Origin of the sequence: Pseudoalteromonas sp. P1-11 (genome assembly GCF_001399995.1) — a bacterium.
GTDB lineage: Bacteria > Pseudomonadota > Gammaproteobacteria > Enterobacterales > Alteromonadaceae > Pseudoalteromonas > Pseudoalteromonas atlantica.
The window spans coordinates 57672-114667 of the sequence record NZ_LJSP01000001.1 but is presented as its reverse complement, the minus strand read 5'-3'; the positions used below and the strand labels follow the sequence as shown (position 1 = coordinate 114667).

At 41.1% G+C, this 56996-nt stretch carries 50 protein-coding genes, 1 tRNA gene and 1 pseudogene (1 of these 52 only partly in view); 23 read left to right on the top strand and 29 right to left on the bottom strand.

Annotated elements, in window-relative coordinates:
- Positions 1-634, bottom strand: a pseudogene (locus tag AN390_RS19820) (signal recognition particle-docking protein FtsY); the annotation flags it as partial.
- Between the two features lie 207 nt (positions 635-841).
- Between AN390_RS19820 and rsmD the strand changes: the two are divergent.
- From rsmD to AN390_RS00450, 14 genes are all read left to right on the top strand, one after another.
- A complete protein-coding gene (rsmD, locus tag AN390_RS00515) occupies positions 842-1447 on the top strand; it encodes a 16S rRNA (guanine(966)-N(2))-methyltransferase RsmD (protein WP_055252647.1) in 606 nt (201 codons plus the stop codon).
- A 145-nt stretch (positions 1448-1592) separates the two neighbouring features.
- Positions 1593-1808 carry a 30S ribosomal protein S21 gene (rpsU, locus tag AN390_RS00510; RefSeq protein ID WP_002957797.1) on the top strand — a complete coding sequence of 72 codons (216 nt, stop codon included), beginning with the start codon at positions 1593-1595 and terminating at the stop codon, positions 1806-1808.
- Between the two features lie 20 nt (positions 1809-1828).
- Complete coding sequence (locus tag AN390_RS00505) at positions 1829-2275, top strand: GatB/YqeY domain-containing protein (RefSeq protein ID WP_004588626.1); 447 nt, start codon at positions 1829-1831, stop codon at positions 2273-2275.
- A gap of 372 nt (positions 2276-2647) precedes the next feature.
- Positions 2648-4399 carry a DNA primase gene (gene dnaG / locus AN390_RS00500; protein WP_024031414.1) on the top strand — a complete coding sequence of 584 codons (1752 nt, stop codon included), beginning with the start codon at positions 2648-2650 and terminating at the stop codon, positions 4397-4399.
- 124 nt (positions 4400-4523) lie between these two features.
- Positions 4524-6371 carry an RNA polymerase sigma factor RpoD gene (rpoD, locus tag AN390_RS00495; RefSeq protein ID WP_054983281.1) on the top strand — a complete coding sequence of 616 codons (1848 nt, stop codon included), beginning with the start codon at positions 4524-4526 and terminating at the stop codon, positions 6369-6371.
- 66 nt (positions 6372-6437) lie between these two features.
- Positions 6438-7319 carry a 50S ribosomal protein L11 methyltransferase gene (gene prmA, locus AN390_RS00490; protein ID WP_004588629.1) on the top strand — a complete coding sequence of 294 codons (882 nt, stop codon included), beginning with the start codon at positions 6438-6440 and terminating at the stop codon, positions 7317-7319.
- Positions 7320-7601: 282 nt separating this feature from the next.
- Positions 7602-8573, top strand: coding sequence for a tRNA dihydrouridine synthase DusB (gene dusB, locus AN390_RS00485; RefSeq protein ID WP_004588630.1), 972 nt, complete (start codon positions 7602-7604; stop codon positions 8571-8573).
- A 19-nt stretch (positions 8574-8592) separates the two neighbouring features.
- Positions 8593-8883, top strand: a complete 291-nt coding sequence (gene fis / locus AN390_RS00480; protein WP_002957804.1) for a DNA-binding transcriptional regulator Fis — start codon at positions 8593-8595, stop codon at positions 8881-8883.
- Between the two features lie 325 nt (positions 8884-9208).
- The gene (purH, locus tag AN390_RS00475) at positions 9209-10795 is read left to right on the top strand and encodes a bifunctional phosphoribosylaminoimidazolecarboxamide formyltransferase/IMP cyclohydrolase (RefSeq protein ID WP_055252645.1); all 1587 of its coding nucleotides are present in this window, start codon (positions 9209-9211) and stop codon (positions 10793-10795) included.
- A gap of 97 nt (positions 10796-10892) precedes the next feature.
- Positions 10893-11714: a class I SAM-dependent methyltransferase gene (locus AN390_RS00470; RefSeq protein ID WP_024031417.1), complete on the top strand. Its 822-nt coding sequence runs from the start codon at positions 10893-10895 to the stop codon at positions 11712-11714.
- Positions 11715-11730: 16 nt separating this feature from the next.
- Entirely contained in the window at positions 11731-13014 is a 1284-nt protein-coding gene (purD, locus tag AN390_RS00465; RefSeq protein ID WP_055252643.1) for a phosphoribosylamine--glycine ligase, read from the top strand.
- 317 nt (positions 13015-13331) lie between these two features.
- On the top strand, positions 13332-15872 hold the full coding sequence (locus AN390_RS00460; RefSeq protein ID WP_055252640.1) for an EAL domain-containing protein: 2541 nt from the start codon (positions 13332-13334) through the stop codon (positions 15870-15872).
- Positions 15873-15900: 28 nt separating this feature from the next.
- A complete protein-coding gene (locus AN390_RS00455; protein ID WP_055252638.1) occupies positions 15901-16710 on the top strand; it encodes a DUF2797 domain-containing protein in 810 nt (269 codons plus the stop codon).
- A 2-nt stretch (positions 16711-16712) separates the two neighbouring features.
- On the top strand, positions 16713-17006 hold the full coding sequence (locus AN390_RS00450; protein WP_004588636.1) for a hypothetical protein: 294 nt from the start codon (positions 16713-16715) through the stop codon (positions 17004-17006).
- Between the two features lie 49 nt (positions 17007-17055).
- Here the strand turns inward: AN390_RS00450 and AN390_RS00445 are convergent, their stop codons facing one another.
- The 6 genes from AN390_RS00445 to AN390_RS00420 all read right to left on the bottom strand — a co-directional run bounded on the left by AN390_RS00445 (position 17056) and on the right by AN390_RS00420 (position 22017).
- Positions 17056-17973 (bottom strand): histone deacetylase family protein, encoded by a 918-nt coding sequence (locus AN390_RS00445; RefSeq protein WP_055252636.1) that lies wholly within the window; start codon positions 17971-17973, stop codon positions 17056-17058.
- 77 nt (positions 17974-18050) lie between these two features.
- The gene (locus tag AN390_RS00440) at positions 18051-19592 is read right to left on the bottom strand and encodes a serine hydrolase (RefSeq protein WP_055252634.1); all 1542 of its coding nucleotides are present in this window, start codon (positions 19590-19592) and stop codon (positions 18051-18053) included.
- An 11-nt stretch (positions 19593-19603) separates the two neighbouring features.
- Complete coding sequence (locus AN390_RS00435) at positions 19604-20098, bottom strand: gamma-glutamylcyclotransferase family protein (protein WP_029772759.1); 495 nt, start codon at positions 20096-20098, stop codon at positions 19604-19606.
- Between the two features lie 15 nt (positions 20099-20113).
- Positions 20114-20740 carry a LysE family translocator gene (locus AN390_RS00430; RefSeq protein WP_024031424.1) on the bottom strand — a complete coding sequence of 209 codons (627 nt, stop codon included), beginning with the start codon at positions 20738-20740 and terminating at the stop codon, positions 20114-20116.
- Positions 20741-20751: 11 nt separating this feature from the next.
- Positions 20752-21525 (bottom strand): hypothetical protein, encoded by a 774-nt coding sequence (locus AN390_RS00425; protein WP_055252632.1) that lies wholly within the window; start codon positions 21523-21525, stop codon positions 20752-20754.
- A 9-nt stretch (positions 21526-21534) separates the two neighbouring features.
- Positions 21535-22017, bottom strand: coding sequence for a CreA family protein (locus AN390_RS00420; protein ID WP_004588642.1), 483 nt, complete (start codon positions 22015-22017; stop codon positions 21535-21537).
- A 168-nt stretch (positions 22018-22185) separates the two neighbouring features.
- Here AN390_RS00420 and AN390_RS00415 point away from each other — a divergent pair, with 168 nt between their 5' ends.
- A complete protein-coding gene (locus tag AN390_RS00415; RefSeq protein WP_004588643.1) occupies positions 22186-22515 on the top strand; it encodes a 5-carboxymethyl-2-hydroxymuconate Delta-isomerase in 330 nt (109 codons plus the stop codon).
- A gap of 112 nt (positions 22516-22627) precedes the next feature.
- Here the strand turns inward: AN390_RS00415 and AN390_RS00410 are convergent, their stop codons facing one another.
- Entirely contained in the window at positions 22628-24508 is a 1881-nt protein-coding gene (locus AN390_RS00410; protein WP_055252630.1) for a methyl-accepting chemotaxis protein, read from the bottom strand.
- 197 nt (positions 24509-24705) lie between these two features.
- Positions 24706-25659 carry a LysR family transcriptional regulator gene (locus tag AN390_RS00405; RefSeq protein WP_055252628.1) on the bottom strand — a complete coding sequence of 318 codons (954 nt, stop codon included), beginning with the start codon at positions 25657-25659 and terminating at the stop codon, positions 24706-24708.
- 144 nt (positions 25660-25803) lie between these two features.
- Between AN390_RS00405 and AN390_RS00400 the strand changes: the two genes are divergently transcribed.
- Positions 25804-26625, top strand: coding sequence for a DUF4437 domain-containing protein (locus tag AN390_RS00400; RefSeq protein ID WP_024031430.1), 822 nt, complete (start codon positions 25804-25806; stop codon positions 26623-26625).
- Between the two features lie 73 nt (positions 26626-26698).
- On the opposite strand, the gene AN390_RS00395 is transcribed toward AN390_RS00400, so the two are convergent.
- The 4 genes from AN390_RS00395 to AN390_RS00385 all read right to left on the bottom strand — a co-directional run bounded on the left by AN390_RS00395 (position 26699) and on the right by AN390_RS00385 (position 28682).
- Entirely contained in the window at positions 26699-27280 is a 582-nt protein-coding gene (locus AN390_RS00395) for an outer membrane beta-barrel protein (protein WP_029772764.1), read from the bottom strand.
- A gap of 265 nt (positions 27281-27545) precedes the next feature.
- Positions 27546-27622, bottom strand: a tRNA-Ile gene (locus AN390_RS00390).
- A 269-nt stretch (positions 27623-27891) separates the two neighbouring features.
- The gene (locus tag AN390_RS19540; protein WP_004587604.1) at positions 27892-28050 is read right to left on the bottom strand and encodes a YqaE/Pmp3 family membrane protein; all 159 of its coding nucleotides are present in this window, start codon (positions 28048-28050) and stop codon (positions 27892-27894) included.
- Between the two features lie 65 nt (positions 28051-28115).
- Positions 28116-28682 carry a BON domain-containing protein gene (locus tag AN390_RS00385; protein WP_004587605.1) on the bottom strand — a complete coding sequence of 189 codons (567 nt, stop codon included), beginning with the start codon at positions 28680-28682 and terminating at the stop codon, positions 28116-28118.
- Positions 28683-28999: 317 nt separating this feature from the next.
- Between AN390_RS00385 and AN390_RS00380 the strand changes: the two genes are divergently transcribed.
- Positions 29000-29656: a LiaF domain-containing protein gene (locus AN390_RS00380; protein WP_004587606.1), complete on the top strand. Its 657-nt coding sequence runs from the start codon at positions 29000-29002 to the stop codon at positions 29654-29656.
- A gap of 70 nt (positions 29657-29726) precedes the next feature.
- Here the strand turns inward: AN390_RS00380 and AN390_RS00375 are convergent, their stop codons facing one another.
- Positions 29727-30143, bottom strand: coding sequence for a VOC family protein (locus AN390_RS00375; RefSeq protein ID WP_055252626.1), 417 nt, complete (start codon positions 30141-30143; stop codon positions 29727-29729).
- Positions 30144-30547: 404 nt separating this feature from the next.
- On the opposite strand from AN390_RS00375, the gene suhB reads away from it, so the two are divergent.
- Positions 30548-31351, top strand: a complete 804-nt coding sequence (gene suhB / locus AN390_RS00370) for an inositol-1-monophosphatase (protein WP_055252891.1) — start codon at positions 30548-30550, stop codon at positions 31349-31351.
- A gap of 53 nt (positions 31352-31404) precedes the next feature.
- Here suhB and AN390_RS00365 read toward each other — a convergent pair whose 3' ends face one another.
- From AN390_RS00365 to queA, 7 genes are all read right to left on the bottom strand, one after another.
- Positions 31405-32214: an ABC transporter substrate-binding protein gene (locus AN390_RS00365; RefSeq protein ID WP_055252624.1), complete on the bottom strand. Its 810-nt coding sequence runs from the start codon at positions 32212-32214 to the stop codon at positions 31405-31407.
- Positions 32215-32230: 16 nt separating this feature from the next.
- Positions 32231-34021 (bottom strand): bifunctional diguanylate cyclase/phosphodiesterase, encoded by a 1791-nt coding sequence (locus AN390_RS00360; RefSeq protein ID WP_055252622.1) that lies wholly within the window; start codon positions 34019-34021, stop codon positions 32231-32233.
- A 318-nt stretch (positions 34022-34339) separates the two neighbouring features.
- On the bottom strand, positions 34340-35287 hold the full coding sequence (gene secF / locus AN390_RS00355) for a protein translocase subunit SecF (RefSeq protein WP_004587611.1): 948 nt from the start codon (positions 35285-35287) through the stop codon (positions 34340-34342).
- 9 nt (positions 35288-35296) lie between these two features.
- The gene (gene secD / locus AN390_RS00350) at positions 35297-37156 is read right to left on the bottom strand and encodes a protein translocase subunit SecD (RefSeq protein ID WP_055252890.1); all 1860 of its coding nucleotides are present in this window, start codon (positions 37154-37156) and stop codon (positions 35297-35299) included.
- Between the two features lie 19 nt (positions 37157-37175).
- On the bottom strand, positions 37176-37511 hold the full coding sequence (gene yajC, locus AN390_RS00345; RefSeq protein WP_004587613.1) for a preprotein translocase subunit YajC: 336 nt from the start codon (positions 37509-37511) through the stop codon (positions 37176-37178).
- Between the two features lie 25 nt (positions 37512-37536).
- On the bottom strand, positions 37537-38661 hold the full coding sequence (tgt, locus tag AN390_RS00340; RefSeq protein WP_004587614.1) for a tRNA guanosine(34) transglycosylase Tgt: 1125 nt from the start codon (positions 38659-38661) through the stop codon (positions 37537-37539).
- Between the two features lie 175 nt (positions 38662-38836).
- Positions 38837-39868, bottom strand: coding sequence for a tRNA preQ1(34) S-adenosylmethionine ribosyltransferase-isomerase QueA (gene queA / locus AN390_RS00335; protein ID WP_004587615.1), 1032 nt, complete (start codon positions 39866-39868; stop codon positions 38837-38839).
- Positions 39869-40069: 201 nt separating this feature from the next.
- Between queA and AN390_RS00330 the strand changes: the two genes are divergently transcribed.
- Both AN390_RS00330 and AN390_RS19815 read left to right on the top strand, forming a co-directional pair.
- Positions 40070-42622 (top strand): EAL domain-containing protein, encoded by a 2553-nt coding sequence (locus tag AN390_RS00330; protein ID WP_055252620.1) that lies wholly within the window; start codon positions 40070-40072, stop codon positions 42620-42622.
- Positions 42623-42789: 167 nt separating this feature from the next.
- A complete protein-coding gene (locus AN390_RS19815; protein WP_024031438.1) occupies positions 42790-43002 on the top strand; it encodes a hypothetical protein in 213 nt (70 codons plus the stop codon).
- 118 nt (positions 43003-43120) lie between these two features.
- Here the strand turns inward: AN390_RS19815 and AN390_RS00320 are convergent, their stop codons facing one another.
- The 7 genes from AN390_RS00320 to AN390_RS00290 form a co-directional block, all read right to left on the bottom strand.
- Positions 43121-44041, bottom strand: a complete 921-nt coding sequence (locus AN390_RS00320) for a hydrogen peroxide-inducible genes activator (protein ID WP_004587618.1) — start codon at positions 44039-44041, stop codon at positions 43121-43123.
- Positions 44042-44123: 82 nt separating this feature from the next.
- Positions 44124-45392, bottom strand: a complete 1269-nt coding sequence (locus tag AN390_RS00315; protein ID WP_024031439.1) for an inorganic phosphate transporter — start codon at positions 45390-45392, stop codon at positions 44124-44126.
- 40 nt (positions 45393-45432) lie between these two features.
- Complete coding sequence (locus AN390_RS00310; protein ID WP_004587620.1) at positions 45433-46110, bottom strand: TIGR00153 family protein; 678 nt, start codon at positions 46108-46110, stop codon at positions 45433-45435.
- 150 nt (positions 46111-46260) lie between these two features.
- The gene (gene phoU / locus AN390_RS00305; RefSeq protein ID WP_004587621.1) at positions 46261-46962 is read right to left on the bottom strand and encodes a phosphate signaling complex protein PhoU; all 702 of its coding nucleotides are present in this window, start codon (positions 46960-46962) and stop codon (positions 46261-46263) included.
- Positions 46963-47007: 45 nt separating this feature from the next.
- A complete protein-coding gene (pstB, locus tag AN390_RS00300; RefSeq protein ID WP_004587622.1) occupies positions 47008-47835 on the bottom strand; it encodes a phosphate ABC transporter ATP-binding protein PstB in 828 nt (275 codons plus the stop codon).
- 26 nt (positions 47836-47861) lie between these two features.
- Positions 47862-49511, bottom strand: coding sequence for a phosphate ABC transporter permease PstA (gene pstA / locus AN390_RS00295; protein WP_055252618.1), 1650 nt, complete (start codon positions 49509-49511; stop codon positions 47862-47864).
- A gap of 15 nt (positions 49512-49526) precedes the next feature.
- Entirely contained in the window at positions 49527-51761 is a 2235-nt protein-coding gene (locus AN390_RS00290; RefSeq protein WP_039972240.1) for an ABC transporter permease subunit, read from the bottom strand.
- Positions 51762-52418: 657 nt separating this feature from the next.
- On the opposite strand from AN390_RS00290, the gene AN390_RS00285 reads away from it, so the two are divergent.
- From AN390_RS00285 to ppx, 3 genes are all read left to right on the top strand, one after another.
- On the top strand, positions 52419-52925 hold the full coding sequence (locus AN390_RS00285) for a glycine cleavage system protein R (RefSeq protein WP_024031441.1): 507 nt from the start codon (positions 52419-52421) through the stop codon (positions 52923-52925).
- Positions 52926-53102: 177 nt separating this feature from the next.
- Positions 53103-55190 carry a polyphosphate kinase 1 gene (gene ppk1 / locus AN390_RS00280; RefSeq protein WP_055252616.1) on the top strand — a complete coding sequence of 696 codons (2088 nt, stop codon included), beginning with the start codon at positions 53103-53105 and terminating at the stop codon, positions 55188-55190.
- Positions 55183-56670, top strand: coding sequence for an exopolyphosphatase (gene ppx / locus AN390_RS00275; protein ID WP_055252614.1), 1488 nt, complete (start codon positions 55183-55185; stop codon positions 56668-56670). The genes ppk1 and ppx overlap by 8 nt, the downstream gene beginning before the upstream one ends.
- Before the next feature lie 193 nt (positions 56671-56863).
- Here the strand turns inward: ppx and AN390_RS00270 are convergent, their stop codons facing one another.
- Positions 56864-56996, bottom strand: the 3' portion of a protein-coding gene (locus AN390_RS00270) for a hypothetical protein (RefSeq protein WP_004587628.1). It continues 323 nt past the right edge of the window; 133 of the gene's 456 nt are visible here — the last part of the coding sequence; the start codon falls outside the window, past its right edge; the stop codon is at positions 56864-56866.

Genomic DNA, 56996 nt, shown 5'->3' with positions numbered 1-56996 from the left:
CTTGTGCAATACGCTCTTGTTCTAAGCGTTCAGCCTCTGCCTGTTCTGCTGCAATACGCTCTTGCTCTACACGTTCAGCTTCTGCCTGTTCTTGTGCAATTCGCTGTTGCTCTGCACGTTCAGCTTCTGCTTGTTCTGTGGCAATTCGCTGTTGCTCTACACGTTCAGCTTCTGCTTTTTCTGCTGCAACACGCTCTTGCTCTAAACGCATTTGCGCTTCTTGCTCTGCTAAACGAGCGGCTTGTGCTTGTTGTTGCGCCTGTGCTTCAGCTTGCTCGCGCTCTGTGTCTAAACGTTGTTGCTCAGCTCGCTGTGCAGCCATGCGCTCTTGCTCTAAACGCATTTGCGCTTCTTGCTCAGCTAGACGAGCAGCTTGTGCTTGTTGTTGCGCCTGTGCTTCTGCTTGCTCTTTTGCAAGCAACTCTGCATTAGCCTTTTCAATTGCTAAACGCTCTGCTTGTGCTTTTTCATCAGCAATACGCGCTTGTTCTTCACGCTCTGCTTCGGCCTTTTCTGCCGCTAAGCGCTCAGCTTCTTGTTGCTGAGCTAATGCCTGTTGTTTATCAGCTTCTGCTTGTTTTTTATCTGACTTACCAAAACCGAGCCAAGACATGAATTTACTTTTTTTTGCCATACTTGCTAATAACCACTTATAAAAATCTGATAAACTAAAATTTGAAATAGCTTGGTGTGGCTCAGCAAAGTGTGCCGGCCAAACAACCGTTCAAAACGTAAGTGCTAAATAGTAACACTTTTAATGCGGTTGAAAAATGAAGCTAAACGTAAACTACGCACAATATTATCTGAGCTAGATCCCTTATACCATTTTTTAGTGACCTAAATGAGAAAAAAAACAACGAAAAATAAAGCAATTAGCAAATCTACTGACGGCTTTATTAGAATAATTAGCGGGCAATTTCGTGGCCGTAAACTGCCGGTAAAAAATGTAGAAGGGCTACGCCCAACAACAGACCGCATTAAAGAAACCGTGTTTAATTGGTTAATGCAAGATACGCGCGATGCAACAGTACTCGATTGCTTTGCAGGCTCTGGCGGGCTTGGCTTTGAAGCGCTTTCTCGGTTTGCTAAAAGCACCACGTTTATCGAACTAGATGCCTCGGCTGCTAAGCAAATTGAGCAAAATATTAGTACCTTAAAGCTTGAAAATGGACAGGTAAAACACACTAATTCACTCTCATATTTAGAGCAAAAGAATACAAATTCACCATTTAATTTAGTTTTTGTTGACCCACCATTTCGTAAAAACTTAGCGCAAAGTAGCTGTGATTTATTAGAAAATAACCAATGGCTTAGCGAAGACGCGCTCATTTATGTTGAGGTAGAAACCGAGCTAAGCAGCTTTTCACAACCAGATAACTGGCTGTTAATTAAAGAAAAAAAAGCAGGGCAAGTATTCTGTAGGCTATACCAACGCCAGCCAAATTAACACTATTTAAGCCGCTGCATTTCTGTTAATATTATCCTTTACATGTGGTGTTGCTTCGGATTACAATACCGCACCATTTTTGAACCACTTGATCAATGTTTGATCAACTTGAGCAACGCTCATAATTTAGGTAGGTGAATTTTTAATGCCAGTAATTAAAGTAAGAGAGAACGAACCGTTTGACGTAGCACTTCGTCGCTTCAAGCGTTCATGTGAAAAAGCAGGTATCCTTTCAGAAGTTCGTCGTCGCGAGCACTATGAAAAGCCAACAGCTGAGCGTAAGCGTAAAAAAGCTGCAGCGGTTAAGCGTCACATGAAGAAGCTTTCTCGCGATAACGCACGTCGCGTTAAATTATACTAATAGTATTAGGTCTTGTATAAATGAGCCTTTTAATAACGCTAAAAGATGCGCAAAAAGATGCGATGAGAGCGAAAGACAAACAACGTCTTAACCCTATTCGCATGGTGCTTGCCGCAATCAAGCAACGTGAGATTGACGAGCAAATAACACTAGACGACGCAGGTATTACCTCCGTTATAGTGAAGCTTGTTAAACAACGTCGTGATTCTTACACTCAGTACAAAGATGCTGGGCGTGAAGATTTAGCCGAAATTGAAGCCAATGAGATCGCAGCACTAGAAACTTTTTTACCTCAACAATTGAGTGAAGAAGAAATAGTTGCCCTTATTGATGCGGCTATTGCTGATACTAATGCAGCAGGTATGCAAGACATGGGTAAAGTAATGGGCATAATCAAAAGCAAAGCCGAAGGACGTGCCGATATGGGCAAGCTTTCTGGTTTAATTAAGCAACGATTAACAGCCTAATACTCCCACATACACAAAGTATGATTAAAGCAAACCGAGCCTAGTGCTCGGTTTCTTCGTTTAAGTAGACAAACAAAACGCTTTTAAGTAATGCTCGTGCATGTAATTAAGTGATTTATTGTGTAGCTACAAAAGCACATCGAAGGCTAGGTAAAATGGGTTATTTAGGGCTATCACTTACTGCGCCTGCACTGCTCTACCTTCAATATCCTAGCTTTGCACGCTGTTAGCGTCAGGTTTAGCACCTAAAAATGATTAAGTATTATTGCCCATGGATATAATGTAGCTTTTTAGCTTACCGATACCCCTTTTATAAATGCGCGCATTGTGTTGAAATTACACCTCACCAATTGTTAGGACTACTTACAAAACATGGCTGGAAAGATCCCACGAAATTTTATTGACGATTTACTCGCCAGAACAGATATTGTAGAGCTAATAGACTCTAAAGTTGGTCTTAAAAAAGCAGGCAAAGACTACCAAGCTTGCTGCCCTTTCCATAACGAAAAATCTCCCTCGTTTACTGTTTCTCAAGATAAACAGTTTTACCACTGCTTTGGCTGTGGTGCTAATGGCAACGCTATTTCGTTTGTTATGGAATACGACAAGCTTGAATTTGTTGATGCCATAGAAGAGCTCGCAAGCCTTTTAAATTTAGACGTACCTCGCGAGAAAGGCAGTAGCTCAGCACCTGAGCGCACGGCAGCGCAAAAGCGCTCAGATTACGATTTAATGTTACACACAGCACGCTTTTATCAGCATCAATTAAAGCACCACAGTAACTCTGCTGCGGTGATTGACTATGTAAAAGGGCGTGGTTTAAGTGGCGAAACCGTTAAAAAGTTTATGATTGGTTATGCGCCGAGCGAATGGGAAGCGCTGTGCCAACAACTTGGCCGAACAAAAGAGCAAAAAGAACAGCTGGTCGAGCTTAAGCTCGCCTCCGAAAAAACACCAGGTAGGCAGTTTGATTTTTTCCGCGATCGGTTAATGTTCCCTATTCGTGATAAACGTGGCCGTGTTATTGCCTTTGGCGGGCGTGTAATGCAAGCCGACCAAGGGCCTAAATACCTCAACTCACCAGAGACCCGCATTTTTCATAAAGGCTTTGAGCTATATGGTCTTTATGAGGCAAAACAAGCACATAAAAAGCTTGAACATGTACTCATTGTAGAAGGTTACATGGATGTAGTTGCACTTGCAGAGCAAGGTATTGAATATGCCGTAGCTGCGCTTGGCACCGCAACAACAAGCGAGCATATGCATACGCTATTTAGAACCACCGACAAAGTTATTTGTTGTTACGATGGCGACAGAGCGGGCCGCGACGCTGCATGGCGAGCACTAGAAAATGCCCTGCCCTACTTAAACGATGGCAAAGCATTACACTTTGTATTTTTACCTGACGGCGAAGACCCCGATTCACTGGTTCAGCAAGAAGGTAAAACACAGTTTGAGCAACGTTTAAGCCAAGCAGATGATTTTACCAAAGTTTTATTTAATAAGCTTAGCCAAGAAGTAGACCTAACACTCGACTCAGGCAAAGCTAAGCTATTAAGTGCCGCTTTGCCGTTAATTGAAAAAATTCCGAGTGAATTTTACCAAGAAAATATTTTAGAGCAGTTAGGGCGATTAATTGGCCGTACGCGTGAGCAGCTAAATAGCCGCTTAAAAACACCAAAGCAACAACACGCTGTTGAGCGAAAATTTAAAATTACCCCAATGCGCCAAGCTATTGGTATTTTAATTCAGCACCCACAGTTAGCTAAAAGTGTGCCCCATTTGCCAGAATTGGCGCAAATGAACATAGCGGGTATTGGTTTGCTACTGCGCTTACAAGAGCGCGCACTGCAAAAAGACAATGCGAACACAGCAGTTTTACTCGAATCATTTAGAGATTCCGAGGATTACGAACCGCTAGTAAAGCTTGCCACATGGCAGCACCAAATTAGTGATGAGCGTTTAGAGACTGTTTTTCAAAATACTTTTAAATTTATTGAAGATCAGTGTTTAAATTATCGACTAGAGACCCTATTAATAAAGGACAAGACACAGGGCTTATCAAGTGATGAAAAACTAGAATGTCATTTACTTATGACAGCGCTAAAAGCGAGTAACAGCTAGTCAGACTTGATTTAAACTGTTATACTGTGCTATTCACTGCGTCACATTATTAAAGTTAGTTAAAAGGCTAACTCTATGATGACGCCTGTTGTATCAACTTATCAGAGTGGAAGAAACAATCTCTATGGATCCAACTCCTCAGTCACAATTAAAACTTCTGATTCAAAAAGGTAAAGAGCAAGGCTACTTAACTTTTGCTGAAGTAAATGATCACCTTCCACAAGACATAATCGACTCAGATCAAGTAGAAGATATCATTAGCATGATTAATGACATGGGTATCAAGGTTAGCGAAAACGCGCCTGATGCTGATGAATTAATGATGCAAGAAACCACGACAGACGAAGACGCAGCAGAAGCTGCTGCTGCAGCCCTTGCAACTGTAGAAAAAGAAATTGGCCGTACAACTGACCCAGTGCGCATGTATATGCGTGAAATGGGTACTGTTGAACTTCTTACACGTGAAGGCGAAATTGTAATCGCTAAGCGCATTGAAGAAGGTATCAACCAGGTACAAATTTCTGTTGCCGAATACCCTGAAGCGATTACTTACCTCCTTGAACAGTGGGATAAGTTTGAAGCAGAAGAAATGCGCTTAAGCGACATTATTTCAGGCTTTTTCGACCCTAACGAAGACGAAGCGCAAATCTCAGCAACTCACATCGGCTCTGAATTAAGTGAAGAACAACTTGATGAAGACGATGATGAAGATGACAAAGACAGCGATGACGATGAAGACGAAGAAGAAGTAGATACAGGCCCAGATCCAGAAGAAGCCCGTATTCACTTTGAAAACTTACGTGATTTATACGTTAAAGCTCGCGCTACCTTTGATGAAAAAGGGCGTTCGCACCCAGATTCTCAAGCCGCTATTTTTGAAATTGGCGAGCTTTTCAGAACCTTTAAATTAGTACCAAAACAGTTTGATCGCATGGTTAACAACATGCGTGAAATGATGGATAGAGTGCGTATTCAAGAACGCCTTATCATGAAACAAGCGGTACAAATTGCTAAGCTACCTAAGAAAACGTTTATTAAGCACTTTGCTAATAACGAAACTGACTCAGCGTGGCTAGACCTAGAAATAAATGCTAACGAAAAACATTCAGCTAAACTTGAAGAAGTGAAGCCTGAAATTATTCGTTGCATCCAAAAGCTATGTGTAATTGAAGAAAGCACAGGCTTAAGCATTGAGCGTATTAAAGACATTAACCGTCGTATGAGCATTGGTGAAGCAAAAGCGCGCCGTGCGAAAAAAGAAATGGTTGAAGCTAACTTACGTCTTGTAATCTCAATTGCTAAAAAATACACAAACCGTGGTTTACAGTTCTTAGATTTAATCCAAGAAGGTAACATTGGCTTGATGAAAGCGGTAGATAAGTTTGAATACCGCCGTGGTTATAAGTTCTCAACTTATGCTACGTGGTGGATTCGCCAAGCGATTACCCGCTCAATTGCTGACCAAGCAAGAACAATCCGTATTCCAGTACATATGATAGAAACGATTAATAAACTTAACCGTATCTCTCGTCAAATGTTACAAGAAATGGGTCGTGAGCCAAATCCTGAAGAATTAGCAGAACGCATGATGATGCCTGAGGATAAAATCCGTAAGGTACTTAAAATTGCTAAAGAGCCAATTTCGATGGAAACACCAATCGGTGATGATGAAGATTCGCACTTAGGTGACTTTATCGAAGATACCACTATTGATTCGCCAATCGACTCGGCAACAATGGAATCTCTTCGTGGCGCAACAAACGATGTGTTAGCAGGCCTTACAGCCCGTGAAGCTAAAGTACTTCGTATGCGCTTTGGTATTGATATGAATACCGACCACACCTTAGAAGAAGTAGGTAAACAGTTTGACGTAACACGTGAGCGTATTCGTCAAATAGAAGCGAAAGCACTGCGTAAATTACGCCACCCTTCTCGCTCTGATTTACTAAAAAGCTTTTTAGACGCTAAATAATTTAGCGCTTCATATAAACTAAAAAGGCCGCTGTAGCGGCCTTTTTTCTATTTAAAGGAATCAACCATGGCTTGGATCCAAATCCGTATCAATGCCAATGCTGCTACCGCAGATGCAGTGAGTGACTTATTAATGGAAGCAGGCAGCGCCTCTGTTACTTTTATTGACGCTAAAGACACGCCTATTTATGAGCCTAAAATTGGCACCGTAGAGTTTTGGGCCGATACCACTGTAATTGGTCTATTTGAAGCCAATCATGATATGAACGCGGTAATTGCATTACTTAAGCGTCATGATGAAATTAAAGACACGCTGGTATACAAAATTGAGCAGCTAGAAGATAAAGACTGGGAACGTGAGTGGATGGATAACTTTCACCCAATCCAGTTCGGCGAAAAACTGTGGATATGCCCAAGCTGGCGCGACATTCCAGACCCAGATGCAGTTAATGTACTGCTCGACCCAGGCCTTGCGTTTGGTACGGGTACGCATGCAACAACGGCACTGTGCCTTAAATGGTTAGAAAGCCAAGATTTAACCGGCAAAACGGTAGTTGATTTTGGTTGTGGCTCGGGCATTTTAGGTATTGCAGCCATTAAACTTGGCGCAGAGCGCATGATAGGTATTGATATTGACCCGCAAGCTCTAGAAGCAAGCTTAGATAACGCACAACGTAATGGCGTAGCCGATAAGCTTGAAGTATACCTACCAGAAAACCAACCTGAGTTTAGTGCTGATATTGTAGTCGCTAATATTTTAGCGCAGCCGCTGCGTGAGCTTCACAGTGTAATTTTGGGATTACTTAAACCGGGTGGCAAAATTGCTATGTCGGGCATATTAGAAGAACAAGCCCAATCGGTTGCCGATATTTACGCACCGTTTATTGAGCTTGACGATATTGCACTAGAGGGTGATTGGACCCGTGTAAGCGGTACAAAAAATAGCTAACCGCATACATTTATAATTTTAGAGTTTTAACTCAAAACTTGCATGTAAAGCCTGTATTTAACAGGCTTTACTATTTTTTTACAGTTAGAAAATTAGCATGCATAATTTGACAAAATTATTTTTTGTTTAAATTTCAAACAAATCGACCCACTTGTCATGCGGTTATCAAAAGTCAATACGAAAAGGGCAAAAAAAAGTCACTTTTGTTCAATTTATAGCCTTTGATTTTTCCTAAAAAAACCGTAAACTTAGCGCCCCTTGAAAAGAGGCCTATTGAATACAGTGCGTATCGGTTCATACCAACTTGAGAATAATGTAATAGTCGCGCCAATGGCAGGTATTACAGACAGACCATTTAGACAGCTTTGCCGCCGCTTAGGCGCAGGCTTGGCCGTGTCTGAAATGTTATCGTCAAACCCGAAGGTTTGGAAAACTGAAAAATCGATGAACCGTATGGATCACAGCGGTGAGTCGGGTATACGCGCGGTGCAAATTGCAGGAGCTGATCCTGAGCTTATGGCGCAGGCCGCACAATTCAATGTTGCTAACGGTGCACAGATCATAGATATCAATATGGGGTGCCCAGCAAAAAAAGTGAACAAGAAACTCGCAGGCTCTGCATTATTACAGTTTCCTGAACTTGTGGAAGAGATAGTTGATGCAGTGGTTAACGCTGTTGATATCCCGGTCACACTTAAAATCCGTACAGGATGGGATCAAGACAACCGTAATGGTGTAGAGATTGCGAGAATAGCTGAGCGTTATGGCATTGCGTCACTTGCCGTACATGGGCGTACACGCGCATGTATGTACAAAGGTGAAGCAGAATATGCCACGATTAGGGATATAAAACGCTCAGTGTCGATACCTGTGGTTGCTAATGGTGATATTACATCTCCAGAAAAAGCAAAGCAGGTTTTGGACTATACGGGTGCAGATGCCATCATGATTGGCCGAGCCGCCCAAGGTCGCCCTTGGATATTTAGGGAGATAGACCACTATTTGCGAACTGGAGAACACTTACCACCACCTGCTATTTCAGAGGTGCGAAGTATTTTAATGGAGCATTTAGATAACCTCCATGCGTTTTACGGCGAGCCAATGGGAGCGCGAATCGCTCGCAAACATGTATCTTGGTATTTGCAAACCCATGACAGTGACGGTCAGTTTAGGCGAGTATTTAATGCGCTCGACAACCCACAAGCACAGGTTGACGCATTAACGCAATACTTTAAAACACTAGCAGCTAACTAAGAAAGAAAGAGATTAAATAATGTTCGAACAAAACGTGACTTCTCCATTTATCACAAACCCTCATGTTCAGTCACACGAGAAACCGCAGCCATTGCGTGATGCAGTAAAAAAAGCTGTTCACCACTATTTAAAGCAGCTTAACGGTCAAGATGTGCAAGACGTTTACGACCTTGTTCTTTCAGAGCTAGAAGCGCCATTACTTGAAGAAGTAATGACATACACACGTGGTAACCAAACTCGTGCGGCAATTTTACTAGGTATCAACCGTGGTACTTTACGTAAAAAGCTTAAAAAATACGGCATGAACTAATACCAATTATATTGAAATCGTAAGCATGCTAACGAACTAAACAAGCCCATAACGGCGTTAAAAATTTCTTATGTAGAATAACTACACTGTAAAATTTTTGCCTTGTTATAGACTTGTTTTTCTATCGTTAGAACTGCTTACTAATCCAATACAATTGGTATCATGCAAAAAAAGCACCTTCGGGTGCTTTTTTTATGCGTACAATTTAGTTGAGATGTTGCAAAATGCTCACGCTTATTGGCGCTTTATAAGTCGTTTTTTGAGTAGTAATCAGTTAAAATGCCCGCTTCTAAGCTAGCTCATTAACTGAGGAAATTAAACTACAATGGATACTCATCGTCCTATTCGTCGCGCACTATTAAGTGTGTCTGATAAAACCGGTATTGTTGAATTTGCCCGCGCACTAGAAGCGCAAGGTGTAGATATTTTATCAACTGGCGGTACCTGCAAACTCCTTGCTGATAACGGCATAAAAGTGACTGAAGTATCAGATCACACAGGTCATCCTGAAATCATGGATGGTCGCGTAAAAACCCTTCATCCTAAAATTCACGGCGGTATTTTAGCGCGCCGCGGACAAGATGAAAGCGTAATGGCAGATAACAACATCTCTGCTATCGATATTGTTGTAGTTAACTTATACCCCTTTGCGAATACTGTCGCTCAAGAAAACTGCAGCCTTGAAGATGCTATTGAAAACATTGATATTGGCGGACCTACCATGGTTCGTGCAGCTGCTAAAAACCACAAAGACGTCACCATCGTGGTAAACGCAAACGATTACGAGCGCGTTATTAGCGAAATGCAAAGCAACAATGGCTCGACAACGTACAAAACACGTTTTGATTTAGCCATTGCCGCGTATGAACACACAGCTCAGTACGATGGCATGATTGCTAACTACTTTGGTAAAATGGTACCTGATTACACTGAAGAAGCCGCTGAAGAGACTAAATTCCCACGCACTATCAATATGCAGTTCACTAAAAAGCAAGATATGCGTTACGGTGAAAACTCGCATCAAGATGCTGCTTTTTATGTTGAAAACAACGTAAGCGAAGCGTCTGTTGCAACAGCTACTCAGCTACAAGGTAAAGCCCTGTCGTTTAATAACATTGCAGATACCGACGCCGCACTTGAGTGTGTTAAAGAATTTGATGTACCTGCATGTGTTATTGTTAAACACGCAAACCCGTGTGGCGTTTCAATTGGCGAAGATATTCTTAGTGCTTACGACCGCGCCTTTAAAACAGATCCAACCTCAGCGTTTGGTGGCATTATTGCCTTTAACCGCGAGCTTGACGCCGCAACAGCGCAAGCCATTGTTGAGCGTCAATTTGTTGAAGTAATTATTGCCCCTAGCGTTTCAAGCGAAGCAGCAAAAATTGTTGAAGCTAAAAAGAACGTACGCTTATTAGCGTGTGGTCAATGGAGTGGCAAAGCAACTGGCCACGATATTAAACGCGTTAACGGCGGTGTTTTAGTACAAGACCGCGACCTAGGCATGGTTACCCAAGGCGATTTAAAAGTCGTGTCTAAGCGCCAGCCTTCTGAGCAAGAACTTAAAGATTTACTATTTTGCTGGAAAGTGGCTAAGTTTGTTAAATCAAACGCGATTGTATATGCCCGCGACGGTATGACCATTGGCGTAGGCGCAGGCCAAATGAGCCGTGTTTACTCAGCTAAAATAGCGGGTATTAAAGCCGCTGATGAAAACCTAGAAGTACCTGGCTCTGTAATGGCATCAGATGCGTTTTTCCCATTCCGTGATGGTATAGACTCAGCCGCAGCCGCTGGTATTACTGCGGTTATTCAACCGGGTGGTTCAATGCGCGATGAAGAAGTTATCGCCGCCGCTGACGAAGCTGGCATGGCGATGGTATTTACCGGCATGCGCCACTTCCGCCACTAATCACACAAAGGGTTAAACACAACGTTTAGCCCTTTTTGTTTGCAATCAATTCACGTATTCTGGTTCAACACCTATTTAAAATGTTAAGGAACAAACGATGAAATTTGCACTAAAGTCACTACTTGTTGCCTCGCTTACGCTGACCTCAACAATGGCACTTAGCCATAACCATGAGTCAAGCCTTAGCCATGCTATTCAATCAAGCGAGCGTAGCGCTAAAAATAGCGCCCGCGATGAATACCGTCACCCTGAGCAAACACTGGCATTTTTTGGTTTTAAACCAACAATGACAGTGGTTGAAATTGCCCCTGGTGGTGGTTGGTACAGCGAAATTTTAGCCCCTGCACTTAAAGAGCAAGGCTTATATTACGCAGCGCATTTTCCGAGTGATTCATCGGTAGGTTACTACCAGCGCTCTTTAGCCGGCTTTAAGAAAAAAGTGGCCGAGGATGAGCGTTTTAGCAAAGTAAAAATTTCTGAGTTTGCCCCATTAACGCACACTGATATTGCCCCTGCCGGCACTGCCGACATGGTATTAACCTTTCGCAATGTACATAACTGGTACATGGGTAAAGACACTAAAGGCGCACTCAGTGCATTTAAGTCTTTTTATAAAGCGTTAAAACCAGGTGGCGTATTAGGTGTAGTTGAACATCGCTTAGATGAAAGCCGACCTGATGAGGATCAAAAATCAACCGGCTACATGAAGCAAAGTTACGTAGTCGATTTAGCTAAAAAAGCTGGATTTGAATTAGTTGCAAGCAGTGAGATTAACGCCAATCCAAAAGATACAGCCGATCACCCTAAAGGGGTGTGGACGCTACCACCTAGCTTACGCCTTGGCGAACAAGACGCTGATAAATACAAAGCTATTGGTGAAAGCGACCGTATGACGCTGAAATTTAAAAAACCGCTTTAAATAGGAATATTTCGCCATGAATGTATTAGTCATTGGCAGCGGCGGCCGTGAACACGCACTTGCGTTTAAGGCCGCTCAAAACACGAAAGTAAACACTGTATTTGTAGCACCGGGTAATGCCGGTACTGCACTTGAGCCAAAACTAGAAAACGTTGCAATTAACGTTGAAGACCTAGATGGCCTATTAAGCTTTGCACAACAAAACAATGTAGAACTTACTATTGTTGGCCCAGAAGTACCGCTTGTATTAGGCGTAGTAGATAAGTTCCGTGAACATGGTCTCGCTATTTTTGGTCCAACAGCCGGTGCAGCACAGCTAGAAGGCTCTAAGTCGTTTACTAAAGACTTTTTAGCTCGCCATGCCATACCAACTGCTGATTACCAAACGTTTGAACAAATTGACCCTGCCCTTGCTTATTTAAAAGAAAAAGGCGCGCCAATTGTAATAAAAGCAGATGGCCTAGCAGCTGGTAAAGGCGTTATTGTGGCAATGGATGAACGCGAAGCTGAAGATGCTATTCGCGATATGCTTGCTGGTAATGCTTTTGGCGAGGCTGGCAGCCGCGTCGTGATCGAAGAGTTTTTAGAAGGCGAAGAAGCTTCTTTTATTGTTATGGTTGATGGTAAAAACATTTTGCCATTTGCAACAAGCCAAGATCATAAGCGTGCATACAATGGCGATGAAGGTCCAAATACTGGCGGCATGGGCGCATACTCACCGGCACCTGTAGTAACCGACGAAATCCACCAGCGCATTATGAACGAAGTCATCGTTCCTACCGTTGAGGGTATGGCAAGCGAAGGCTATCCTTACACAGGCTTTTTATACGCAGGCTTAATGATTGATGCCCAGGGCACGCCAAAAGTAATTGAGTACAACTGTCGTTTTGGTGACCCTGAAACGCAACCTATGATGCTTCGTCTTAAATCAGACTTGGTTGAACTAGTTGAAGCGGCAAACCGCGAAGAGCTTGATAAAACAACCATTGAGTTTGACCCGCGCGCAGCCGTAGGTGTTGTACTTGCCGCTAAAGGCTACCCAGGTGATTACCCTAAAGGTGATGCAATATCAGGCCTTAAAGTTAACTACCCTGCTGATGAAAAAGTATTTCATGCGGGTACTAAGCAAGATGGCGAAAACGTTGTCACCGCAGGTGGACGTGTATTATGTGCAACGGCACTCGGCAATACCGTTACCGAGGCACAGCAACGTGCATACGAGCTTGTAAAACAAATTAGCTGGGAAGGTATGGAGTACCGCACCGATATTGCTTACAGAGCGATTGCCCGAGAGCAGTAGCCTGTAACTAAATTATTGGTTTAACTTAGCAGAGCCTATGTAGTGTGGTTATTCCCCATAAATAGGCGATAACGCAGTATAAATACCAAACACGCGCTGCACGAAGGTTCGTCCTAGGGACGATTAACTCTTTGTTGCTCGGTTTTTACTTAGCCCACTAGGTTGCAAACCTCGCGCCACGATTAAATCGTCCCTAGTTAGAACAAATTTTAATCCTGAAGGATAAGCAGGCCCTAAAAATTTAACTAAAAAAGCGCAGTTTATATGCGCTTTTTTAGTGCTACACTAATTAAAAGAGTTATTACAAGTATACAACGTTGGAAACGAAAACTTTACGTTATCATGCCGCGGCCATAGCCATACTGATTTTCATATTTTATATTATTAGCACACTCGCTTCTAACCTGGTTGTGCCGACTCGCTATACCATCGATAAAACCACGCCTGTATATTTAGACTTTGCCTACTACATAGATGAAAGTAAATCTCACACACTCAACGATATTATTTTAAATCCCGAGCTAATCACCCACCAGCCGTTAACCGATATTCAGTGGAGCTTTAAGCAGCAAAACTATTGGCTATTTATAGACCTTGAAAATAAAAGTTTGGATGCTCAAGACATTGTTGCCCATTTCGATAACCCGATGGTTGATCACCTTAGCGTGTATCGGTTAAACAAAAGAAATGAGCTTATAGAAAGCTATAAATTAGGTGATAAAGTAAAGTCCCTCACGCTTTTTCAATATAGCGTACCGCATATACGTTTTGCACTTGAGAGTAAAACAACAGAGCGCTTAGCCATAAAAATAGATACAACGGGGATCAGCAAAACCCCAGTTAATTTGTATCGCCATAAAGAATTTGTTGATTTAGTTCGCTCGCAAACCGGCATTTGGGGCATATTTGCCGGCGTGTTATTAATGGCTGCTCTGTATAATTTAGTGCTTTATTTTGGGATTAAAGACCGCGTTTATTTAGTTTATATAGGCTATATAATTAGTGCGCTGTGTTTAATGGGCATTGTAATGGGCTTTGGCTTTTACTTGTGGCCCCTAGAGTGGCAATTGTACTTACACGAAAAAGTGATTTTTTCAAACTACGCAATGGCCTTTTTTACGCTCGCCTTTTGCACCATGTTTTTGCGCTACCACAAGGACAAATGCTGGCGCTATAAAATGAGTAAAGCGCTACTTATTTTAATATCTTTATTATCAATCACCACTTTATTTATACCCGAGTACATTGCAGCACCCATCTTTTTTTGTGTATTAAGCTTGTTATATATTACGTGTGTTATTTTAATTTATAACAAACTACGCACGGGCTTTAGGTGGGCGAAGTTTTACGTTTTTTCGTGGGTTCCCCTCATTGTTGGCGCGGCAATACAGCCGTTAGAATTAACGGGCTATTTGGATTATAGCTTTGCGATTCGTCACGCGTTTTTAGTGGCTATATTGTGTGAAGTTATTTTAATGGCTATGGCACTTGCCGATAGAGTGCGCTACCAGCGCGAGCGTGCGCTTTATCATGCTACACATACTCAGCAAACTAAATTACTTAACAGTGCCAAATTAAAACAAGCGTTTATGAGCTTACAAGCACAGGGGCGTAATACCACCTTGTGTTTAATTAAAATTCGCCATTTTAACTCGCTCAATACCATTATTACCCCATCGCAGGGCTACACTTTAATAAAGCACGTGGCTAAACAAATAGAGTTAGAGCTTAGCCATGAGCGCGAATTTACCAACCTAGATACAGATTTTAATAACAGCCCCCGCTTAGCCGACTTAGGCAGTGGGGTATTTGCCTGCATATCTACTAAAAACCAAAACCAGGAGTCACTTGAAGGGGCCTTAATTAAAGTTATAAATAGCCTACCCAAACAATACGAAATTCAAGGCTTAAACTTACAACTTACCTATAACATAGGGATTAGTAGCGCAGCCCACAGTGACGACTTTGAATACTGGACAAAACGGGGTTACTTGGCACTTAAAAAAGCTAAAAGTAATAACGATTTAGTAGTAAGCGCTTCTAACGGCAGTAATATATTAATGGATGTGGCATTGGCCGCTAAATTACAAAAAGCAATTAAAGACAACCAACTAGCGTTGTATTACCAACCTCAAATAGGGCTGAACTTTAATCAAGTATGTGGCGCTGAAGCGCTGCTACGTTGGCCCGACCCGGCTTTTAAAGGCGTATCGATAGAAGAGCTGATCACCCTTGCTGAGCACACAGGTATTATTAACGAGCTTACCTTATGGGTTATTGAGCAAGCCTGTAAAGATATCGTCAAACTAACCGAGCAAGGCTATAACGATCACCCAATTAGCGTAAATTTAAGTGCTAAAAATCTGTCGATTAAAAACCTAGCCGAAAAAGTCGAAAACGTCCTTATAAAATACCAAGTTCCGGCGCAGCTTCTTAAGTTTGAATTAACGGAGTCAGCATTAGTCGAAAGCCACGAAGCGCTTATTTCGTTGGTTAATGAGCTTTCTGATTTAGGGGTGCGCGTGGTCCTTGATGACTTTGGCACTGGCTATTCATCGCTAAGTTATTTGGTTAATTATCGCTTTACGGAGCTTAAAGTAGATAAATCGTTTGTATTTGACTTAACAAATAACACCGCCAATAAAGTGATTGTGCAAACCGCTATAGATATGGCACATAACCTAGGGCTATCTATAACTATGGAAGGCATAGAAACCCAAGATGTGCACCACTTATTAAAAGAAATGGGCGCCGACAGAGCGCAAGGTTACCTATACGCTAAGCCAATTCCTCTAGATGACTATTTGTATTTCTTAAAAAGCCAATACAGTTTAAAGATGTTAAACTCCACGTTTTAATATCAACATCTTTAGGGGCCAAGTAAAGATGCAAGGCACTTTGCGTAAATTAAAATCGAGCTTAACAGAGCCGGTTCAATATCATCTTCCTGTGGGCGACAACCTAGTCGACCTAAACGCACTCATTGGTAAAGAGTTAACGCTGACGTTTAGCGGTACCATTTTATGCTCAAACTGTGGCAAAAAAACCAAAAAGAGTTACTCGCAAGGCCACTGTTTTGTGTGTATGCGCAAGCTTGCTAGCTGCGATATGTGCATTATGAAACCAGAAACCTGCCATTACGATAAAGGCACTTGCCGCGAGCCGCAATGGGGCGAAGAAAACTGCATGATCCCGCATTATGTGTATTTAGCCAATACCTCAGGGCTAAAAGTAGGCATTACTCGCCATACGCAAATACCGACACGTTGGGTTGATCAAGGCGCCACTCAAGCACTGCCTATTTTTAAAGTGCAAACACGTTTGCAATCAGGCTTAGTTGAGGTGGCATTGGCCGAGTTTATTGCCGATAAAACCAATTGGCGTAACATGCTAAAGGGCCAAAACGAAGCCATTGACCTTAAAGCCGCCGCGGCAGAGCTGATCCCGCAAATTAGCGATAAATTAAACGAGCTAAGCGAGTTATTTGGTGCCACAGCCATAGAGCAACTTGATGAAGACGTGGTTGATTTAAACTTCCCGGTGACAGAGTACCCCACTAAAATTAGCTCGTTTAATTTTGATAAAAACCCAGTAGTGAGCGGCGTGCTGCAAGGTATAAAAGGTCAGTACTTAATTTTTGATACTGGCGTTATAAATGTGCGTAAATTTACCTCATACGAGGTAACAGTAGGGTAACTATGCTAAACAGCTTTCCACAGTTATTAATTGTTTATAATGAGCTTGAAATAGCGCACGATAAACAAGAACAAGAAGCGTGTTTGCACAGCGTTACGCAAAGTGAGCTTAGTAATGTGCGCGTGTTGAACAAGCAAGGTGAGTACGTTGACCTGCAAGGCGCTGCATGCGCCCCTCTTTCACAGGAGCAGCTAGCGCAACTGGTAACCACTTATTTATTAAATGAAGGGCAATGCTGCCTTGGCAAAATTAAAACCCTTAATACCAAGCAGGCGTTTGATTTACTAGGTTTATAACCCTTTAGTTATACCAATTCGCTTAATTAAGTATTATTGCGGATTGGTATTAGTACTCACTAAGCACTTTTATATGCGCTACAGCACTTCTTCCTAATGCTGATAGCGCATAGCCCCCTTCAAGGTAAGATATAACACCTTTGCAGCCACTCTCTTTTGCAACGTCGCATAATTGCTCTGTAAGCCAGCTGTAGTCATCTTCTACAAACTTTAAACTTGCCATGTCATCTTCTAGGTGGGCATCAAACCCTGCACTAATAAATAGCAGCTCTGGCTTAAAAGCTTTTAATTTTGGCAACCATTGGGTATTAAACACTTCTTTTAAATCATCGCCACTACTGGCAATTGGCAAAGGGGAATTAACTATGTGGCTGTTATTTTTTACGGCTGTGTTTGGGTAAAATGGGTATTGAAATAGCGAACAAAGTAATACGTTTTCATCGTTTATAAATATGTCTTGGGTGCCATTACCATGGTGTACGTCAAAATCAGCAATTGCTATACGTTTAATGCCTTTACTTTGGGCATACTTAACCGCTATAGCTAAATTATTAAATACACAAAACCCAGAAGAAGCGTGTGCATTGGCATGATGCCCTGGCGGGCGTACAGCGCAAAACGCCGCATCGAGTTTATCTGCGAGTATTCCATCTACAGCCAACAACCCTGCTCCAACGGCGCGCTCTACCGCTTTAAATGAATCAGGGCAAAGCCAGGTGTCGCCATCAAGGTTATGTAGCCCCTGCTCAGGAACTAAGCGCTCCACAAGGTTAACTAATGTCTCATCATGGGCTAATAAGTAATGCTCACGCTGCGCTTTAGGCGCTTGTAGATGCGTTAAGCCAATATCTACACCACTTGCCAAAAGTCTATCGGCAATAGCGTCTAGGCGCTCTGGGCACTCAGGATGATCGTCAATCATTTTATGTTTACGGCAATGAGGGTGTGAAATAACTGCAGTACGCATAAACGCTCCTTTAATGTGAGTGCTTAATATAACAAAGCCACCTTACGGTGGCTTTGCGACTTTGGTGTATAGCATCACTACTTAGCTTTTAAATTTAGGTTTCTAAAATCAAAACTAAAGTCTGTTACCGCTGTTGATACCGCGCGCATTTTGGCGCTATTTACACGGTTGTTTGCGCCCATATCAAAACGAATAAACGCATCGGCCTCGAGTAGCTTTTCATCCCACTTAACAATAAACGTATTACCTGTGTAATGCTCAAGCGTGCCTTTTAAGCGTTTGGTATGGGTAAAATCAATACGTAGTTTGCCATCTAGTTGCTCAATAATTACATCACCGTACCAATCGTCATGTAACGTGCCGGTGTAATTTATATTAGGTAACTGTGGCTGGTAATCTGCTGGGGTGTCGGGTTTTGCATTGGCGTAGGCTTTTTGTTTACTCGCAAAATGTTTTTTAGCCAACTCTTCAACCCAGTCTTTATCTTCAAGCTCAAGGGCGTCTTCTAGCACTTCGTGGGTTACTGCCGAAAGTGCACTAAATGCTTGCTGATTAGATAAAATAACAATGCCGAGCTTTTTCTCAGGCAATAATGTAACTTGCGACACCATACCTAAAATGCCCCCGCCATGGCCTAGCTTTTTAAAGCCGTGGTAATCTTCAATGCTCCAACCTAGCCCATAGCCTCTAAATTGCTGACGATAGGCCTCATACGCACTTTTAGAAGCCATAGAGGTAATATGCGGGTGCCACATTTGCGCTTGCTGTTTTTCACTAAATAGTTGCTCGCCGCTTGGCATTTTTCCGCCAGCTAACTGCGTTAGTAACCATTGACTCATATCGTTTACGCTTGATGCAATAGCCCCTGCGCCTCTAAAGTCTTCTAGGTAGTTAACAAAAAAAGGATTGAGCTTGCCATCCATTGGTATGTGGCCAATTGCCCAGTTTTTATTGCTTTTTGGAATACGCGAAAAGCCCGCGCGCGAGTTTTCCATGTGCAAAGGCTGTAATATATTTTTTTCGATGTAATCATTCCAGCTCATTCCTGATACACGTGCCACCACTTCGCCTGCGGTTACAAACATTAAGTTGTTATAGGCATACTGGCTGCGAAAGCTGCTGGCTGGTTTTAAATACTGTAGGCCGGCTAAAATATCCTTTATAGATTTATCAGTACTTGGCCAAATCATTAAATCGCCCTGCCCAAGCCCTAAGCCACTGCGATGGCTTAATAAATCACGAACACGCATTTCGCGGGTGACGTAGGAGTCGTACAACCTAAACTCAGGTAAGTGGTCAATTACCCTGTCATCCCAGCTTAACTTACCTTCATCAACCAACTTAGCCAGCGCTGCACTGGTAAACGCTTTTGTGTTTGAGGCAATACCAAAAAGTGTGTCTTTGTTCACTTTTGCATTTGTATTGAGGTTGCTTGTCCCAAACCCTTTAGCAAATACAACTTTATCGTCTTGCACAACCGCTACCGCCATACCCGGTACGTCAAAGCGTGCCATTGAGGTGTTAATAACCTCTTCTAAGTCCGTGGTATTAATTTGTGCCCAACTATTAAAAGTGGCACTGGCAAGCAACGCTAAACTGGCTAATTTGGTGAGTTTCATGGTTATCCTTATTATTTTTGGTGCACTGCAAATTCAATATCAGCACGCTCTTTATTTGTATCGGGCTTATGCGGCCGATTAAGTATTGCATCACTGTATTCTTTTGGTACGCCCGCCTCAAGCGCGCCGCGATGAACGTGCTGAATATACCAGTCGTATGGCAGTACATCGTTATCGTGAGTGTTAGCAATATAGCAATGGGCCTCTATTTGCTCCCCATCTAACAAAGTGGGCTTAATAGCCACGCAATCGTAGCCTGGGCCTTCTATGGTATCTAAAATTGCTTTTTCGGCTTCATCAAGTTCATACACCACGCCATAGACCAAGGCGTTTTTGTCATCACTTTTTTGAATACTGCACTTACCCGAGCCATCTTTAAATAACATATTAAACGTAAGCTCGTAGCCTTTTAGTACAGCTGTGCCAACTCGCTTTGCTTTTGGTAAACGCGCAAGCAAGCGGTTAGAGGACATATTCGATCCAAACGAAAAATTATAAATAGGCATGACTTCTCCCTAGGGTTAAATTACTACACGAATGGCTAAAGCAATTAAAATAACACCTATACCCCGGTCAAACCAATAGCCGCTTTTTTGAAAAAATGCCCGTACACTGGGTTTTGACAGCACTAAAGAAAGCATAGAAAACCACACCCACGTTGCCAGAGCCATATAAACCCCATACACAACCTGCACGCTAGTTGGTGTAGTTACACTAATAACTAAGGTAAATAACGACATAAAAAAGAGAGTGGCTTTAGGATTAAGCGCGTTGGTTAAAAAGCCGCGCCTAAATGCATGCCATACGCTTTCCTGTGGGGTAGTTTTGTTTTCTATGTTGTCTGTTTTATTTACCGGTGGTTTGGCAGCTCTTAATGCTTGTACGCCTAAATAGGCTAAATACGCCCCCGCAACATACTTTAATGCCATAAATAAATTAGGCGATTGCGTTAAAATTAGCGCAACCCCTAATACGCAGTATCCTACGTGTAATAAAATAGCAGCGCCCACACCAGCGCTTGTCCATAGGGCGTTACGCCTGCCCTGCTGTATACTTTGTTTGAGCACCACGGCAAAGTCGGGGCCTGGGCTGGCTACTGCAAAAAAGTGGGCGATGGCAATCAGTAAAAATTCGTCTAAGTAGTTCACAAGTATCCGGTTTAAGTTGGTGCATAGGCAAGCAATAGCGGATTAGCAGAGTTATCAACTAATGCTTTGATCTCTTTTTGGGCTTTTTTAAATTGGCTGCGCAAATGTGGCTTTAAATGTTTTTTAGAGTCACGATCGTTTTTAAAATAACTGATCAGCGCGTGCATAAATACGGTATGGGTTTCGCTTAGTTTCGCTTCACGATTAGCATAAGGGTTATAGCACGAGCCACACCCGCCTTTAAATTGATACACAGTGTTGCTCATCATTACCCCAAACCCTAAAAAACAGGCCAGCGCATCTGCCGCTTGTGGCAAGTAGTCTTTACCGCCTGGCGGTAACACCCCAACATGATGAATTAATACAGTAGCCAGCGTGCCGGCAAAGCTGGCCACTAAATCTTGCGGCTGATTAATTTGATTAGGATTAAACGAGATATTAATCGTGTGGCTTGGCGGTACAATAAGTTGGCTTTGCTCTCCGCGTAAGTGTTCAGCAAATTCAAAATGCGGAAATACTTGCGGCTGTAACTGTTGTGGCGCAACTAATTGTATTGGCCACGCACTCATACCTGCGTAATCACGTACTCGTACAAATACCTTAGTGGCCATTTCCTCAATACTCGATACCGAATCAGGAAAATGCGCCACCGTTGGCAATATTATTTGCGTGTGCTTGGTAAAAAATGCGGCATCAAAGTGCTCTACCGCCCAAATAAAGGTATCAATTAGCCACTGCTGCTCGGCTTGTTCTAGCAGCGGCTTTGATTTAAATAACGCTAACATAGTGTGCTCTTATTTTTGTTCAAGTGCCCAGTTCCAAGCTTGTGTATTGTATAAAGGCACAGTTGAAAGTGCGTGGTGGTGGCTGCCGCTCGACTCTTTAGTCGAGTACGATAAGTACAGTAATGTGCGGTTTTGTGCATCGTAAATACGGCGCACTTTTAGCGATTTAAATAAAATACTTTTTGATGACTTAAACACCACTTCGCCCGACTTACTGCGATCTATTGCTTGTAACATATCGGCTGTAATTGGCCCAGTTTGACGACACGCAATAGACATATCAGAGGGATCTGAAAAATCTAAGTCGGCCTCAATATGGCTAATATGGCACGTAACCCCTTTTACTAGTGGGTCTTGCTGGGAATTTACCACTACATCTTTAGTAGTAAACAGCCCTAAGCTCACCGATGCAACATCATCTGAGCAGGCACTTAAGGTAACCACTGCACTTAATAGCACAGCTAAACGTTTAAAGCGGTGTGGTAATTTCATATTAATCCTTAATTTTGCTTTATAAGCGAAGGTTCACGTGACTGTTTTTATACTACCATCAAAAATTAATACAACTAAATTTAGGCCATTGAGGGGTTAGCGCACAGTTCAGGCTTTGGTACAATTATACGTACGCCCACGTAGTAACTCATAATAGGAAACGCGTAAATGCCGCACATTATTATTGAACACTCAGAAGATCTTCCTGTATTACCGCAAGTACTTGTTGAAAAAGTGCACAACGCGACTTTTCAAAGTGGTTTGTTTGACTTAGAAACCATTAAAACCCGCGCTATTGCTTATCAGCAATACCAGCTCGGTGAAGGAAAAGAAGGGTTTATTCATATTGCGGCGCATATCATGGCCGGGCGCTCTATTGAACAAAAACAAATGTTAAGCGAGAGCTTGCTTGAGTGTTTAAAAACTTATTGCCGAGATTCTGACAGCTTAAGCGTTAATATTTACGACATTCAACACGAAATTTACCGTAAAAATTAACCCGTTTAAAAACGCATTGTTATTAACCTAAGCTTTGGATAATAAACCTCTTAACCAAAGCTTAGCTTAACTAAGGTACAACGCGTTTTTTAGCTTAATGTTGTCACTTTTTTTAAAGCGTAAACTTACCCAGTAAGTCTTTTAATATATTCGACTCTTCATTTAGCCCATTGCATAGCTGCTCTGAGGTTTTCATATTTTGTTTTGTTTGCTCAGCAGAATCAGAAATCATCACCACATTTTGACTAATTTCTGAGGTAGCCAACGTTTGCTCGCGGGTGGCTGTAGCCACTGAGCTATTTAGCTCACTTAGCGTAACAATTTCTTGAGATATACCCGTTAAGGTACTCCCCGTTACTTTTAAACGTTCGGCGTTTTCTAGGGTATTTTTACTGCCAAGCTCTATAGCCGACACCGTACTTGAAGCCTTAGAATTTAACGTGTCTATCATTTCGTTAATTTGCTCGGTCGACTCTGCAGTACGCATAGCAAGGGTTCTTACTTCATCGGCTACAACGGCAAAACCACGGCCGTGTTCGCCTGCCCGCGCGGCTTCTATGGCAGCATTGAGCGCCAGTAAGTTAGTTTGCTCTGATATTGCTTTAATAACATCAAGCACCTGCGTAATTGACTTTATCTCACCTGAAAGCTCAGTTACCGAGGCAACCGAGGTAGCCATGGCGTTTTCTAGCTGCTCCATTTGCTTTATCGTGCTATTTACAAACTCCACCCCTTTATGAGTCGCTTCTTCTGTTGAAGTCGCAATGTCAGAGGCGTTACTGGCACTGTTTGAAATATCTTGTACGGTTACTTCCATTTCGTTAACGGCTGCCGCCACCGTTTGCGTGCTAGATGATTGTACCTCGGCCAAGTTGGCCGCGCCCTGTACTTGTACTAACACATTTTCTGAAATGCTTTTAACGTGGTTTGCTGAGTCCGACACTTGCTTAAACATGCCATGTAGCTGCTCTAAAAATAAATTAAAGTTAGCGGCAAGCTCTGATATTTCGTTGTTATCGTTAGTAGGCAGCCTTACGGTTAAATCGCCATCTTTTTTAGTTAACGCGCTCACTGCAGCAGTTATGTTTTCAATGGGTTTAAATATTTGCGACACTAAAACTCTGGCCAAGGCAAAGCCTATAATGGCGATGATCACACCAAATAATAAATTGCTATTAATGGCACTATTTATTGGCCCGTATAACTGCTGCTCGGGCACTTCTGCCACTAAATGCCAACCTAATGACTCAATAGGCGTACTCGACACAACATAATCTTCGCCTGCCATTGTTTTACTAATAATGGCGCCATTTTTTATATCGTTAATATTAATTTTTTGACCCATTTTACTTCTGTCACTGTGAAGCATTACCTCACCTTCATCAGAGACCAAATACACCACACCGGCTTCGCCAATACGGTATTCGTTAATTAAGTTGATCATAGAATCGAGCGAGCGCCCTACGCCTGTAATGGCGGTACGCTCACCATTAATTTGCAGTGCATAGTTAATAAAAACCACCATGCTATTTGTGGTTTTATCTATATCTAGTGCTATTTCAAAGGGTCTGTTAGAGGATAAAAACTGATCAAACCATACATCTTCGCTTCTATCTATCTGTCTAGATATGCCAATATCGGTGTAATAGTTGTTGGTATTTTTGGAAATTATATAAGCAATAACTGCGTTGTTATCTTTTTTAATACTGGCTAAATAATTAATATAATCGGCTCTTGCTTGCTCACTCTCACCGTTACTTAGCCACTGTTTAACAAAGCTATTTTGCGCAATTTCTTTGGCAACAATTATAGGAGTGGCAAGTTCGAGTTCAATTTTGCTTTTTACTTCACTCAATGCGGTGGGTAAATCAACCTTTGCGAGCTTTTCATCGGTATGATTTTGAATACTATTTGAAAATAAAAATGTAGAAACCGCTAACGGCACAACAATAGCCAAAATAAGACTAATATAAACTTTTTGTTTAAGTAACATACGATACCTGTAAATGGATAAAGGACTTAACTAACACTTGCTTAGAATAAATATAGGATCAGCTGAGCAATAAGCCCAATAATTAGAAAAAATAGAACATAAAAGAAGAGCGTGTATTTTAATTTAATCAACCACAGGAAAGCGAATTAAATTTTAAAGGCGCAAGGCTAGCTAAAACTAACCTCGCGTAAGGTGCACTAGGGTGAATCGGGCCACTCTTGCTCGTTAATTATCCCTTGCGCAATCAGGTTTTTTCTTAATTGGCTAACAGTGTGTTTTAACTCATCACGAATAAGCCTAATTGCGGGCGTTATAAGCTGGCGGCTAGGTAGTACTAACCACATTTCAGTGAGGGGGATTTTGTAATCGGGCATTAACCTTTTTAGTCTGCCCGCTAATAAATCTTCAGCTACATCAATGGCCGATTTTTTGGCTATCCCGGTGCCATCAACACACCAACGCCTTACTATATCGCCATCGTTAACGGCGCGGTCGCTGCTCATTTTAACCTTGTATTTTTGATTATCGTTATACAGCTCCCACCCATCATGCACTACCTCGTAGAGCTTATATAAAAGGGCATTATGATTCAGTAGGTCATCTGGCGTTAACGGCTCACCGTGCTTTTTAATGTACTCAGGCGAGGCACATAGCACGTGTGCAATGTTACAAATTTTAAAGCCGTATAAATTTAGCTCCTGTGCGGCCTCTTTAGTTAAGGCGCGCAGCGCAACATCAATTCCATCACGGTAAAAATCAGCGCGGCTGTCGCTTGCTTGTAAGCGCAGCGTCACTTCACTGTGTTTATCCATAATATTATTTAGCAATACCCGCATAAGGTTGCGCCCCATTTCCGATGACACTGCTATTCGCACTTCACCACTAATAGATTGCTGCTCCTCATGAATAAGCACTTGCCCTTGTTGCAATAAATCGAGAGCCTGCTGACACAGGGGTAAATACCGTTCCCCTTCAGGCGTGAGGCGAATTTGCCTTGTTGTGCGTACAAATATTTGTGCCCCAAGCGCCTGCTCTATTCGCTTTAACGAGACACTTGCAGCCGATGAGCTCATATCTAATTGATTTGCAGCAGCTGTAATTGATTGCAGCTCAGCCACTTTGAGTAATACTTGTAAATCAGCTATTTTCATCAAACCCTCTTATTGCATAAACCAGCATGCGTAACTATAGCGTTATTATCCACGTTTTTGCGAAAGTGTATTTAACTTATGCCCATTTATTGACTGAATTTTAAGCCGTACTATAGCGCTATACCAACTTAACGGAGCTTTTAAATGAAATTTTTACTAAACGCATCAACTCTTGCACTGGTTGCAACACTTATATCAACGCCAGCCTCTGCAGAGCAAAGCACATCAAAAGTTGTTGCTGCAAGCAATATTGACTGGGGTTACTTAAACCCGCTACGTGGTGATAAAAGCCCTGGCGCTGCAGATTTATGGGGAAACCGCACAACCGACACCGCAACAGGCATGTTAGTACGCTTTAAAAAAGGCTTTGAATCTCCGCCGCACATTCACAACATTACTTACCGCGGTATCGTTATTGAAGGGCAAATGCATAATGACGACCCAACAGCTGAAAAAATGTGGATGCCAGCGGGTTCGTTTTGGACACAACCTGCAGGTGAAAACCACACCACTGCAGCCAATGCTGAAACAAATTTAATTTACTTAGAAATCGACTCTGGGCCGTACTTAGTTAAACCAACTAATGCCCAGTTTGATAATGGTGAGCGCCCGTTAAACCTACATGCAGACAACATAGTATGGCTAAACAGCAGCGATTTAAACGACATTAACGCCCAAGGCGTGCAAACCACCTACCTTTGGGGAAGTACAGCCGATATGAACGGCTCAATGATTAAACTTCCTGCCGGCTTTAAAGGTGAAATAAAAACAGATGCAAGCGAATTTCGTGCTGTTGTTATAGCCGGCGCCGTAGAGTACAACTCAAGCGAGCAAGATAAAGCGCAAAACCTAAGCGCAGGCAGCTATGTAGAATCAACCGGTAACTTTACCCACACGATTAAGAACACTAGCGACAAAACAGCCACTATTTACATTCGTACTAACAGTAAGTACCAAGTAGATTAGAAACTACTTATAAAAAGTAAATGGCATAAAAAAAGCGCACTGTTTAGTGCGCTTATTTTTTATTTATTAATACTTAAAAGCTATAACGAGCAGTTAAGCTTACTAAATCTAGCTCGTCCAATGAGGTGTAATTAGCCCCAAGTGAAACGTTGTTATTAATGTAGTAACGTGCGCCCACACTGAAAGATGTTTCACTCTCATCTGCAATATCGACATTGCCTACTCGGCCATCTAGCTCAATATTATCACTTATCATAGAGCGAACACCTACAGATAGACTATAGCCATTTTCGTCATTCGAAGCACTACTTCCACGATACGATGCCTCTAGCTCTACGTTCTCGTAAGTTGCTAAACCATAAAAGTCAGTGTTCGCGCCAATAGCTGTGCGATAACCTATTCCAGCACTAAGCCAGTTTAAGTCCACATCTACACCATCATCTGAATTACCCAGAGTTTGGTATTGACCAGATAGGAAAAAGTTTTCGCCTAATAGCGTACTACCATCAAATGTCCATCCATCTGCATCATCGCCATCAATATCACCGTCAAGATAACCTGCAGCAACATAGTTAAAGTTAGGTGACTCTGCAAAAGCAGCTGGACTTGTAATAACAGCAGTCACTAGCAAGATTGCAATTTTATTCTTTTTCATAATACTTCCTTTTAAATTTATTTTAACAACCTTAAATTGCCCCTAAAAAGTACATAACTAGGTTCTTGATTGCAAATATAAATCTAGCAACCGAACCAACATATGTCGCTGTTATTAGTAAAAAAGAAAAATGATTGAAGCTGGTTTTTAAATAATAGAGGCGGTATAGGCACACAAACAACTAACCTAAATACTGTATAAAAAGTACCGTAGAAAATATTTTGTATTGGCTATAACTATTTAAAAATTGGAAAGCTTTGAAAAGTGGTGGCCCCTCCCAGACTCGAACTGGGGACCTAACGATTATGAGTCGTGTGCTCTAACCAACTGAGCTAAGGGGCCAACTTTGTATAACTACGAGGTAGTTAATTTTTGAAGCGTTTAGCCACTGAGCGACTAAAGCGGGTTGCAGTATAAAAAGTTTTTTAAGGCTTGTCACTAGCAAAAACCTTTATTTTAACAATCAGTAAGCTGACTGCTTAAATAGTAATCTTTTTGCATGCGAATAGGCAGGAAATAACAGAAAAATAAACACAGAAGTATGTAAGCCGCTTTTTTACAATTTTAATAACTATAAAAAAGTGGCCGGCTCACATTGAACACACCACACATTATTTTTTAGCAATAATGTAGATAGCGTGAATTAAACCAGGGAAGTAACCCAGTAAAGTTAGTAAAATATTTAGCCAAAAGTGCATACCTAAACCAACTTGTAAAAATACACCCAGTGGCGGTAATAAAATCGACAGTATTATACGAATGATATCCATGATATAGCTCCTTTAAAAATGACAAGCAAAAAGCCCAGCTAAGCTGGGCTTTTTAGTATAGTGTATTATTCAGCAACAATAGTTAGTTCATCTACTACGTCACGAACATCTTCAGCATTTTTAGCAATTTTTACTGCTAACTGCTTTTCAGCTTCTGTTTCAACAGAACCTTTAAGTTTTACTATACCGTTGTCGGTATCAACGTCGATATCTGTACCGTCAACTTCTGAGTCAAATAAGAAACGTGTAGTAATTACTGTGGTGATTTTAGCGTCAGTTAAGTCGTTATCGTCATCATCCATAGTGTCACGATCTTTGTCGTCCATATCCATGTTTTTCACAACAGTTAGGTTGTTTTCTACATCAGATACGCCATCTAGGCTAATTACAAGTTCTTCAGCTAGCTCTTTATCAAGGTCGCTGTTTACTTTACCTGTAAGTACTACCTTGCCATTTTTTACATCAGTGTTAATGTCAAAGTTGTTTAGATTAGTGTTCATAAGAAGCACTGTTTCTGCCTTACCATCAATCCAAGCATCTTTACTTTCATTTTCCCAAGTGCCCGCTTGAGCACCCATAGCTGTAGTACCTAGAACTAAAGCCGCAATCATAGATTTGTTGAATGTTTTCATAATCTTTCTCCTTTTGATTAAAGACACTCTTATATATGCGAGCTTTAGGCCAACTTTATTAACACTTTAAATTCATGGAGTTAGCTATTTTATTAGGTATAAATAAAAACACCTCCGAGTAAACATTTACAGGCTATTAGGTAAAACTTTCTTAAGTGGTGAAAATAACGATTATATTGCTGTTTTGGTTAATCTATCGTTAATATAATAAATTAAGCGACGCTACTAAAACAATAAATCATTGATATATAAATAGTTAAATTTTGGTACACCACTTGCTATGTACAGTGGTAACTCATATAAAAAGGATTATTCCCATGTCTGTAAAAATTGAAGACCGCCCAATAGAGCAAGTTCGCGAACAAGTGATAGATCAACTTATTTATAACTACAGCCATGGCGTTATTTCCGCTGAAGCCTTTGAAAGGCGCTTAGACAGTGCAATGGAAGCAACCGAAAATACTGCGTTACTTAATTTAGTAGAGGATTTAACCCTTACTACAGATACCCAGTACAGTGCTCAAAAGCAAACGCAATTTGCCCCTAACTACAGTGCCCAACAAGCGGATGAAGAAAACTTAACACTGCGAAGCATTTTAGGCTCAAGCGAGCGTAGCGGCCAATGGGTGGTGCCTAAAGATATTTATATTCAAAACTATATGGGGTCGATTGTTTTAGATTTTACTGATGCTATTTTTGCCCACCAACATGTTACCGTGCATGTAAATTGTATTTTTGGCAGCGAAGAAATTTACGTACCAGAGCACGTTAATGTAGTTTCTAAAATGTTTTGTATATTAGGTAGTTTTGAAAACAAAACGGTGTCGCTTAATAAGCGCCAAGGCCCCACAATTAACCTAGAAGGTAAAACAGTTTTAGGCTCGGTGGAGGTAAAAGTTAAACGCACCATTAAAGAAAAGTTTGTGAGTTTTGCTAATGATTTAAAGGCCCAGCTTGGGGTGAGTAATAAATAATACGGGTAAAAACACAATGGGTAGAAAAGCCATATTATGCGCTTTTCTACACCGTTGTTTACTGCCTATTTTATAAGTCGTTATTACGCTCGCTTGGAATGTCACTCATATACTGCACAAACTCAACCTCGAATCCTGCTGGGTCTAAGTAATATACGTTTTTTCTAAATGGGTTTTCTGCACCCTCTTTATCAATGTTAAATCCGGCGTGTTTTAAGCGCTGTATAACAGCGTCTAGGTTGTTTGTAACGTAAGCAAAGTGAGCCAGTCCGATTTGGTGCCCTGCCAAATCTCTGTTTTTATGCTCGCCATTATCGCTTATAGCAATGTAATGGTTATCGTCGCCAAAATGTACCCAGCGCTTAGGTTTGCCATACCAGGTGTTATGCCCTTCACGTCTAATTGACCAATAAGGAAAGGCTGCTTGGTAAAATTTAAGCATGGCATTTATATCGTTTACTACTAAATGTACGTGTTCTAATTTCATTATTATTTACCCTAGTTGAATGCTTAAACACAAGATAAAACCTCAAGCTAACTTTAGGTAAAGCACTTTTTTTACTTTTTAGTATTATTGGCGTGTATTGCCCTTGTAAGATTAATTTTTACAACAGTATGTTTGCTAGCAGGACGCGGAAGCTTTGCTTCATGGAAGTTATTGAGCCCCCAAGGCTTCGCACTTCGCGCTGTGATTAAGTTGCCCTTCGGTTGAACAAATTTCAATCCATACACGCCAACATGTCTTAGATACGAATAAATTTACATGCATTTCAAGGCCGTACAAAAAACGCACAAAAGTATTTAGGGTTTATTGTTTACTTTATGGCAAAAGTCGCTAAAATACGCCGGCTTAAATATATAAACGTTCTTTTACAACCCAAAGGTAATACCATGCATCCAATGTTAAACATTGCGGTTCGCGCTGCGCGCAACGCAGGCAAAATTTTACTTCGCGCAAGTGAAGATTTATCAAAAGTTGAAATTCAACAAAAAGGCACTAACGACTTAGTGACTAACATTGATAAAGAAGCCGAAGCCGTAATTCGTGATACAATTTTAAAATCTTACCCTGATCACTGCGTTGTTGGTGAAGAACTAGGTGAGCACAAAGGCAAAGATGCAGATTACCAATGGATTGTTGACCCGCTTGATGGCACAACTAACTTCATCAAGGGTATCCCTCATTTCGCGGTTTCTATCGCACTTAAAGTAAAAGGTCGTTTAGACCAAGCTGTAATTTACGATCCAGTTCGTGGCGAGCTTTTCACTGCATCTCGTGGTCAAGGCGCACAGCTAAACAGCAAGCGTTTACGCGTTACTAAAACCGTAGAATTAGCTGGTTCAATTCTAGCAACAGGCTTCCCTTTCAAACAAAAACACCACTTAGATTCATACACAGACGCGTTTAAAGCATTGTTTACACAAACTGCTGATATTCGTCGTGCAGGTTCTGCAGCGCTAGATATGGCATATGTAGCGGCGGGCCGTGTTGATGGCTTTTTTGAAATTGGTTTAAAACCGTGGGACACAGCAGCAGGCGAGTTACTTGTAAAAGAAGCTGGCGGCATGGTTGTTGATTTTGCAGGTGGCGTTAACTACAACAATAGCGGTAACATTATTTGTGGTGCACCTAAGCTTACTCAAGCAATTATCCGTGAAATTCGTCCAGTATTACCTGAAGCGTTACTTCGCTAATAAAGTGCATGTAGCCCTATTATAAAAAAGGAGCCTATGGCTCCTTTTTTGTTTTAAAAGTAAGGGTTATCGAGCTTTAGCTCCGTGGTATAACCTTTTGTAAAAGGGAGTGAGTTTATGTCTTTTGCAAAATACTCATCAAATAACGCATCAAACTCTCCGCTGTTTTGCATGTTTTGCAACCCAAGCTTTATGGCTTGCGCTAAAGCTGGCTTACTACTTACAACAAAATAATAAATACCGGTGGGATAACTAATAAATAAATTAGGCACAATAACTAAGTTACTCTGCGCATTGGCAACAAGCTCAGAATTAACTTCGATAAATGAGCGAGGAAAGTAATCGATTCTGCCCCGGCTAGTAAGCGTAAACATAGCTTGATAGTTACTCAGCGGCCTTACATGTAAGCCGTTATAGGCCATTATTTTTGTATCTGGCCAATCATGCCCTTGCACTGCCGAGAGCTCACTTAATTGCGCCAAAGTGTTAATGCCTTTAAATTTTTCGACATTTTTTTTACTGGTTAATAAAACGCGCTTACCTATAAAGCCTTTAAATAGCGGGACTTTAACGGCTATTGCCCATGCCTCTCGTTCTGGGCTGCTCATGCTCCAATAAACATCTAGCTCTGTTTTATCTAGCTCAATCAGGTCACGCTGTTGCTGTAAGCTCAGTGGCTGCATTTTTATGTCTACAGGGTAATTAGCCCGCTCTAGGGCTCGTGTTAATAGCTCACTTAGGTATTCTTCACGGGCATTTTGCACACTTTGCTTTTGAGCAACATTAACAATCTCTACCCCTTGTACAAAAAAACTAACCGCAAATAAAGCAAACCCACCAACAACTACTTTTAATGGCAACATAATAATTACCTATTTTTTATACCACCTGTTTATTCTCTGGTGCTAAGCGCACTACGGCAGGCGCAGGCTTTCTGCGCTTACAAATAAACAAATAACTATGGCGATACCGCTTAGCCTCTTTTTTAGCATCTGTTGCAAGTGCTGCAACTTGATGGCTGTTTTTACATTCTTGTAAGTCGGGCTCCACAAGGCCAATTGATAACGTAAGTAAAGGTACAAATTGCTTTTCTCCCTCACGATTTGTAGCCCAGTAGCCTTTGCTCTTAATGTGCTCAGGCGTAAAAAAAGTGCGTGATTGCAGTTCAAACTGCTCAATTATGGCATTACAAATATACACAGCATCTGATTGGTCAAACACAACCATAAAGTCATCACCACCTATATGTCCTACAAAGTTAGCACTGTTTTCGCATGCTTGCACGGTTACATCTGCCAATAATTTAATCACACTATCGCCACTGGCATAACCGTATAAATCATTGAACTGCTTAAAGTGATTAAGATCTATATAGGCAAGCGAAAACGCACTTTGTGAGCGTAACCTTTGCTCTATTGCCTCATTAATCGCTACATTACCAGGGAGCATGGTGAGTGGGTTAGCATGCTGGGCGTGACGAATTTTTTCTTCTGTTATGTGCTTTAAAATATCACGCAAAGGGGCAAGCCCTAAGTAACGTTTATTACGGGTGATCACAATATGGCGGCGAATATCAAAGTCTTGCTCTGTAATTTGCTGACTCACGGTATCAAGAAGTTGGTTTTCATCCACCACTAAAGGTTGTTTATCCATAAAGTCGGTTACGGGGCACTTGTCGTAAAGTGCATGGCCATAGGGCGCTGCAAACACCTCTGTGAGCTGATCTTTATGTAGTAACCCAACCGGTTGGCCGGCTTTATTTAAAACCGCTAGGCTCATCACGGCTTTGTCTTTTTCGAATAGCTTGTGGGCGTCTTTACAACGGGTTTCGCTGTCTATTGCTTCTTGTGTAACAGCAAGCCAGCCAATCGCCATTGATTGATCAAACGTATTGCTTGGCTGTTTAAAGTTTAATGCTTGTAATTGCTCTGAGCTGTAATCAAGGCTTGGATTTGAGTTTGGTTTTTCCAGTAAAAAACCTTGTACGTTTGCTATTCCTAAGCTTTCAACATAGGCAAGCTCTTCCACTCTTTCTATGCCTTCGGCTATTACGGCGGTGTTTGTTGCTTTTGCTAGTACAGTAATCGATTTCAAAAACTCTTTTTTAACTTCGCTTTCATCGCAATGATCAATAAAGTAACGGTCGATTTTTACAAAATCGGGGCATAGTTCAGACCACTGTTTTAAGCCCGAGTAACCAGCACCTAAATCGTCAATGGCAATGGTAAAACCCAGCTCGCGGTAGTGTGCAATTGTTTTTAATAATAAAAAACCATCGTCGACCTTTTCTTGCTCTGTTACCTCAATCACCACGCGGTTTGCTGCTAAACCAAACTGCTCTATTAAATGCAGGGTTTCACCTTTTGGGTGGCAAGGGTCGAGTAAGGTTTTAGGGCTTACATTTAAAAATAACTTACCGTTTAGATTAAGCTTTACAAAGTTTTCAATTGCTTTTGAGCGGCATAATAGCTCAAGCTCTGAAATTAAAGCGTGCTCACTGGCCGCTTCAAACAGACGGTTAGGCATTTCCAAAGGGCTGTTTTTAGGCCCTCGACTTAGCGCTTCGTAACCTATAATTGTTTGATTAGCTATATCAAAAATAGGCTGAAATAACGTGGTTATTTCACCGTTACTTAAAATGTACTCTAGTACTTTGCGCTGCATCGTCACTGCAAAACCTGATTGTCGTTTAATAGGGGCATTAAAGTAGCAAGCCTGTATGACAATTTTATGGCATTAGCTGCTATTGACCTTTCAGGATTAAATTTGCTCAATTTAGGGGAGGTACAATCTAAGCACTAAGTTTACAGCCTAATATACTGTTAACTATTCATACGTTATTGTAATGGCTTAATTATATAACCGGCTCCAGGCTTTAAGTTCAGCCTAAAAAGCGTGTACGTTTAGTTTTAAAGGCAACCAAGCTCTATAAAAAAGCGCGCAATAAAAAACCGCTCAATTGAGCGGTTTTATTTAGCGTTAACTCTATCACGGCAATGCGTCTAGGTCTGCGCCTTCTTTTTCAATTACCTCTGGTATTAAATCTTCTTTACTTACGCCCATGGTAATAGCTACCGAGCTTGCAACGTAAACTGAAGAATAAGTACCAATGAACACACCAAATAACAGGGCTGTAGCAAAGCCATGAATGGTTTGTCCGCCCCACACAAATAGCGCAATCAATACCAAAATAGTGGTGATTGACGTTACAAGTGTACGGTTAAGTGTTTGCGTTAACGACATGTCGATAATTTCGATAGTGTCGTCGATGCGTACTTTACGGAAGTTTTCACGAATACGGTCAGATACAACAATAGTATCGTTAAGTGAGTAACCAATTACCGCCAATATTGCCGCTAAAATAGTTAAGTCAAACTCTAACCCTAATACAGAAAACAAACCCACTGTAATAATTACATCGTGTAATAGTGCACCTACCGCGCCCACAGCAAAACGCCACTCAAAGCGAAATGCCACGTAAATCAAAATACAAATAAGCGCAGTTAACATGGCAAGGCCACCCTGCTCTTTTAAGTCTTCCCCTACGCTTGGGCCTACAAACTCAATGCGGCGCATTACTACGCTCTCATCAGCTTGCTTTAAGGCAGTAATAACTTGGTTACCAATAACTTCGGCTTTTACTTCACTGCCACGCGGCGCTAAACGAACCAAAATATCTTGGCTAGAACCAAACAGCTGCACTGAAGCATCGGCAAACCCGTTTTCAGCTAATACTGAGCGTACTTTTTTCAAATCTGCAGGTTGCGAAAAACCAACCTCTACAGCGGTACCGCCAGTAAAATCTAAACCAAAGTTTAAACCTTTGATAAAAATTGAGGCAAACGACGCTAAAATTAATAGCGTAGAAAAACCCATTGCCACTTTACGAAGTGACATGAAACGTAGGGTTTTACCACCCAAACTTAAAATTTGCATGTCCGCTCCTTAAATTGAAAGTTTATCAATGCGCTTACCACCAATAAATAAGTTAATTACCGCACGGGTACCAACTATGGCTGTAAACATTGAAGTTAAAATACCAATTGCCAGTGTTACGGCAAAACCTGCAATAGGGCCAGTGCCCACTGCAAATAAAATAACCGCAGCAATTAAAGTGGTAATATTGGCATCAAAAATAGTACTAAAGGCGCTATCGTAACCAAAATGAACGGCTTGTTGAGGGCTGCGGCCATCGGCCAGCTCTTCACGAATACGCTCAAAAATAAGTACGTTAGCATCAACCGCCATACCCACTGTTAATACAATACCGGCAATACCTGGCAGCGTTAATGTGGCTCCTGGAATTAACGACATTACACCTACAATAAGCACTAAGTTAGCTGCTAGTGCAATGTTGGCAACTAAACCAAACCCTTTGTAGTAAATAAGCATAAAGGCAAGTACAAACGCAAAGCCAAGGGCTACCGCTGTCATACCGGCTTCAATGTTTTCTTGACCTAGGCTTGGGCCTACTGTGCGCTCTTCAACAATTTGAATTGGCGCTACTAATGCACCGGCGCGTAATAGTAAGCTTAAGTTGTGGGCTTCGGCTGGGTTATCAATACCTGTAATACGGAATGAGCGGTCAAGACGAGCCTGAATAGTCGCAACGTTAATAACCTCTTCTACCTTAATAGGTGGAAGTGCTTTACCGTCAGCATCTTTTTTACCCGATGGCTTGTATTCTATAAATACCGTTGCCATGCGCTTACCAATAGCACGCTTGGTAAAGGCATTCATTTTTGCCCCGCCTTTGCTATCTAAGGTAATGCTTACTTGTGGGCGCTGGTATTCGTCGTTTCCTGATTGCGCACCAGTGATATGGCTACCTTCAAGAATGACACGTTTTTTAAGTACCACAGGGTAGCCATCACGGCTCATGATCATTTCTGTGCCCGCAGGAATACGCCCTTGAGCAGCTGCACTTGGGTCTGCGTTTTCGTCTACTTCACGAAATTCAAGCGTGGCCGTTGCACCTAAAATTTCTTTAGCGCGTGCTGTATCTTGTACACCTGGTAGTTGCACAATAATGCGCTCAGCACCTTGGCGCTGTACGTTAGGCTCTGCAACACCAATTTGGTTAATACGATTACGAATAATGGTTTCGTTTTGCTTAATAGCGTAGTCACGTATTTCTTTAAGCTTTTGCTCACTCATAGTAGCAAAAAATGCGCGATCGTTACTGCTATCATCAATGTATACGTTTAGTGGGTAGCGTGATGCTAAGAAGCGTTCAGCCGCCTCTTTATCTTCTTCGGTACGCATTTCTACACGCATACGTTCAGAGCCCGCTACGCGGCGAACACTACGGTAACGAAGTTTTTCTTCGCGTAGGTCGCGACGAAAATCTTGTTCCATTTGCTCTAGCTGATTATCTACCGCGGTTGCCATGTCGATTTCCATGGTGAAGTGAACACCACCACTTAAATCAAGACCTAGCTTCATAGGGTTGCCACCCAATGATTTTAACCATGCAGGTTGCGCAGGTGCCATATTAATGGCAGAGATATAATCGTCGCTAAGAGAATTACGCAGTAAGTCTTGCGCTTTTAGCTGTTCTTCAACATTTTTAAAACGTACTAATACTTGGCCGCCTTCAAGCACGGTAGACTTAGCTGTTACATTATGTTGTTTGAGGGTTGCGTTTACTTTGTCTACTACACTGAGATCGACATCTGCGCCTTTTGCCCCCGAAACCTGTATGGCCGGATCGCGGCCATACAGGTTTGGAGAAGCATATAAAAGGCCAATGGCTACCACAGCTAAAACAAGTAAATACTTCCAGATTGGAAACTTGTTTAACACAGGCATGTCCTTTTTATTTTTATAGTGACTTCATTGTGCCTTTAGGCAATACAGCAGATACTGCCGATTTTTGTACTGTTACTTCAGCTTGCTCATTTAAAGAAATCACGATGAAATCTTTATCTTCAGTAATTTTAACAATTTTACCTACTAAACCGCCTTGGGTAAGTACTTCATCACCTTTAGCCATCGCGCTCATAAGGCTTTTATGCTCTTTAACACGCTTAGCTTGTGGGCGGTAAATTAAAAAGTAAAAAACTAAACCGAAAATAGCTAACATAATTAGCATTTCCCAGCCACCACTTGCAGCAGGTTGACCAGCAGCGGCGTGTGCGTTTGAAATAAATAAACTCATAATACTTCCTCTATATTTTTAAATTTTAATTTATATCTGCAAGCTCTGGCACGTCTTGGCCACGGCGAGCATAAAAATCACTAACAAATTCTTCTAGTTTACCTTCGCTAATTGCATTGCGTAGGCCTTCCATAACACGCTGATAGTAACGTAAGTTATGGATTGTGTTTAGTCGTGCGCCTAAAATTTCGTTACATTTATCAAGGTGATGCAAATAAGCACGCGAATAATTTTTACAGGTATGACAATCACACTCAGGATCAAGTGGGCCAGTGTCTGTTTTATGTACTGCGTTACGAATTTTAATTGTACCTGTGGTAATAAATAAATGACCATTACGTGCATTACGGGTAGGCATTACACAGTCAAACATATCAATACCACGGCGTACAGACTCAACTAAGTCTTCAGGTTTACCTACACCCATCAAGTAGCGCGGTTTGTCTTCTGGCATTTTGTACGCACAATGATCAAGAATATTCATCATTTCGTTTTTAGGCTCACCAACCGATAGGCCGCCTAATGCGTAACCATCAAAGCCAATTTCTTCTAGACCTTTTTGTGATTGTGCACGTAACTCTGGGTACATACCACCTTGAATAATACCAAATAAGGCTGATGGGTTATCGCCGTGGCCTTCTTTAGAGCGCTTAGCCCAACGAAGCGATAACTCCATTGAGTCTTTTGCTTCTTTTTCGGTGGCAGGGTATGGCGTACATTCGTCAAAAATCATTACGATGTCTGAGCCTAAATCACGCTGTACTTCCATTGATTTTTCAGGCGACATCATAATTTGGTCACCATTTACCGGCGATTGGAACAACACGCCTTCTTCGGTAATCTTACGCATAGCACCAAGGCTAAATACTTGGAAACCACCTGAGTCGGTTAAAATTGGAAAGTCCCAATTCATAAAGTCGTGTAAATCACCGTGTTGTTTAATGATTTCAGTACCTGGGCGTAGCATTAAATGAAAGGTGTTACCCAAACAAATTTGTGCCCCTGTGGCTTTAACTTCATCTGGGGTCATGCCCTTAACAGTACCGTAAGTACCTACTGGCATAAATGCAGGCGTTTCTATTACACCACGGTCAAAAATCAAGCGGCCGCGGCGCGCTTTTCCGTCGGTGCGGTCTAGTTCAAATTTCATATCATCCTCAATGTCGGAAAAACAGTCCAACAAGCTATAATTTAACCGCTCGATTCTACCCTTTTTGCCCCGTTATTACTATTAGCTGCGCTAAATTCACTGCGTATTAGCGCAGGCAAATAAAAACCCAGCGTGCGAGCTGGGCTTTTTAAAACGGTACCGGATAAAAACGTGCTTATTTACGTGTTAAAAACATCGCATCGCCGTAGCTAAAAAAGCGGTACTTTTGTTCTATAGCCGTGTTGTACGCGCCCATAATGTTATCTTGGCCGCTAAAGGCACTTACTAGCATTATGAGGGTTGATTCTGGCAAGTGAAAATTAGTCACCATGGCATCAACTACATTAAACTGATAACCTGGAAAAATAAAAATATCGGTATCGCCAAAATAGCTCTCTAATTTACCGCCGTGTACTTTTGCTGCCGACTCCAACGAGCGTACAGAAGTAGTTCCCACAGCTATAACACGCCCACCGTTAGCTTTTGTATTAGCAACAGCGTGAACCACCTCATCAGGTACTTCAATGTATTCAGAGTGCATTACATGCTCATCTACGCTTTCTACACGCACCGGCTGAAATGTACCTGCGCCAACATGTAGCGTAACAAACGCCATGTTTACGCCTTTTTGTTTTAGTGCCGCCATTAACTTATCGTCAAAATGCAGCCCTGCTGTAGGCGCTGCTACTGCACCGGGCTTTTCGCCATAAACGGTTTGATAACGCTCGCGGTCAGCTTCGGTGTCTGGGCGGTCAATGTAAGGAGGTAAAGGCATGTGGCCAATGTCGTTTAGAATATCGAGTACATTTTGGCTACGATCAAATTCAAGCTCAAATAACGTATCGTGACGCGCAATCATTGTCGCTTTGGCTTTGCCTTCTAAAATAACTTCGTTACCAGGCTTTAATGACTTACTTGCTCTTACATGGGCAAGTACGCGGTGTTCATCAACTACACGCTCTACAAGTACTTCGACCTTACCTCCAGAGGCTTTTTGGCCAAACATACGAGCAGGAATAACGCGGGTATTATTAAATACTAATAAGTCACCTTCGTTTACTAAATCAAGTAGGTCGCTAAACACTTTGTGTTCAACATTGCCAGTTGGGCCATCTAGGGTTAGTAAACGGCTGCTGGTTCTGTCTTGTTTAGGAAAACGAGCAATTAATTCATCAGGTAAGTCAAAGCTAAAGTCAGCCACGCGCATAGTCGGTATTCCACATCATTAAAATCGCGCCAAGTGTATATCTATCCTCGGCTAAGCTCAAGATATCTACCACAGTTGAGAGGATTCGCCCTATTTTAGATACATTTGAGTAACTACTTTAAATAATCTTGTTCTTATTGGTAAATATCATTATTCTTACTGTCCTTAATAATGATGGTTTAGTTTTGGGGTTATAAAAAAGTGGCAGATAAGCTGAAGTTGCTCATTCTAAACGCAAGTAGCGAAGAACGCCGCACTATACGCGCCACTTTAGAGTACTTAAACGTATTTGAATTTATTGAAGCCGCAGATAGCCTAGATGCACTCACCCTGTTAAAAAAGCAGCCAGTAAACATGATTATTACGGGCTTAAGCGTGGGGAAAATAGATGGCTGGCGTTTTTCTCGCATGATCCGCTCAGGCTTACTTAAAACCCCAAAAAACACCCCAATTTTACTTATTCCCCCTATTTACTGTGAGCGTATAGCAGAAACCACCGCTCGTAGTTATGGCATAGATGCCGTACTGCCCTTTGAGCACCAAGATATGCTGCCGCAGGTGCTGGCTAATGTTCTGTCTACGCATTTAGAAAAAAGCAGCCGCCTTAATTTACTCTTGCTTGAACCAATAGCGCAAAAAGCCGATGAAATAGCGGAGCAACTTAAGCTCAATTTTGCCATTACCCATGTCACCTCAAGCCAAAGTGCTTTAAACGCTTACAACCAACAACAATTTGCCATTGTACTGCTTGATGCAACCGCGTCGCGCGCAGATACTTCAAGTGTTTTAGTTGAAGAAATACTGCAACATAACCCTAAACAAGCCATTGTAACTATTATTGATAATAACGATGCCGACTATGCAGAGCAGCTGCTGCTATCCGGCGTTACCGACTTTATAAGAGCACCATATGACCCGTCGTTTTTAAATAAAGTATGTGACCATGCTGCGCGCCGTGAAGACTTTATGGTTAGTTATGCTGAGTTTGCCCAAAAGGTTGAACAGTTAAGTATTAGCGAAGTACGCTACAAAGAGCTTTTTTCAGCGCACCAACGCATTTTGCTGCATTTAAATACGGTGGTTTTAGAGCTCGACCAACAAGGTAAAATTCGCTTTATCAATCCTGCTTGGGAAACACTAAGTGGCTTTGGGGTTAAATCGTCTTTGCAAAAATCATTAATCGATTATTGCTCTGATGAGTGCCAAGTAAAACTAAATACGACCATTAACGATATTCTTAATGGCGGCATGCACCAGCAGCAAGTCGAGATTCAACTTAATCATAAAAATGGCAATCAGATTTGGGTGGAATGCCGCTTACAGCTAATAAAAAACAGCCGTAATAATGCCACCATTACTGCCACAATCGACAACATACACGAGCGTAAACAAGCTGAATTAAAGCTGCGCCACTTAGCCCTGCACGATACGCTAACAGGTTTACATAATCGTTATTATTTTGATCAACAACTCAATAAAATATGCCAAACCAAGCACACCTATGGTGATGTAGAGCACGCGCTTATTTACATCGATTTAGATCATTTTAAAATAATTAACGACAGCAAAGGCCACCAACAAGGCGACATTGTACTAAAAGATGTAGCTCAATTATTTGAAGCAAACATTAGCGCTAAGCATTTAGTGTGTAGAATAGGCGGTGACGAATTTGCTGTTATTTTAAAAAATACGCAGCTGCTTGACGCTCACCTAATTGCAGAAAGTATTTGTAGCGCGATTGAACAGCACGAGTTTAAATCTGAAGACCAAGTGTATTCAATTAGCTGCTCTATTGGCTTAACGCAAATAACGGCTAAAAATTGCGACCCGAGTGAGTGCCTCAAGCAAGCCGATATAGCCTTATATATTGCTAAAAGTTTAGGCCGTAACCTAGTGCACTGCTACTCAAAAGAAGATGCGCAAAATAACACCTTGCAAACCGGGCTTGAGTGGGGGCATGAGATTCGACAAGCACTTCAGCAAGATAACGTAGAGCTGCACTATCAGCCAATATGGGACTTTAAAGCCAATAAAGTGGCTTATTTTGAAGCGTTACTGCGTTTAAAAGTAGACGATAAACTTATTTTCCCTAATCAATTTATTCCCTCTCTTGAGCTGCTAAACGACACCTTTTTAATGGACCAATGTGTTATTCGCAATGCCATTGCGAGCGTGGCTGAACACCCAGATTTAAACCAAGTGGCTATTAACCTTTCTGCTCAGTCGTTTTTAGATGAGCGCTTAGTGCCACATATAGAATCGAGCCTAGAAAAATACCACGTACCGCCTTCGCGTATTATTTTTGAAATTACCGAGTCAGCCTCAGTTAACAATTTAAAAGCCACCCGCAAAATGATAGAAAAGCTAAACAGTTTAGGCTGTCATTTTTCTATTGATGATTTTGGTACAGGCTTTAGTACATTTAACTATTTAAAACAGTTACCTGCACAGCATGTAAAAATAGATGGCTCGTTTGTACGCGACATGATTAACGACCCCATTGACTTAGCACTGGTTAAGGCCATTAACGATATAAGCCGCTCCCTTGATAAGCGCTCTGTGGCAGAATACGTAGAAAGCGAAGAGATATTTTTTGCACTAAAAGAGATTGGTGTTGACTACGGACAAGGCTATTTTATTGCCCGTCCTGTGCCTGTAGAAAAAGTACAATCGACGCTTAAAATTATTTACCAGAAGAAACCTTTTATCCAACAACACACTAGCGCCCAGCTAAACATTTTTAAACAGTTTTAAGCATTTTATTACTATCATTATTGCACTTATTGCCTATACTTTACGTACCACTTAGCAAATGTCTTGTTATTTTGATAATTTAACAATAAAAACATGACATTACCTATAAGCATACATGACTAGCAATTACATAGAGGTTAAAGCTTGTCAGGTTTAAGGAGGAAGGTATGGCGCAGTTGATTATTTTACTTCTCGTAATACATTGTGTAATTGCGTATCAGTGCTATCGGTACGCGCAGCTAAAGGGCTACCCAGTAGGCGTATTTGCTACTTTAGGCCTACTCCCTTATTTTAATGTAGTGGTTTGGATTTACTTGCTTTTCCTACCCGAACTCGAACCCTTTGAAAGCCAAACACATAGCAAACAGCAGCCCTTGTAGGCTGCTGTTTTGTTTATGCTACGCTGGTGCTTAATAGTGGCCAATAACCACACTGCACAAACCTTGTTTACCAAAAGCAACATATTACTGCTGCACTTTAACCTTAAGGTAAATAGGCTTAACTCTCAAAGTCTAAACTACATTGGCGAGCCAAAAACACTTCTAGCTGCTGGCTGAATAACTTAAAGTCGCGAATTCTTCCTGTGGTTTTACGCCACAGTATGCCTATATCTCTGTAGGCATCGCCTTGCGATGGGGTTGCTATCATGTTTTTATCTTTAAGAATGCCCGCATTAATCGCCATTTGCGGTAAAAATGTAACCCCTAACTGATGCTCTACCATGCTTAATAAGGTATGTAAGCTTGCAGCTTCAAAAGGGTTAATACAGCTTGAGCGGTTTAGATGACACGCACTCAATGCATGCCCCGTCATACAATGCTCTCGCTCTAATAAAAACACACTAGCATCGGGTAGCAAGTTAAAGTCTTCAACGCCTTTAGCAGGGCTGTAATCTTTATGGTGCACTAAACTAAAGTGATCTTTAGCCAATACTTGAGTATGAAACTTCTCCGTTTGGTACGGTAAGGCTAATAAGGCTAAATCAATATGGCCGTGTTCAAGCTTATCTAATAACTTGTCGCTGGTATCTTCAACAAGTACCAACTCTAAATCACAAAAGGTTTGCTTACAAAAGTGATACAAAGGCGCCGCTATGAAGCTGGCGATAGTGGGTATAACCCCTACCACTAACTTACCACTGAGTGGCGTTAAAAAGCTTTTGGTTAGCTCTTTTAAACTAATTGTATCATTAATAATTTTACGAGAGCGCTCCACGACCTCTTCACCAATACTGGTAAACATAAGGCTGCGATTTTCTCGCTCAATTAGCTGACAACCGAGTGTTTCTTCAAGGTTTTGAATTGCACTGCTTAAAGTAGATTGCCCAATAAAGCACGCACTTGCTGCACGGCCAAAATGCTGGTGCTGATGTACAGCTAATAAATACTGTAGCTGTTTAATACTTGGTAGGTTGGTCATTTTTTCTTTCCACAAATAAAAAGACCCCAACACCTAGGGCGTTGAGATCTTTTCAAGCTAAAAGTCTTTGAGTACTTTTTTGTTAAACCCCAAACGCGGTTCTTAGTACGTAGAAAATAACAATAGCAAGGGCAGCGCCAACTGGCAATGTAATTACCCAAGAAACTACAATGTTTCTGATAACACCCATGTTAAGTGCAGCAATACCACGTGCCATACCTACACCTAATACCGCACCAACTAAGGTTTGTGTAGTAGAAATTGGCATACCTGTACCTGATGCAATAACAACGGTAGACGCAGCAGCTAATTCGGCAGCAAAACCACGGCTAGGCGTTAAGTGAGTAATACCTTCACCTATCGTTTTAATTACCTTTTTACCTAAAATAGCAAGACCGGCAACAATACCAAAACCACCTAGTGGTAAAATCCACCAAGCAATAGCCGCTTTTTTAGCGATTTCACCGTTGCTTTCAACAATGTTCACAACCGCAGCAAGTGGACCAATTGCATTCGCTACATCGTTTGAGCCATGCGCAAACGCCATACAACACGCTGTTAATACCATTAATACCGCAAATACTTTTTCTACGTTATTAAATTGCATTTGTTTATCGGCTTTAGGGTCGATATTTAAACGTGAAATCGCAATTTTACCAATAATAGCCACAATCACTGCAATCGCTATTGCAATTAAATAGCCTTCAGTAGCGCCTAGGTTAATACCTATATGCTTTAAGCCTTTTTTGATTGTTACTAGCGCCATAATAAAGCCCGCTAAACCCATGTACAAAGGTACAAAGCGTTTTGCGTTTTTAAGTGGTGCATCAGTATCAAAAATCAGCTTTTGCGCACTCATAAAGATTAAGTAAGCAATAAAGCCCGAAATAGCAGGTGTAATAATCCAGCTACCTACAATACCACCTACTTTATTCCATTGAATAGCCTCTGTACCCACTGCAACTAATGCAAAACCAATGATTGCACCAATAATTGAGTGAGTTGTTGAAACAGGCCAACCTAAAAATGAGGCAATTAATAGCCAAGTACCTGCTGCAAAAAGTGCAGAGATCATACCTAAAACCATTAAATCAGGGAGAGCAGCAAAAGGCGCAGCATCAATAATACCTTTACGGATTGTTGATGTAACCTCACCACCTGCTAAGTAAGCACCAGCAAATTCAAAAATCATAGCAATAATAATTGCTTGTTTAATTGTTAACGCTTTTGAACCTACCGAAGTACCCATCGCATTAGCAACGTCGTTCGCGCCAATACCATAAGCCATAAAAAAGCCGACTGCTGCGGCAATTAAAACTAATACCGTGCCGTAAGATGCAATGATATCCATTGTGTAACCTTAATCTTTCGTTTGAACTGATTTTTATAAATTAACGAGCTAGCATCAGCTCAAGACGTGATCCTACGCGCTCTGCAATATCTGCAAGTTCGCCAACCCATTCAATTATTTTGTATAAAAACATAACATCAATTGGGTTTAGCTCGCTTTCTACATCGCGTAGTTGGCGGCGTACTTTAATTTGCATTTCATCCGTGTCTTGTTCTATGGCATCCAATTCTACGAGCATTTTTTCTACTAAAGTCACCTCGCGACCTTTAAAGCCCGTTTCTAACAATTCTTCTAACTCATTAATTGCTTTTGATGCTTGTTTAGTCGCATCAACACAGCGTGTTAGATAAGCTAAAAAGTCTGCTTGCATAGCACTAGGAATTGTCATTTCACGGCCAATTACGCGCCCTGCAATGTCTTTAGCCTTATTTGCTATTTTATCTTGTTGAGTTACGAGTTCGAGCAGATCTGTACGCTCTACCGGCATGAATAAACCACGCGGTAATTGTAAGCGTATATCTCTTTTCATATCATCAGCTTCACGCTCTAAATTACGAATAGTTAAGCGAAGCTCTTCTGCTTGCTGCCACTCTTCTTTAAATACGTGATTAAAAAAAGGTATCAAGGCTTTACTTGCTTGATGAACCTTCTTGATGTGTTCTTCCATTGGTTTGATAGGAGATTTTGCAAATACTCCTAAAAACGCGTTTGTAGGCATAACTGACCCTTTAATCAAATTGATATGCTTTGCAGCATGAATTTTACAGTATTAGCCGCGATTGTGAACGCTTTTTATTATTTCATCATGGCTAACAATGCATAAAGCGGCACTAAGCCGCTTTAATAAAAAAGAATGATAGATAAAAACCTACAACGATTTTTCTATATCTTCTTGAGATGTATGACGAATATCTTTGCCGTTAACAAAATAAATAATGTATTCCGCAATATTTTGGCAACGGTCGCCAATACGCTCTAATGAACGTACAGACCATACTAAATCCATAATTTTAGGAATTGAGCGTGGATCTTCCATCATGTAAGTCATAATTTGACGCGTGATTGCTTCATATTCACGGTCAACTTTTGCATCTTCTTTATGTACTTCAAAGGCGCGTTGTACATCCATGCGCGCAAATGCATCAAGTACATCGTGTAGCATTTTTAAAACTTGGCGACCCATGTTTTCAATATTCACTAATAAATCTTGCTGATCTTTAGTAAATGAATCAAGTGCCACTTTAGCAATGCGCTCTGCTTCATCGCCAATGCGTTCTAAATCGGCAATCGTTTTTGCAATGGCTATTACTAAGCGTAAATCGCTCGCTGCAGGCTGACGACGCGCAATGATGCGCGTACATTCATCATCAATGCTAACTTCCATCGCATTTACTTTGTAATCGTTCTGGCGTACTTTTTGTGCCAGTTCAGCATCATTACGACTTACTGCATCTAATGCACTGCTTAGCTGCTGCTCAACTAGGCCACCCATGTTAAGTACATGGTTACGAACATTTTCTAGCTCTTGGTTAAAGCGCCCAGAAATATGCTTATTTATATTATGTTCCATAATTACCTTCTCTTAAATTCGTTTACAACACTAAAACGTATACGACTAGCCGTAACGGCCTGTAATGTAGTCTTCCGTTTTCTTTTTGCTTGGCGTTGTAAATAAGGTATTTGTGTCTGAGTATTCAATCAACTCGCCCATGTACATAAAGGCCGTTTGATCAGATACACGCGCTGCTTGTTGCATGTTATGTGTCACAATAACAACGGTAAACTTGTTCTTTAAATCGTTAATTAGCTCTTCAATAACCAAAGTAGAAATTGGGTCAAGTGCCGATGTTGGTTCATCAAGTAATAGTACTTCAGGTTCAATCGCAATTGAACGGGCAATAACTAAACGCTGTTGCTGACCACCTGATAGGCCAAATGCACTATCGTGTAATCTGTCTTTTACTTCATCCCATAAAGCCGCACCGCGAAGTGATTGTTCTACCACTTCATCTAGCTTACGCTTTTCTTTAATACCTTGTAAGCGTAGGCCATAAACCACATTTTCATAAATTGATTTAGGAAATGGGTTAGGACGCTGAAACACCATACCCACGTTACGACGAAGCGCGGCTACATCTACACTTTTATCGTAAATATTTTGGCCGTGAAGCAATATTTCACCTTCAATACGACACACATCAACTAAATCGTTCATGCGGTTAATACAACGCAATAGCGTTGATTTACCACAACCAGATGGACCGATAAACGCCGTAACTTGGCCTTTCGGGATATTCATATTTACTTTGCTAAGCGCTTGCTTTTCACCATAGTAAAGATCAAGGTCCTTAATCTCTAACGCTTTTTGGTCATCAGTTAAGTTTTCTAAGTCTAACTTCAAGCTTTTGTTAGCTTGGTTTACTTGTGGAGCGACTGTAATCATGTTTGTTACCTATAATTCTTTACTAATTAGTGTTCAAGCGATCTGAATTTTTCACGTAAATGGTTACGTATGCCTATCGCTGTTATGTTGAGGGTAATAATCACCGACACTAATAAGAAGGCCGTTGCGTATACCAGCGGGCGTGCCGCTTCAACATTCGGACTTTGAAAGCCCACATCATAAATATGAAAGCCTAAGTGCATGAACTTTCTATCTAAGTGAAAATAAGGGAAGTTGCCATCAAGTGGTAACGTAGGGGCCATTTTTACCACACCTACGAGCATTAACGGCGCAACTTCACCGGCCGCTCGAGCAACAGCAAGTATTAAACCTGTCATAATTGCTGGGCTTGCCATAGGAATAATAATACGCCATAAGGTTTCAACTTTGGTTGCACCAAGCGCTAATGAACCATCACGCACTGTACTAGGAATACGCGATAAACCTTCCTCGGTTGATACAATAACAACCGGTAATGTAAGAATAGCTAATGTAAGCGCAGACCACATAACACCCGGCGTGCCAAATACTGGCGTAGGCGCAGCTTCTGGGTAAAACAGTTGGTCAAGGCTACCACCTAACATGTAAACAAAAAAGCCTAAGCCAAATACACCGTAAACAATAGACGGTACACCGGCAAGGTTAATTACCGCAATACGAATCATCTTAGTTACTGCATTTTTAGCTGCGTATTCATGTAAGTAAATTGCAGCAACAACACCAAATGGGGTCACAATAACGGCCATCAGCATAACCATAAATACTGTACCAAATATAGCAGGGAATACGCCGCCTTCGGTGTTTGCTTCACGTGGGTCGTCTGATACAAACTTACTCAGTTGCACAAAGTAATGACCTAATTTTGAGAAAAAGCCCATGTCGTTAGGCAACCAAACATCAAGCACTTGATACAGTGGAATGGTGACTACTTCACCACGCATGTCCTTAACTAAAACTTGGTCACGTTTGGCTTTTTTACGCAGTGCAAATAACTCTTTTTCAAGTACTGCGTATTCGTTACGTAACTCGGCACGGGCTTGAGCAAGCTCAGCAACACGCTCATCGGTTAGTTCATCATCAAGTAGGTACGCTTTTTCTTGTAAGCGAAGACGCTCTAATTCGTAGTTGATATGACCAATGTCACCATTTTGTAAATCAAGCGCTTCGTCGTTTAAATCAACCGCACGCTCTACTAGCTCATGTAAGGTTTCGATTTTATCGCCAGTAACCGGCTTTCCATCTTTAATTACACCTTCTATGTAGCCATAAAAGTTACCGTTTTTACTGCGCTCAAATACAGCAAGCGTAGCCGGTGTACTTTGCTCAGTAATATCGGTTTCTAATATCCAACGAAAATCTAAATCTACATATTCGCGGTTACCTGTTTTTATAAGTAAACGCTCAACTTCGTCTTTATTAAAATCTGATACATCAATACCTGTTGCAGCTAAACGCGCTGTAGGCACAAGTTCTCGGTCGTAAACTTCACCAATTATGGTTTGTTTTGAAATAGACCCTTCTAGCTCAAATTGAACTACCTCTGATGGCCAGAAAAAGCTTAATCCCTTCCAAGCTATCATTGCTAATAAACCGAGAACTGAAATTAAGCTGATGCTTACCGCACCACCTGTCATCCAAATCCAAGGAGAACCAGACTTAAACCACTGCTTTACCATGTCGTGTCTCTCCACTTACATTGAGCTGTATTTTTCACGCAGTTGCTGACGAACAAACTCAGCCACTGTGTTGAAAATAAAGGTGAATATGAATAGTACAAATGCTGCTAAGAATAATATTCTATAGTGCGAGCTGCCTACTTCTGATTCAGGCATTTCTACCGCAATGTTTGCTGCAAGCGTACGCATACCTTGGAAAATACTCCAATCCATAATTGGCGTATTACCTGTTGCCATTAATACAATCATGGTTTCGCCTACTGCACGACCAAGTCCCATCATCACGGCAGAGAAAATACCTGGGCTTGCTGTAAGTAGTACAACACGTACTAGCGTTTGCCACTGCGTAGCACCAAGTGCTAGTGAGCCATTTGATAAGTGTTTAGGAACACTAAATACGGCATCTTCTGCAATCGAGAATATAGTAGGAATAACGGCAAAGCCCATCGCAATACCAACAACTAATGAATTACGTTGGTCAAACGTCATACCCAGCTCGTTAGTTAGGTACTGACGTACATTTCCGTCAAACATCCAAAGCTCTACTGTTTCGCTCATTGCAAACGATACCCAGCCTATAAATAATACAACCGGAATAAGTAAAATAGAGTGCGACCCTTCAGGGATTTTATGGCGAATACTCGCTGGTAACTTAGTCCAACCTAGTGCTGTTGCTAGCACACCTAACGGTAATAAAATCAATAAGCCGACAATAGCTGGTAGGTGCTCTTCTATAAGTGGCGCTAACCACAGGCCTGCTAAAAAGCCTAATATTACAGTTGGGAGGGCTTCCATAATTTCTACCGTTGGCTTTACCACTTTACGCAGCTCGCTCGACATAAAGTAAGCGGTGTAAATAGCGGCAGAAAGCGCAATGGGTACTGCAAATAGCATGGCGTAAAGCGCTGCTTTCAACGTACCAAACGAAATAGGAACCAAAGAAAATTTAGACTCAAAGTCATCACTTGCTGATGTAGATTGCCAAATATAACCAGGCTCAGGGTAACCTTCGTACCACACTTCTTGCCAAAGTGCAGACCAGGTAACCTCTGGGTGCTCATTATGAATTTCTAATACGGTTAGTTGGTTATCGGCTAAAATAAGGGCGGCGTTTGAGCGCGGAGCTATAGCAAAGTTTTTAATCTCGCCATCACTTACTTTACCTTGCCAAAGTTTTGCCTCACTTGTGGTGTAATACACACCTAACTCACCGTTACTGCTCGTAGTAAAGAAAGTTCGACGATAAAACTCGGTAAAAATGTTCAGCTTGCTTTGTTTAGTTGTTTCAAACGAGCGAATTTTTTGATACTCACGGCCGCTGTCTGTATTTACTTCAAACCACTGCGATACTTCACCGTTATCGTTTGCAAGCATCAGTGAGTTAGCACCAGCAAGTAGCTGCGCAGACACTAAGTTAGCACTTTCTTCGTTAGCCGAAAGCAGCTGAATTTGCTCTACTTCGCTTGGGTAGCGTGTATCGTACACATAAATTTGATTTGCAGAACGTACAAATGTGCGAGTGGTGTCTGGCGAAATTAAAAGCTCATCAACACGGCCTTCAATATTAAGCTCAGTGCGCTCAACTACCCATTCTACTTCACCGGTAAACATGTTTTCTTCAGCAACAAAGCTGCTAAATAAAACGCGTTTGTCTTCGGTTAAAGCAACCACGGCTGTTTTATCTTCGTAATGACTAAATGCAAAACGCTTAATGGCAGCACCTTGCTCGTCAACTTCTAATGCCATTTTGCCAAGTGGGTAATCTAAACGTGGCGTTAGCTTTCTTTCGTTGTTAGGAAAAGTAACTAAAAACTTAGGTGCTACCAGCACCACTGAGCCATTTTCTAAACCAAACGCATAATGCCCCTGAAACGGCGCACTGTTTGCAAAGCTTGATGCATCACTAGGTAGCTCGGCGCTTAATGTTTTAAGCTTTTTACCAAAGCTGCCATCTTGCACACTATAAAAATCTACCTTTCCTTGCTGAGAGAGTAAAAAAGCAACCTCAGTTTGCTCCTCAACACCTAAGCCCACAATTTGTTCAGCATTAGCAACGTTAAAACTGTTACGCTTTTCTACTTTTGCTGATTCAAAAATTGGTTGTACTACATAAAGAAGGTAAAAGAATATTAATAACAATGCTATTAATACCATTACTCCGCCTGCGGAAATACCCCACTTTGCAAACCGGTCTTTAAATAGACGGCTTCGATCCGTATTTAAAGTCGGCTTATTCGGATTGGAAGTCATCAAAACACCCTTTAATTCTGTCGTTGCGCAAATTATATTTCATCAAGATGACAGTAATGTTACAGATGTAATAAATACCCGCCTAAATGCTTTAAAATCAGTCCTTTTTTCTAATAACAGCGCTTGCTAAATTGTTACTCACTGATATGCCACAACATAAATCGATACAAAAAAGGGGAAATATTTAATATAAACGCACTAAATTAGTGCCTATTTAGCTATTTAATAACGCGTTTTACTGCCCTGCTGGAGATGACTAAATTTATGCTTTTATGGCGCATTAGTTGTTAACACTTTTATGCTTAAATAAAGTACATAGCGCTCAAAGCATTAAAAAAATAAATGTTATGGTTCATAAATGACACTTATTATCAAAAATGCTATAAAATTGTTAATAAATTCAGAGTGTATTTATGTTCTTGAAGGAACTAATTTGTGCTTTTATTGGACAAACAATTTAACGCAGACAATACTAAATCTATGTATAACGAAACCAGACCGCAGCGCTAAAGTTAAAAAAACTCAACGATAAAGACACAAATAAGTAATAATAAACAATTAGTTTTTATGCGTTTATATTACCCACTACAATGATAGAAACGTTGTAAACACTTAATGCCTACGCATTTACATTTTCAGGCTTAGAGAGAGCTATTTATGAAGCAGTTGGTAATCACCATTTTAGGGCAAGACCGGCCCGGATTAGTAGAAAGTATTTCATCGGTTATCTTGCAAAACAAGGGTAACTGGCTGAGCAGTAATTTAAGCCACTTACTAGGCCACTTTGCCGGTATTATTCAGGTAGAAGTAGCGCAAGAGCACTTTGAAGCATTGCAAAACGCATTAAATGCCTTACCTAAACTCGACGTGCGGATTGAAACTGGCAACACAGAAGTAGAGCCAAGTAGCAAAGAACAAATAAATTTTGTCATTACTGGCAATGACCGCCCGGGCATTGTGCAGGAGCTGGCAAGTGTAATACGCCACAAAGGCGCTAGCATTACTCACTTAAACTCAAGGCAACAAAGTGCGCCAAATTGGGGAGTGCCTATTTTTAGTGCCGTAGCGACTGTTACCTTACCCAGTGGTATGAATAAAGAAGAAGTTATTGATGCACTTGAATCGATTACCAGTGATTTAATTGTAGATATTGAAGAGGCATAGCCCAAACGCCGTTGACATAAAAATGACATGGTAGTCATTTTTATGTCATCTAACTGGCGTATGTTTGAGTAAAAAGGGCTGATTATTACTACTTTTTTCGCTTTTTACATTTAAACCTCATAAGCGCACGCACAGCCCCAAATTAAATTTGAAACATATCCTGATAACGGAATAGGTATGAATGTCCATATAGAGTCCCCTCAAACAACTGAATATTTTGCAAAAGAATTAAGCTGGCTGTCATTCAACGAGCGTGTACTACAAGAGGCTAAAGATAAAAATAATCCGATTATTGAGCGCATGCGTTTTTTGGGCATTTTCTCTAATAATTTAGATGAATTTTTTAGAGTACGTGTTGCTGATGTAAAGCGCCGAATTTTATTAAATAAACTCCCCGATGCTAATTTTGAAGAAGACGAAATACTGCTTAGTGAGATACAAAAAAAAGTACTCCAGTTAGGTAAAAAATTTAACCACATACATCAGCAGGTATTAACAGACTTAAACCATCATAACATTCATGTTAGTCGCCCTGATGAGCTCAGTGAGTTTCATTTAAACTGGTTAAAAAATTACTTTCATGATCACGTTCTGCAACATACCTCTCCTATTTTGCTAAACGAGAACAAAGACTTCTCTACCTATATAAACGACACCATGACCTACTTGTTTGTAGAAATGAGTGATGAAAAAAGTTATTACGCAATGCTTGAGGTACCCACCGACAGGGTTGATCGCTTTATAAACCTGCCTCCAGAAAAAACCCGCCGTCATAAAACTATTGTAATGCTTGATGATGTCATCACTTACTTTTTAAACGATGTATTTAGTAGCTTTTTTTCTTATAAAAGCATTGCCGGTTATGCAATAAAATTAACTCGCGATGCAGAGTACAACCTAGACGACGAGCTAGAGGCTGGCTTACTTGATAAAATGTCCAAAGGGTTAAAACAACGTATTTATGCTGAGCCAGTAAGGTTGGTTTACGATCAAGCCATGCCTGAAAACATGCTAAAAGTGATGAAAAAGCGCCTCGGTGTCACGCATCATGATGCGTTAATCCCCGGAGGGCGTTATCGTAATTTTAGAGACTTTATATCGTTTCCTAATGTAGGGCGCCAATATTTAGAAAACAAACCCCTCCCAGCATTGCAAAGTAGTGCGTTTAATAAACATGCCAGTGTATTTGACGCTATTAGCGAGCAAGATATTTTACTGTATTACCCCTATCATACTTTTAATCATGTGCTTGAATATGTGCGCCAAGCGGCCTTCGACCCTAAGGTTACGCAAATAAAGGTTAATATTTATCGTGTAGCGAGCAAATCTAGGCTGATTTCATCGTTAATTAATGCCGCACAAAACGGTAAATTAGTGACCGTTATGGTTGAGCTAAAAGCACGTTTTGACGAGCAGAATAATATTGAATGGGCAAAGGTGCTAAGCAGTGCAGGTATTAAAGTAATTTTTGGTATACCCGCACTAAAAGTGCACAGCAAATTATGTGTGGTGCACCGTAAAGAAAAAGGCCAAATAGTAAAATATGCTCATATTGGCACAGGTAATTTCCATGAAAAAACAGCCAAAATTTACACTGACTTTAGCCTATTTACTCGCCACACTGGTATTTGTGAAGAAAGCGACAGCGTATTTAGATTTATAGAAAGCAGTTATAAACCGTTCAAATTTGACTACTTAATGCTTTCGCCAATTAATGCCCGTGAAACGCTGCTTAATTTAATCAATAACGAAATTGACCATGTTAAAAACAACAAACCAGGCAAAATAACGGTAAAAATAAATAACCTCGTCGATAAAGAGCTGGTAGACAGGCTTTACCTAGCTGGTCAAATCGGCGTTAAAATTAGAATTATTGTACGTGGCATGTGCTCGCTCATCCCTGGCGTGCCTAAACTTAGCGATAATATTAAGGTAATTAGTATTGTTGATCGCTTTTTAGAGCATCCTCGCGTAATGGTATTTGGTAACAATGGCGATGAAAAAGTATTTATATCTTCAGCTGATTGGATGACACGTAACCTAGATCATCGTGTTGAAGTAGGCGTTCCTATTTTGGATGTTAAGTTAAAACGCCTTATAGTTGATATATTAGAGCTACAATTTAAAGACCGCACCAAAGCACGCATTATTGATAGCGAGCAAAAAAACGCTTATGTAAGAAGGGGTAACCGTAAAAAAATTCGCTCGCAGATAGCAATTTACGATTATCTAAAAAAATGGGAACACACTTATTATAATGAATGATCACCCTTCAATAGCCGCAGTTGATTTAGGCTCCAACAGCTTTCATTTAGTGGTTGCCCGAGAAGTAAACGGCACTTTGCAAATTTTGCACAAAGAAAAACAACGCGTTTATTTAGCCGATGGGCTAGATGATAAATTTCGCTTAAGCCAAGCTGCAATAGACCGCGCCCTCGTGGTACTAAAACAATTTGCAAAAACCTTACATGATTTCCCCGCAAGTAATGTAAAGGTAGCTGCCACTTACACTTTTAGGCGTGCTAAAAATATTAACGCCTTTTTAGCCCAAGCTAGCGCTGTGTTTCCTTTTCATATTGATGTAATCGCAGGTCAAGAAGAAGCACGCCTTATTTATCAGGGCGTTGCGCATTATGTTCATAATGAAGAAAACCGTTTAGTGATCGATATTGGCGGTGGCAGTACCGAGCTTATAATAGGTAAACATTTTAAGCATAAGCTTTTATCTAGCCGTAATATGGGCTGTGTTAGCTTTACAAAGCAGTTTTTTAACGATGGAAAAATAACGGCCAAACGCTTTAACAAAGCGCAAATAAGAGCCGAGCAAGAGCTTGAAGCCATTTTTTCTAATTATGTAAGCGAAAATTGGCAATCGGTAATTGGCACCTCGGGCACTATAAAGTCAATTTTAGCGATGATAAGCGCCACAAATCCGCAACAACCTAACATCACTTACGACGATTTACTCTCGTTAAAACAACAGTTTATTAGTGCTAAACATATTGATAACTTAGCTATTGCAGGGCTTACACCCGAGCGCCAACAAAGCATATGTGGTGGTTTAGCAATTTTAATTGCGATATTTACAGAGTTTGCCATTAAAGAGCTGACCTATAGCGATTTTTCGTTGCGCGAAGGGTTGCTGCACGAAATGCAGCAAAAGCTGGCCGATAAAGATATTCGCTCAAACACCATTAATAATTTAAGTGAGCGCTACACCGCTGATAAAGCGCATGCAGCGCGTGTTGCTGATACGGCTATTTGGCTCTATAAACAGTTAAAAAATGTATGGCATTTAGATAATAACGACGATATTGCTTTGTTAACGTGGGCAGCAAAATTACACGAAATTGGTTTATCAATTAACTCATCGGGGATTAACAAACACAGCGCTTATATAGTGGCGAATAGTCAATTACCCGGTTTTACGCAGCAAGAGCAACTTATTTTAAGCTCACTTATACGCTTTTATCGTAAAAAAATTAAACTGACTGAGCTGCCTGAGTTTTTAACTATTTCTCAAAAGCACGTGCTTAAACTGATTGTTATTTTACGCTTGGCCATTTTATTTAATCAAAAGCGCCAAGTGAGCTTAAAGCCGGATATGGAAATAAGCGCAAGCAACTTAGGGTTATTTATTAAGTTTAGTAACAGCTATTTGCAAGAGCATACATTGCTACAAGCAGACCTAGAGCAAGAGCAGCTCTATCTTAAAAAAGCAGGGATTCAGTTTGAGTGCGTTTAATTTTATAAGGCTATTAAAAGCCTGTGACATTGTTTGTTCTAACGTAAAGTAACTGCGGCGCGCGCTTTTTAAAGTGAGCTTGCTGCTTTACTTACGCCCCATGTAAAGCACACATAATAAAGCGCCCTCGGGTAAACCCAAGGGCGTTTGAAGCTTTACCTATAAACATAAAAGCCGAGTTATTTTATCAGGTTTACATATCCATATGGCGGTTTGAGCTTTGCATCATTTGCTTAACGCCTTGCTTTTCAAGCTCTAAAATTTGCTCGAGCTTTTCTTTACCGTTTTCTGTCTCAGCGCGCTCTAATAAGTACTCGTAAAGTTCG

Excerpts from the sequence above, each read along its gene's own strand:
- AN390_RS00455 (WP_055252638.1), top strand. The coding sequence starts at position 15,901 with ATGCAAGGCACTTTGCGTAAATTAAAATCGAGCTTAACAGAGCCGGTT.
- AN390_RS00415 (WP_004588643.1), top strand. The coding sequence starts at position 22,186 with ATGCCGCACATTATTATTGAACACTCAGAAGATCTTCCTGTATTACCG.
- ppk1 (WP_055252616.1), top strand. The coding sequence starts at position 53,103 with ATGAATGTCCATATAGAGTCCCCTCAAACAACTGAATATTTTGCAAAA.
- phoU (WP_004587621.1), bottom strand. The coding sequence starts at position 46,962 with ATGGAACATAATATAAATAAGCATATTTCTGGGCGCTTTAACCAAGAG.
- rpoD (WP_054983281.1), top strand. The coding sequence starts at position 4,524 with ATGGATCCAACTCCTCAGTCACAATTAAAACTTCTGATTCAAAAAGGT.
- AN390_RS00365 (WP_055252624.1), bottom strand. The coding sequence starts at position 32,214 with ATGTTGCCATTAAAAGTAGTTGTTGGTGGGTTTGCTTTATTTGCGGTT.
- AN390_RS00380 (WP_004587606.1), top strand. The coding sequence starts at position 29,000 with ATGTCTGTAAAAATTGAAGACCGCCCAATAGAGCAAGTTCGCGAACAA.
- ppx (WP_055252614.1), top strand. The coding sequence starts at position 55,183 with ATGAATGATCACCCTTCAATAGCCGCAGTTGATTTAGGCTCCAACAGC.
- AN390_RS00505 (WP_004588626.1), top strand. The coding sequence starts at position 1,829 with ATGAGCCTTTTAATAACGCTAAAAGATGCGCAAAAAGATGCGATGAGA.
- purD (WP_055252643.1), top strand. The coding sequence starts at position 11,731 with ATGAATGTATTAGTCATTGGCAGCGGCGGCCGTGAACACGCACTTGCG.
- dnaG (WP_024031414.1), top strand. The coding sequence starts at position 2,648 with ATGGCTGGAAAGATCCCACGAAATTTTATTGACGATTTACTCGCCAGA.
- AN390_RS00315 (WP_024031439.1), bottom strand. The coding sequence starts at position 45,392 with ATGGATATCATTGCATCTTACGGCACGGTATTAGTTTTAATTGCCGCA.
- AN390_RS00285 (WP_024031441.1), top strand. The coding sequence starts at position 52,419 with ATGAAGCAGTTGGTAATCACCATTTTAGGGCAAGACCGGCCCGGATTA.
- AN390_RS00410 (WP_055252630.1), bottom strand. The coding sequence starts at position 24,508 with ATGTTACTTAAACAAAAAGTTTATATTAGTCTTATTTTGGCTATTGTT.
- AN390_RS00420 (WP_004588642.1), bottom strand. The coding sequence starts at position 22,017 with ATGAAATTACCACACCGCTTTAAACGTTTAGCTGTGCTATTAAGTGCA.
- AN390_RS00445 (WP_055252636.1), bottom strand. The coding sequence starts at position 17,973 with ATGCGTACTGCAGTTATTTCACACCCTCATTGCCGTAAACATAAAATG.
- rsmD (WP_055252647.1), top strand. The coding sequence starts at position 842 with ATGAGAAAAAAAACAACGAAAAATAAAGCAATTAGCAAATCTACTGAC.
- AN390_RS00405 (WP_055252628.1), bottom strand. The coding sequence starts at position 25,659 with ATGAAAATAGCTGATTTACAAGTATTACTCAAAGTGGCTGAGCTGCAA.
- AN390_RS00450 (WP_004588636.1), top strand. The coding sequence starts at position 16,713 with ATGCTAAACAGCTTTCCACAGTTATTAATTGTTTATAATGAGCTTGAA.
- queA (WP_004587615.1), bottom strand. The coding sequence starts at position 39,868 with ATGCGCGTGGCTGACTTTAGCTTTGACTTACCTGATGAATTAATTGCT.
- AN390_RS19540 (WP_004587604.1), bottom strand. The coding sequence starts at position 28,050 with ATGGATATCATTCGTATAATACTGTCGATTTTATTACCGCCACTGGGT.
- AN390_RS00385 (WP_004587605.1), bottom strand. The coding sequence starts at position 28,682 with ATGAAAACATTCAACAAATCTATGATTGCGGCTTTAGTTCTAGGTACT.
- AN390_RS00395 (WP_029772764.1), bottom strand. The coding sequence starts at position 27,280 with ATGAAAAAGAATAAAATTGCAATCTTGCTAGTGACTGCTGTTATTACA.
- secF (WP_004587611.1), bottom strand. The coding sequence starts at position 35,287 with ATGCAAATTTTAAGTTTGGGTGGTAAAACCCTACGTTTCATGTCACTT.
- AN390_RS19815 (WP_024031438.1), top strand. The coding sequence starts at position 42,790 with ATGGCGCAGTTGATTATTTTACTTCTCGTAATACATTGTGTAATTGCG.
- AN390_RS00470 (WP_024031417.1), top strand. The coding sequence starts at position 10,893 with ATGAAATTTGCACTAAAGTCACTACTTGTTGCCTCGCTTACGCTGACC.
- pstB (WP_004587622.1), bottom strand. The coding sequence starts at position 47,835 with ATGATTACAGTCGCTCCACAAGTAAACCAAGCTAACAAAAGCTTGAAG.
- AN390_RS00320 (WP_004587618.1), bottom strand. The coding sequence starts at position 44,041 with ATGACCAACCTACCAAGTATTAAACAGCTACAGTATTTATTAGCTGTA.
- pstA (WP_055252618.1), bottom strand. The coding sequence starts at position 49,511 with ATGGTAAAGCAGTGGTTTAAGTCTGGTTCTCCTTGGATTTGGATGACA.
- prmA (WP_004588629.1), top strand. The coding sequence starts at position 6,438 with ATGGCTTGGATCCAAATCCGTATCAATGCCAATGCTGCTACCGCAGAT.
- AN390_RS00425 (WP_055252632.1), bottom strand. The coding sequence starts at position 21,525 with ATGTTAGCGTTATTTAAATCAAAGCCGCTGCTAGAACAAGCCGAGCAG.
- AN390_RS00435 (WP_029772759.1), bottom strand. The coding sequence starts at position 20,098 with ATGCCTATTTATAATTTTTCGTTTGGATCGAATATGTCCTCTAACCGC.
- yajC (WP_004587613.1), bottom strand. The coding sequence starts at position 37,511 with ATGAGTTTATTTATTTCAAACGCACACGCCGCTGCTGGTCAACCTGCT.
- AN390_RS00310 (WP_004587620.1), bottom strand. The coding sequence starts at position 46,110 with ATGCCTACAAACGCGTTTTTAGGAGTATTTGCAAAATCTCCTATCAAA.
- fis (WP_002957804.1), top strand. The coding sequence starts at position 8,593 with ATGTTCGAACAAAACGTGACTTCTCCATTTATCACAAACCCTCATGTT.
- tgt (WP_004587614.1), bottom strand. The coding sequence starts at position 38,661 with ATGAAATTTGAACTAGACCGCACCGACGGAAAAGCGCGCCGCGGCCGC.
- suhB (WP_055252891.1), top strand. The coding sequence starts at position 30,548 with ATGCATCCAATGTTAAACATTGCGGTTCGCGCTGCGCGCAACGCAGGC.
- AN390_RS00290 (WP_039972240.1), bottom strand. The coding sequence starts at position 51,761 with ATGACTTCCAATCCGAATAAGCCGACTTTAAATACGGATCGAAGCCGT.
- purH (WP_055252645.1), top strand. The coding sequence starts at position 9,209 with ATGGATACTCATCGTCCTATTCGTCGCGCACTATTAAGTGTGTCTGAT.
- rpsU (WP_002957797.1), top strand. The coding sequence starts at position 1,593 with ATGCCAGTAATTAAAGTAAGAGAGAACGAACCGTTTGACGTAGCACTT.
- AN390_RS00400 (WP_024031430.1), top strand. The coding sequence starts at position 25,804 with ATGAAATTTTTACTAAACGCATCAACTCTTGCACTGGTTGCAACACTT.
- AN390_RS00440 (WP_055252634.1), bottom strand. The coding sequence starts at position 19,592 with ATGAAACTCACCAAATTAGCCAGTTTAGCGTTGCTTGCCAGTGCCACT.
- AN390_RS00375 (WP_055252626.1), bottom strand. The coding sequence starts at position 30,143 with ATGAAATTAGAACACGTACATTTAGTAGTAAACGATATAAATGCCATG.